We start from the raw sequence: 56,680 nt of genomic DNA, 5'->3' as shown, positions 1-56,680 counted from the left end.
CGAGGGCCCGGCGTGACCGAGGGAGAAGGCGATGAACCCCATGCCGCGGAACGCGGACGTCGCGTGGCGCACGGCCAGCGCCGCCGGGGCGCCCGCTGTCAGCTCGACGACGATGCGGCGCTCGGCGGGCGCGAGGAGGGCCGCCGCCGGGTCGCCGCCGGGGACGGCGATCGTCTCGTCCAGCACGGTGTGCCCGTCGACCGACAGCGTGAACGTCCCCGCGCCCGAGATCGACAGGTGGTGGAGGCCGGAGACCTCCGGGACCAGGGTCGTGCGCAGCTCCACGGCGGCCAGCCGGGAGCCGTCCAGGCCGGGGGGCAGGTCGCCGACCCACCGCGCCTCGGCGGTGCGCAGCGGGTGCTCGGCCAGGGTGCCGCCGCCGGCGTCCAGGAACACCGCCGTGGCGGGCGCGGCCAGCGGCGCCAGCCGGACCCGGGGGTCGGTGCCGACGGCGTGGCGCACGTCGGCGCCGCCCCGGCGGCGCAGGCCCTCAAGGGGGGACACGACGCCGTCGGGGAACACCTGGGCGCTGCCGCCGCCCATGGCGCGCGGCTCGGCCGCGGCCGAGCCGATCAGGGCGACGCTGCGTATCCCGCGCAACGGCAGCAGGCCGCCCTCGTTGCGCAGCAGGGTGAACGAACGCGCCGCCACCTCCCGGGCCAGCGCCCTTCCGTCGATCCGATCGGACGGATTCGGCGGATCGAGCGGGCCGGGCGCATCGGGCGGGTCGTGCGGATCGGGCGGATTCGGCGGGTCGTGCGGATCGGGCGGATTCGGCGGGTCGTGCGGATCGGGCGGATTCGGCGGGTCGGGCGGATCAGGCGGGGCGATCCGATCGGGCGGGGCGGGGGGCGGGGGGCCGTCCAGCGCGCCTACCCGCTCGGCCAGCCGCAGCACCCGGCGCACCTTGTCGTCCACGACCTCCTCGGGCACCCGCCCCTCCCGGACGGCCGCCACCAGCTCCTCGCCCCACGGCCCGTACGGCCCCGGCATCACCACGTCCAGCCCGCCGAGGGCCGGCGCGTCGGTGGAACGCGCGGCGGTCCAGTCGGAGACCACGAACCCGTCGAAACCCCACTCGCCCTTCAGCACGCCGTTCAGCAGGCCGGCGTGCTCGGTCATGGTGGTGCCGCCGACCGAGTTGTACGCCGCCATGACGCCCCACGCCCCGGCCCGCACCACCCGCTCGAACGGCGCCAGGTAGATCTCGCGGAGCGCCTGTTCGCCGACGACGACGTCGACGGTGAACCGATCGGTCTCGGAGTCGTTGGCCACGAAGTGCTTGGGTGTGGCGGCGACCCCGCCGTCCTGCACGCCCTCGACGTACGCCGCGCCGATCTCGCCGGTGAGCAGGGGGTCCTCCGAGAAGCACTCGAAGTGCCTGCCGCCGAGCGGGCTGCGGTGGATGTTGATCGTCGGGGCGAGCAGGACGTGCACGCCCTTGCGGCGCGCCTCCTGGGCCAGCAGGCGGCCCGCCCGCCGCACCAGCGCGACGTCCCAGGTCGCGGCCAGGGCGGACGGGCTCGGCAGCGCGATCGAGGGGTCGGCGGAGGACCACTGCTCGCCGCGCACCCCGATCGGGCCGTCGCTCATCACCAGCCGGCGCAGACCGATCTCCGGCAGCGCCGGGAGCGCCCACATGCCCGCCCCGGTGAGCAGGCGGACCTTGGCGGGCAGGCTGAGGACGCCGATGAGTCGCTCGATGTCCACGACGCTCCCTGACGGTCGGGGGACTCCGGCGGGCACCTGCGGCTCAGGCCGTCTGGCGCGCCTCGACGGCCTGCCGGTACAGGCGGCCGGCGCGGTAGGAGGACCGCACCAGCGGGCCGGACATCACCCCGGTGAAGCCGATCTCCTCGGCGTCCTTCTGCAGGGCCACGAACTCGTCGGGCTTGACCCAGCGGTCCACGGGGTGGTGGCGGGGGGTCGGGCGCAGGTACTGGGTGATGGTCAGCAGGTCGCAGCCGGCCTCGCGCAGGTCGCGCATCGCCTGCACGACCTCCTCGCGCTCCTCGCCCATGCCGAGGATGAGGTTGGACTTGGTGACCAGCCCCGCCTCGTGGGCCATCGTGATGACCCGCAGGGAGCGGTCGTAGCGGAACGCCGGGCGGATGCGCTTGAAGATGCGCGGCACGGTCTCGATGTTGTGCGCGAACACCTCGGGGCGGCTGGAGAACACCTCTTCGAGCTGGCCGCGGTCGCCGTTGAAGTCGGGGACCAGCAGCTCGACGCCGCACCCGGGGACCATCGCGTGGATCCGCCGCGCGGTCTCGGCGTACAGCCAGGAGCCGCCGTCGGGCAGGTCGTCACGGGCGACACCGGTCACGGTGGCGTACCGCAGGCCCATCTGGGCGACGGACTCGGCGACCCGGCGCGGCTCGTCCCGGTCGTACTCGGCGGGCTTGCCGGTGTCGATCTGGCAGAAGTCGCAGCGCCGCGTGCACTGGTCGCCGCCGATGAGGAAGGTGGCCTCGCGGTCCTCCCAGCACTCGGAGATGTTCGGGCAGCCGGCCTCCTGGCACACCGTGTGCAGGCCCTGGTCCTTCACGAGCGATCTGATCTCGTTGAAGTTCGGCCCGTTCCTGAGCCGGGTCTTGATCCACGGGGGCTTGCGCTCAATGGGGGTCTGGCTGTTGCGCACCTCCAGGCGGAGGAGCTTTCGGCCTTCAGGAGCAACGGTCACCCGTTCAGCTTACGTCTCCCCGGCGGCCTGCCCGGACGCCGGGATCCCCCTGGTCGCCGGGCACGGGCGCGGGCCGCCGGCGCGCTCAGAAACGGCCGGACAGCAGGTCCTCCTCCTGCACTTCGAGGCCCTGCGAGCCGAGGGCCTCGGCCAGCCGCTTCTCGGCGAAGGGCAGGACCTCGTCGACGGTGATGCGCCGCCCGGTCTCGGCCGACAGCGAGGTGACGCCGGCGTCGCTGATGCCGCACGGGATGATGCGGTTGAACCAGCTCGGGTCGTTGGCGCAGTTGAGCGCGTAGCCGTGCATCGTGACGCCCCTGGCCACCCGGATGCCGATCGCCCCGAGCTTGCGGTCGGGCAGGCCGCTGGCGGGGTCGCCGGCCACCCACACGCCGCTGCGGCCCGCGACCCGGCCCGCGACCACGCCGAAGTCGGCGCACACCTGGATCAGCGACTCCTCCAGCAGGCGGACGTAGGCGATCACGTCGAGCGCGTCGGTCAGCCGGACGATGGGGTACCCGACGAGCTGGCCGGGACCGTGCCAGGTGATCTTCCCGCCCCGGTCGACGTCGATCACGGGGGTGCCGTCGACCGGCCGCTCCTCCGCGCGGGTGCGCTTTCCCGCCGTGTAGACCGGGGCGTGCTCCAGCATCAGGCACGTGTCGGGGATGGCTCCGGCGACCCGGCGGGCGTGGACCTGGCGCTGGAGCTCCCACGCCTGCTCGTAGGGGACGTCGACCCCGAGGCGGACCAGCGCGAGCCTTGCGGCCCCGCTGTCGGTGCTGCTCTCGTGCTTGGCGCGCTCGCTCACGGGGTCAGCCTAACGCGAGGTCAGGTCGTCAGCAGGCGAGGTTCGACGCGGAACTCCTTCACGCGTCCCTCGGCGCCGTCGCGCTCGATCTTGTACGCGTACCCGGCGGGGTCGACCGTCACGGCCTGGATGAACTCGCGCCCGACGTAGTGCAGGGCCACCCCCTCGTCGGCGGCGTACCCCTCGGGCAGCTCGCCGGAGACGATGGACTCGTGCAGCAGGGCGCGGCGCTGGGGGTCGGAGTTGTAGTGGACGCCGCAGGAGTAGGGCAGCAGGGCCAGGCCCTCCGCCCACGGGCGCAGGACCGGCCCGAACGAGTCGGTGTTGCCGCCGACGTGCCAGCACAGCGCCCCCGCGCTCTGGCCCGACAGCACCACGCCCGCCCGCCACGCCTCCTCGAACGCCTCGTCGAGGCCGTGCAGCTTCCACAGCACCGCCAGGTTGGCGACGCTGCCGCCGCTGACGTAGATGACGTCCTGTTCCAGCAGCCAGTCGCGGGGGCTCTCGACGCTGGGCATCGGGAACAGGGCTAGGTGGCTCACCTCCACGTCCCATGTATGGAAGGCCCCGTACATCTTGAGCAGCCAGTCGGCGTCGTCGCCGGTCGCGGTGGCGAGCAGCCCGAGCTTGGGCCGGTCCTGGCCGGTCAGGTCGAGCGCGTAGCGAAGCAGGCCCGACGGCTCCAGGGATCCCTGGCGTCGGGTCTGGCGAAACGAACCGCCGCCGATGGCGAGAATGTGGGACTGGCCGAGCCTGGTCATGGTCTCTCCTGCTGCCTTCTCGGGGGGCTGACGCGCCCCGGATCACGGCCGGAGGGCCGAGTCGCCGCGGCTCTCCCCCATCACCGGAACGGCACCCTAGAGTATGGCTGCCAATGCCTCGTCGAGGCGAGGATGCCGGAACCGGTACCCCATCTCCAGCAGGCGCCGGGGCAGCACGCGCTGCCCGATGAGCAGTCCCTCGTCGGCCAGGTCGCCCACCCCCGCCCGCAGGGCGAAGCCGGGCACCGACAGCGGCATGGTCGGGCGCCGCAGGGCGTGCCCGAGCGAGCGGGTGAACTCGGCGTTGGTGACCGGGGTCGGGGCGGTGAGGTTCACCGGCCCGGCCACCTCCGGCTCGGCCAGGAGATGGGTCACCGCGCCGAGCCAGTCGGGCAGCGAGATCCACGAGGTGTACTGCCGGCCGGAGCCGAGCGGGGCGCCGATGCCCAGCCGGAACACCGGCAGCATCTTCCCGAGGAAACCGCCCTCGCGGCTCAGGACGTGGCCGGTGCGCATCCGCACCACCCGCACGCCCGCCTTCTCCGCGGGCGCGGTCTCGGCCTCCCAGGCGGTGGCCAGGTCGGCGAGCCACTGCCCGTGCGGGGGAGTGCCCTCGCGGCCCCGGCGCGCGGGCGGCTCCCAGGACTCCTCCACGGGGTGCTCGCCGGTGTCGCCGTAGATGCCGACGGCCGACCCCGACAGCAGGACGGCGGGCTTGTCCCGCAGCCCGGCGATGGCGGTGGCGAGGGTGCGCGTGCCGTCCACGCGGCTGCCGAGCAGCTCGCGCCGGCGCTCGTCGGTCCAGCGCTTGTCGGCGATGCCGGCCCCGGCGAGGTGGACGACGGCCTCGCACCCCTCCAGCGCCGCGGGGTCGAGGACGCCCTCGTGGGGATCCCAGAACGCCTCGTCGGGTTCCGCGGGCGTTCTGCGGACGAGTCTGACGACGGATCGGCCCTGGTCACGCAGCGCGCGGACGAGGGCAGACCCGAGAAGCCCGGACGAGCCGGTGACGACGACTGCCATGCGATCACCCTACGTCGCCGCCGCCCCGGCACCCGGCCGGTTCCCCGCCGTGTCTCGCGCGGGGGACCGGCCGGAGCCCGGTCAGGCCAGGCCGAGCTGGTTCTCGAAGCGGCCCTCCTCCAGGCGGCGCTTGACCGTCGTCAGGAAGCGGGCGGCGTCGGCGCCGTCGACCAGGCGGTGGTCGTAGGTCAGCGCGAGGTACACCATCGAGCGGACCGCGATGACCTCGCCCTCCGGCGTGTCGAGCACCACGGGACGCTTGACGACCGCGCCGGTGCCGAGGATCGCGACCTGCGGCTGGTTGATGATCGGCGTGTCGAACAGCGCGCCGCGGCTGCCGGTGTTGGTCAGCGTGAACGTGCCGCCCGACAGCTCGTCGGGGCTGACCTTGTTGGTGCGGGTGCGCTCGGCCAGGTCGGCGATCTTACGGGCCAGGCCGGCGATGTTGAGGTCGCCCGCGTCCTTGATCACCGCGGAGGCCAGGCCCCGCTCGGCGTCGACGGCGAAGGCCAGGTGCTCGTGGTCGAAGTAGGTGACCTCGTTGGTCTCGCTGTTGATCACCGCGTTCAGCTTGGGGTGCTGCTTGAGCGCCTCGACCGTCGCCAGCGCGAAGAACGGCATGAAGCTGAGCTTCACGCCCTCGCGGCGCTGGAAGTCGGCCTTGGCGCGGTCGCGCAGCCGCGCGATCTTGGTGACGTCGACCTCGACGACCGAGGTGAGCTGCGCCGACGACTGCAGCGACTCCATCGTGCGCTTGGCGATGGTCTGCCGCATGCGCGACATCTTCTCGGTGCGGCCGCGCAGCGTGGTGTCGGCCTGGACCGGCTCGGGCGCGGCGGGCTGCTGCGCCGGGGCGGCGGCCTGGGCGGGCTGGGCCGGAGCGGGCTGCGCGGCCTGGGCCTGCGCCGCCTGGGCCTGCTCGCGCTGCACGCGCGCGGCCTCCAGCACGTCCTGCTTGCGGATGCGACCGCCGACGCCGGTGCCGCTCAGCGCGTCGAGGTCCACGCCGTGCTCGCCCGCGAGCTTGCGGACCAGCGGGGTGACGTACGGGCTGTCGCCGCCCGGGCCCGAGGGCGCGATCGGCGACGGGGAGGCGGTGGCCGGGGCCTGCTGCTGGGCCTGCTGCGGCTGCGGGCGCGGCGGCTGCTGCTGCTGGGCGGGCTGCGGCGCGGGCGGCTGCGGGATCGAGGAGGCGGGCGCCTGGGCCGGCTCGGCCTTGGCCTGCTGGGGCTCGGGCCGCTGCTCGGGCTCGGGCTCCGGTTCGGGCTCGGGCTCCGCCTCGGCCTTCGGCTCCGCTTGCGCGGGGGCGGCGGAACCGCCCGAGGAGCCGTTCTGGTCGATGACGGCCAGCTCGGCGCCGACCTCGACGGTCTCGTCCTCGGCCACCACGATCTTGGTGAGCACGCCCGCGGACGGGGAGGGGATCTCGGTGTCGACCTTGTCGGTGGAGACTTCGAGCAACGGCTCGTCGGTCTCGACCTGGTCGCCCTCCTTCTTCAACCAGCGGGTGACGGTGCCCTCGGTCACGCTCTCGCCGAGCTGGGGCATGGTTACGGAAACCGGCATGGTGTCTTCTCTCGCGTTTCCTGTGAGGGCTTAGTTGTGTACGTGCAGGGGCTTGCCGGCCAGGGCGAGCATCGCCTCGCCGACGGCCTCGGACTGGGTCGGGTGCGCGTGGATGAGCTGGGCCACCTCGGAGGGCAGGGCCTCCCAGTTGTAGATGAGCTGCCCCTCGGTGACGAGTTCTCCCATGCGCTTGCCGACCATGTGGACCCCGAGCACCGGGCCGTCCTTCTGGGCGATGATCTTCACGGCGCCCTGGGTCCCCAGGATCTGGCTCTTGGGGTTGCCGCCGAGGTCGTAGACCAGCTCGGTGATCTCCAGGCCCCGCTCCCTGGCGGTGGCCGACGTGATGCCCACCGAGGCCACCTCGGGGTCGGAGTAGGTGATGCGGGGCACCCCGGCGTAGTCGATCGGCACCGGGTCGAGGCCCGCGATGTGCTCGGCGACCAGGATGCCCTCGGCGAAGCCGGCGTGCGCGAGCTGGAGGGTCGGGATCAGGTCGCCGACCGCGTAGACCCCGGGCACGCTGGTGCGGCAGTACCCGTCCACGACGACGGCGCCGCGCTCGATGGCGATCCCGCTCTCCTCGAAGCCCATCCCGGAGGCGACGGCGCCGCGGCCGACCGCCACCAGCAGCAGCTCGGCGTCGAAGGTCTTGCCGCCCTCCAGCGTCACGACGACGCCGGTGTCGGTGGTCTTGACGCTCTCGAAGCGCGTGCCCAGCTCGTACTTGATGCCACGGCGGCGGAAGGCGCGCTCCAGCAGCTTGGAGCTGGACTCCTCCTCCAGCGGCAGCAGGTGGGGGAGCGCCTCGATGATCGTGACCTCGGAGCCGAACGACTTCCAGACGGAGGCGAACTCGACGCCGATGACGCCGCCGCCGAGGACGATCACCGAGGACGGGACGCGCTCCAGCTTCAGCGCGTGGTCGCTGGTGATGACCCGCTGGCCGTCGATCTCCAGGCCGGGGAGCGACTTCGGCACCGAGCCGGTCGCCAGCACGATGTTGTGGCCTTCGACGGCCTGGTCGCCGACGATGACGCGGTTGGCGCCGGCCAGCCGGCCCTCGCCCTCGACGATCGTGACGCCCCTGCTCTTGAGCAGGCCCTGGACGCCCTTCCAGGCGCGGGTGACGATCTTGTCCTTGAAGGAGTGGACGCCGGACATCTCGATGCCCTCGAAGCGGGCCTTGACCCCGACGGTCGCGGCCTCGCGCGTCTCGTCGGCGATCTCCGCCGCGTGCAGGAGCGCCTTTGTGGGGATGCATCCCCGGTGCAGGCACGTGCCGCCGATCTTGTCCTTCTCGATCAGCGCGACGGTCTTGCCTAGCTCGGCCGCTCGCAGGGCGCAGGCGTAGCCGCCGCTACCGCCGCCCAGGACAACGATGTCGAAGGGGCCGCTGCCATCAGCCACTGGAAAGCTCCTTGTCGGATCGGTGGGACCTCACGGCCGGGTCGAGGCCGCTCTCGCGGCGCGCCCGGCCTGCCCAACAGCATCTTTTCACTTGTCGCACGTGTATGTGACGCGCTTGGCCGCCGGCCGGCCCCGGCGGCTCCCCGGCCGCGCGCGTCCCTCGGTCATCATGCCTCGCGTGCCGCCTGGTGGCGCTCGGCCAGTGCCACCAGGGTGCGGGTGATCACGCCGGTGCCGCCCTTGGGGGTGTACCCGTGGGGCGCCTCCTTGTTGAACGCCGGCCCCGCCATGTCCACGTGGGCCCAGCGCACGCCCTCGGGGACGAACTCGCGCAGGAACAGGCCGGCGGCGAGCATGCTGCCGGACCGCTCGGGGTTGAGGTTGGCGATGTCGGCGATCGGGGAGTCCAGGCCCTTGCGGAGCTCCTCGGGCAGCGGCATGCCCCAGGCGGCCTCGCCCTGCGCCACGGCGACGCCGACGACCTCCTCGCGCAGCTCGTCGTCGGAGGCCATGACGCCGCAGGTGCGCCAGCCGAGCGCGACGATCTGGCCGCCGGTCAGGGTGGCCACGTCGATGATGAGGTCGGGGTCGTCCTCGCCGGCGCGGGCGATGCCGTCGGCCAGCACCAGGCGGCCCTCGGCGTCGGTGTCCAGCACCTCGACGGTCTTGCCCGCGTAGGTGGTGAGCACGTCGGAGGGGCGCTGGGCGGTGCCGCTCGGCATGTTCTCCGCCAGGCACAGGTAGCCGACGGCGTTGACGCGCAGCCCGAGCTTGGCGATCGCCAGCAGCGCGCCGAACACCGCGCCGGCGCCGCCCATGTCGGACTTCATCCACGGCATGGAGGCGGACGGCTTCAGCGACAGGCCGCCGGAGTCGAAGGTGATGCCCTTGCCGACGAAGGCCACGGTCGTCTCGGCCGCGGGGTGGGAGTAGCCGAGCCGGACCAGCCGGGGCGGGTTGGCCGAGCCCTGCCCGACGCCGACGATGCCTCCGTAGCCGCCCTCCTTCAGCGCCACCTCGTCCAGGACCTCGACCGACAGGCCGGCCTTGGTGCCGGCCTCCTCGGCGAGCTCGGCGAAGCCGCCGGGCGACAGGTCCGACGGCGGGGTGTTCACCAGGTCGCGGACGAGCGTGACGGACTCGGCCAGTGTCGCGGCCTTGCCCACGGCCTCATCGGCGCCGGAGGCGCCGCTCAGCACGACCAGCTCGCCGACGGCCGCCTTGGCGTCGCCGCCGGTGCGGTAGCGGGTGAAGTCGTAGACGCCGAGGAGGCCGCCGAGGGCCACCGCCTCCGCCTGCTCCGCCGTCGCGGCGGGCAGCGCGAGCGTGGCGCTGGGCGTTCCCGCCAGGGCGCGGGTCGCCACGCCGGCCGCGCGGCGCAGCACTTCGAGGTCGTAGGCGCCGGGCTCATCGGGGGCGTCTCCGAGGCCGACGGCGACGGCCACGGGCGCGGGGACCGCGCCGAACGTCGGGAACTTCGCGACCTCCCCGGGCTTGCCGGTGAAGCCGAGCGAGGTCAGGGTCGCGGCGAGCCCGCCGGTGAGCGCCGCGTCGAGGTCCTCCGCACCCGGCGCGGGACGGAGGCCGTCAGGGGAGGTATTGATGCCGACTACGAGGGCGCCGGTCTCCACCGACCCCGAGTCAAGGGCGTTAAGTCGCACTGTCGTCACGTAGGCCGATGCTAGCCGTGCTTCACGCGTACGCATAAACGAGGGTTCGTCCTACGAATTCCTCACCTGGGAAAACACCGGGCGGGCAGGTTGATCGGCCACATCCTGGACGCTTGGTATCAATGGTGCTAATGTCACTAGCACCATGTTGCTCACACTCGACCTGAACGACCCACGGCCGCTCCACGAGCAGGTGGCGGGAGCCGTCAGGCGCGCCGTCGCCTCGGGGACCGTGCTCCCCGGGCAGCGGCTGCCCTCGGCCCGCGAACTCGCCGACGCGCTCGGGGTCAACGCCAACACGGTGCTGCGCGCCCTGCGCGACCTGCGGGACGAGGGGGTGCTGGAGTTCCGCCGGGGCCGGGGGGTCTCGGTGCTCCGTCCCCCCGACGGGCGCGAGGTCCTGCGGCGCATGGCCCGCGAACTGCTGGACGAGGCGGAGCGATACGGCCACCGTCCCGAAGAAGTGATCGAGATCATCAAGGAGTTGTCATGAGCCACCCGTCGCGGTCGCTCCTGGTGGCCGGCGCGTGGACCGCGACGGTGACCGGGATCCTGGTCGCCGTCCCCCTGCTGCTGCGCGACCGCCTCCCCGAGCCGCTCGCGGCCCACTGGGGGCCGTCGGGGCGGCCCGACCGCTCGTTGCCCTTCTGGGCCTCGTTCTCGCTCTCCCTGGCGGTCTGGGCGCTTCCGGTGGCCATCGCCGTCTGCGCGCACCTGCGCTGGAACGCCCTGCGGCACCGGGCCCACCGCAGGACCCTCGGGATCGTCCTCGGCGCGGGCGCCGCGTTCGCCGTGGGCACGCAGGCGATCACCCTGGCCGCCAACCTCGACCGGCCCGGCTGGCACGAGGCCGGCCCGCTCGGCTGGCGGGCGTTCCTGCTCGTCTTCGCCGCCGCGGCGGCCGGCGGCGCGCTGGGCCGGGCGGCGGGCGGCCCGGGGCCGGACGAGCCGCTGGTCCGCGAGCCGGTGGTCCCGCAGGCCGGGATGCGCCTGCGGCCGGACCGGCGGACGGTGTGGGTGTCCTCCGCCTCCAACGGGTGGGTCACAGGGACGGGCGTCGCGTGCCTGGTGGCCGCGGTCGCGCTGGCCGTCGCCGGCGGCATCGTCGCGGCCGGGGTCGCCCTGGTCGCGGCCGGGGTGCTGGCCGTCGCCGGGCTCGTGGTGCTCTGGGTCTCGACGGCCGGTGTGCGGGTGGGGGACGGCGGCCTGGTCATCGCCTTCGGCCCGTTCCGCCGGCCGAGGCGCACCCTTCCGCTGGCCACGCTCCAGAGCGCGCGGGCCGAGGAGCGCCGCCCCTCGGAGGTCGGCGGCTGGGGGATCAGGGGGCTGGCCGGGAGCGTGACCATCATGATCCGCGCGGGCGAGTGCCTCGTGGTGCGCGACCTGTCCGGGGGCGAGCTGGCCGTCAGCGTCGACGACGCCGCCCACGGCGCCGCGCTCCTGAACGGCCTCATCGCCCGGCGCGCCCCCGTCTCCTGACCCACGGCGCCGGCGCCGCGGCTCACAGGAAGGCGACGCCTTCCTGTCGCAGGGACGGAGGCGCCGGTCCCGCCGCCGGTCACAGGACGGCGGAGCCTTCGCCGCCGCAGGTCACAGGAATGCGGCGCAGACCAGCAGGGCGACGGCGGTGGCGGTCTCGACCAGGGCGCCCAGCACGTCGCCGGTGATCCCCCCGAGCCGCCGCGTGGCGTGCGCCCTGAGCGCCCACGCGGCGCCGAGCCCGGCGAGGACCGCCAGTGGATAGGCCACCGGCGCTCCCGACGCCAGGCCGGCGACCAGGGCCACCGCGACGGCCGCCCCGGTCGCGATGATCGCGTCGCTCTGGCGCACCGTCCCGGCCACCATCGCCCCGAGCCCCTCCGGCCGCGCCGGAGGGACGCCCGTGACGCAGGCCCAGGTCACCGCCAGGCGCCCGGTGACGCACGCGACGGCGAGCGCCGCCGGTCCCGCCTCGGCCGCCGCGGCCACCTGGACCAGCAGCGTGAACACCAGCGCCACCACGCCGAACGGCCCGATGTCGGACCGCTTCATGATCTCCAGCGCGCCCTCGGCCGGCCGCCCGCTCCCGAGGCCGTCCGCCAGGTCGGCGAGCCCGTCCAGGTGCAGGCCCCGGGTCAGCACGGCCAGCGCGCCCACGCCCAGGCCCGCCGCGAGCAGCGGCGCGACCGCGCGGCCGGCGACGGCCATGACCACCGCCGCCGCCACGCCGAGCAGCAGGCCGACCACCGGGGCCAGGGTCATCGCCCGGCCCGCCGTCTCGCGGTCGGCGCGCGGCGTCCCCGCCGGCCAGATGGTGAGCGTGCCGGCGGCCAGGCGCAGCCCGGCGGCGAGCGGCCCCTCCGGGGCCTCCGATGCGGTCATGGCGTTCCGGTTCCTCGGGTGACAGGGGGCGTGGCGGGGTCAGGGCTACGGGGCCGGGCCGCGCCGGTCCGGGTGGGAGCGGGGTCAGATGGGGAGCGGGACGACGCGGCCGGCGACGACGAGGGAGACCTCCTCCGACTCCGCCGCCAGGCGCTGGTTGAGCCGGCCCAGTGCGTCGCGGAACACGCGCCCGCTGGCCGTGGCCGGCACCACGCTGAGCCCGACCTCGTCGCTGACCGCCACCACCTGGGCCCGGGTCTGCCGCCAGGCCGCCACCAGATCGTCGCAGCGCGCCCCGACCGCGTCCAGGGCGGTGCCGAACCGTCCCGGCTTGCGCCCGCGCGGCCGGTCGTGGGCGGGGTCGCCCCAGGCGCCGCACCCGTCGAACACCGCCGCGAGCCAGGTGCCGACCCCGTCGACCAGGAGCGGTCCGGTCTCCGACCGCAGCAGCGCCGCCAGCTCGGTGGTCTCGATGGTCGTCCAGTAGCCCGGGCGCCGCCGCTGGTGGGCCCTGACCCGCGCCGTCCATTCCGCGTCCCCGCGCCCGGTCGGCCCGGTCGCGACGTAGGTGACGTCGGCCTCGGTGATCAGCCGCATCTCCGCCTCGGCCGACTTGCCCGAGCGGGCGCCGCCGAGGACCAGCACCCGCTTGGGCGCGAGCGCCCGCGCGGGGGCGGGCCGGCGCGTGTCCAGGATCGTGCCGTCGTCGACGACCTCGGCCCCCCAGAACGCCAGGCGCCTGCCGAGCTCGGCCTCGGAGGGCAGGCGGTGGTCCAGGTGGATCGCCACCACGTGCGTGCGCGGGGTCACCAGGCCGCGCCGCCGCAGGTCGCCCAGCCGCTCGGGGCGTTCCAGCAGGTCGATGAGCACCAGGTCGTAGGCCTCCTCGGCCCAGCTCGGCGAGGGCGACCCGCAGTCCTGCCCGCCCGGGACGGCGTGCAGGACCCGCCCCCGGTCCGGCCCGCTCACCGCGTACCCGTCGGGGGTGACGGTCATCCGGTACCCCTTGGGCATCGCGGCCGGGGGCGCGAGCGACAGGCCGGCGGGCGGCGCGAGCCTGACGACGTCGTCGAGCACGATGGCGGTGGGCAGGCGGTGGCCGGGGGACAGCCGGCCGCAGGAGGCGCACCCGCACGCGGGCTCGGGCCACCCGTACGGGCCGGCCGTGCCTGAGAGCAGGACCTTCACCACGCCCTGACCGGGAGCGGGGGCTCGGCCGCCGTCGCGAGTCCGGGTCCGGCGGCCGGCGCCGGGAGACGGAGCGTGGGCGGCATGGGGCGGCCTCCATCGTCGAAGGGTCGGGCGGTCCGGTCGCGTCCGGGAGCCGTGCGGGCCCCGCCCGGACACGCTCAGGACAAGATCTGCGGCACACTCCAGGAGATAGGGTCTGCACAGCCTGCTGAGGGCGTTGGGCAAACCCCGCGAAAAGGAGCGTATGGCATGACTTGGCGCTGGCGTTATGAAAATGCTAACGGTGGTGAGGTTACGGACAGCCCTCTTCCGCGCGAGATCTTCCCAAGTCAGGCCGACGCCGAGTCATGGCTCGGAGAGAACTGGCGCTCGCTGCTGAGTTCCGGAGTCGAGCAGGTCGCGCTTCTGGACGACGACAAGGTGGAGTACGGCGGGATGTCCCTGCGTGCCGAGTGACGGCCGGCGCCCCTTGCCGTTTCCCGCCGCCCGGTGACGGAATCCGTCAGGGCGACCGGGAAACGCAAGGGGCCGGCGGACATTACGGCCGCGTCTTTATGGTGACTACGGACGGGTGGCGGGGCTGACCGTCCTCGCGGGGTCCCGGACGACGACCGCGCCGAGCACCTCGTCGATGCGCGCCAGGACGTCGTCGCCGAGCGTCACGCCGGACGCCTTCACGTTGTCGCGCACCTGCTCGGGCCGCGTCGCCCCGACGATGGCCGAGGAGACGTTCGGGTTCGCCAGCACCCAGGCCACCGCGAGCTGCGCCATCGTCAGCCCGAGGTCGGCGGCGATGGGCTTGAGCTCCTGCACCCGGGTGAGCACGTCGTCGTTCAGCAGCGGGGAGATGAAGCCCGACCCTGAGGGGTCGGTGGCCCGCGATCCCTCGGGCGGCGCCTGGCCGGGCAGGTACTTGCCGGTGAGCACGCCCTGGGCGATGGGCGACCACACGATCTGGCCGACCCCCTCCTTCTCGCACAGCGGGACGACCTCGGACTCGATGACCCGCCACAGCATCGAGTACTGCGGCTGGTTGGACACCAGGCGGTCGAAGCCCATCTCCCCGGCGATCCGGAGCGCGTCGGCGATCTGCGAGGCGTTCCACTCGCTGACGCCCACGTACAGCACCTTGCCCTGGCGGACCAGGTCGTTGAAGGCCCGCAGCGTCTCTTCCAGCGGCGTCTCGTTGTCGTAGCGGTGGGCCTGGTAGAGGTCGACGTAGTCGGTCCCGAGGCGCCGCAGCGATCCGTTGATCGCCTCGGTGATGTGCTTGCGGGACAGGCCACGGTCGTTCTGGCCCGCGCCGGTCGGCCAGTAGACCTTGGTGAAGATCTCCAGAGACTCGCGGCGCAGGCCCTTCAGGGCGCGGCCGAGCACCTCTTCGGCCCGGGTGCCCGCGTACACGTCGGCGGTGTCGTAGGTGGTGATCCCCTCGTCGAGGGCCGCCTTCACGCATTCCTTGGCGGCGTCCTCCTCGACCTGGGAGCCATGGGTGATCCAGTTGCCGTAGCTGATCTCGCTGACCTTGAGACCGCTGCGGCCGAGATGACGAAAACGCATGCGCCCGACATTAGCCGCCGCCGGGCGGGCGACGGCTCCCGGGATCGCCGCGCCCGCCGCCGTTTCAGCGCCGGGTCACCTCTTCGGCGGGACGGGCCTGCCGCCGGGGAGCAGCGTCGGGGGCGGGAAGCGCAGGCGGCGGATCTGCATCGCGCGCATGGCCCCGTAGAAGCCGACCCCCTTCAGGCTCTCGCCGGGGAACCGCTCCGCCGCCTCCTTCTTCACCCGCTGGGCGACCCAGAACGAGCTGAGGACCACGACGACGATCATCAGCGGCCACAGGATCGTGATCGCGTAGGAGTAGAGCAGCATGCCGGTCTGGCCGCCGAACATCGGGATCGTCCACAGGATGACCAGCAGGACCAGCGAGACGGGCAGGAAGAACTGGCTGATCGTCCGCCGGCTGTCGACCCAGTCGCGCGCGGCCTTGCGGGCCGGGCCCTTGTCCCGGGCGGGCAGGTAGCGGTCGTCGCCCTTGAGCATGCCCTCGCGCGCGCGTATCCGCTCCGCGGCCTGGCGCTCGCGGGCCTGCTTGTAGGCCTCTTTGCGGTTGGTGGGGGCGGTCACCGGCTGGCGGCGGCGGCCTTGCGCCTCACGGCGAGTGGGGGTTGGGCGGCCCTTTCCCGAGTTTTTGGCCTGCGTCACTGAAGAGGAGGAGGGCGAGTCATCCACGGGGGCCTGAGTACGACGTCGGAACACGACGCCAGCCTACCGGGGGTGCAACTTAATGACGCCCTCGTGCGTTATGCGTAGGGTGGACCTAGGCGACTTTGCCGCGATAATCGGGGGCTGACGATGAGTGAGCAGCCTATGGAGTTGCGAGGCGGCGCGAGGGAGCATGGATGCCAGCGCAGCGAGCATACGGCCGGCGAGCGTCGCAGCGAGCGGAAGCATAGGCACAGCACTACCTAAGAAGGGGACGGCCAACGCGCATGAGCGTGATGAAGAGACTTTCCTTGATCTTCAAGTCCAAGGCCAACAAGGCCTTGGACAAGATGGAAGATCCGCGCGAGACCCTCGACTACTCCTATCAGCGGCAGCTCGAGCTTCTGCAGAAGGTACGCCGGGGCGTGGCCGACGTCGCCACCTCGCGCAAGCGGGTGGAGCTGCAGATCAACCAGATCGAGCAGCAGTCGTCCCGGCTTGAGGACCAGGGCCGCAAGGCACTCGGCGTGGGGCGTGAGGACCTGGCCCGCGAGGCGCTCAGCCGGCGGTCCTCGCTGCAGACCCAGATCGCCGACCTGCGCACCCAGCACAACAACCTCCAGGGCGAGGAGGAGAAGCTGACCCTCGCCAGCCAGCGTCTCCAGGCCAAGGTCGACTCCTTCCGCCACAAGAAGGAGACCATCAAGGCCACCTACACCGCCGCCGAGGCGCAGACCCGCATCAACGAGGCCTTCTCCGGCATCTCCGAGGAGATGGGCGACGTGGGCCTGGCGATCCAGCGGGCCGAGGACAAGACCGCGCAGATGCAGGCACGTGCCGGCGCCATCGACGAGCTGCTCGCCAGCGGCGCGCTCGACGACTTCAGCGGCTCGCGTCCCGACGACATCCAGGCCGAGCTCGACCGCATGGGCGGCGGCAGCGACGTCGAGCTGGAGCTCGCCCGCATGAAGGCCGAGCTGGGCCAGGGACCGGCGCCGCGTGACGCGATCGAGGCGGGCCAGCCCGGTCAGCAGCAGCCCGCTCCTCAGCAGCCGGGCCAGCCGACCCAGCAGTACCGCCGTCCGGGGGAGGGCCTGTGATCGTCCGGATCATGGGAGAGGGCCAGGTCGAGATCGCCGAGGGCGACATCGACGTGCTCAACTCCCTCGACTCCGAGCTGGAGGCCGCCATCGAGACCGATGACGAGGCCCAGTTCCGCTCGAAGCTGCACGCGCTGCTCGACAAGGTGCGCCAGATCGGCAAACCGCTGCCCGACGACGCGCTGGAGCCCTCCGAGCTCATTTTGCCGCCGGCCGACGCTTCGATCGACGAAGTGAGGGGCATGCTTGGCGATTCAGGCCTGATACCAGGCTAGTTTGGATATATGACACAAACCCGGTATGCCCCCGACCGGGGTCTGACCGTGCGCATGGTCGTGACCATGTTCCTCTTGGGCCTGCTGTACGTCGTGTTCGTGGGCATCCTGATCGCGGTGGGGGTCCAGGCGGTCGTCGTGCTCGTCCTCGCCGGGGGCCTCCTGCTGGTGCAGTACTTCTTCTCCGACAAGATCGCGTTGTTCGCGATGCACGGTCGGGAGGTCTCCCCGCAGGAGGCGCCGGAGCTGCACGGACTGGTGGACCGGCTGAGCGCCCTGGCCGACTCGCCGAAGCCCCGGGTGGCCATCGCCGACAGCGACGTCCCCAACGCCTTCGCCACCGGGCGCAACCAGAAGAACTCCGTGGTCTGCGTGACCACCGGCCTGCTGCGGCGGCTCGACCCGCTGGAGCTGGAGGGCGTCATCGCCCACGAGATGTCCCACGTCGCCCACCGCGACGTCGCGGTGATGACCATCGCCTCCTTCCTCGGCATCGTCGCCGGCCTGATGACCCGCTTCGCCCTGTACTCCGGGCTCGGCCGCGACCGGGGCAACAACAACGGCCCCCCGATCGGGCTCATCATCATGCTGGTCTCGATCGTGGTGTACGCGATCAGCTTCCTGCTCACCCGCGCGCTGTCGCGCTACCGCGAGCTGTCGGCCGACCGGGCCGGCGCCCTGCTCACCGGGCGGCCCTCGGCCCTGGCGAGCGCCCTGGTCAAGGTGACGGGGGAGATGTCCCGCATCCCCACCCGCGACCTGCGCGAGGCCCAGCCGTTCAACGCCTTCTTCTTCGCCCCCGCCCTGTCGGGCGGGCGTGCCGGGGCGAGCATCTCCGCCCTGTTCGCCACCCACCCGCCGCTGGAGCGGCGGCTGGAGCAGCTCAACGTGATCTCGGCCCAGCTCGGCCGGGGGGCCTGAGCCCGATGGGGTGGCTGGACTCCCTCCTCGGCCGCACCAAGCCCGTCAAGCCCAACCTCGACACCCTGTTCGCGCTGCCGTCGGCCGCGGTGACGCTGGAGGCCGCGACCGGGTTCGTCCCGACGGGCCTCGGCTCGGTCTGCTTCCGCGCCGCCGAGGGCGGCGCGTTCGCCCTCCTGGAGCGCGACATCACCGCCCTGCTCGGGGACGCCGAGGTCGAGCAGTCCTCCGACTCCTTCGGCTACACCTGGCTGGTGGTCCACCGCCCGCCCGACGACGTCAGCGACCTGGTCACCGACCTGCACGGCGTCAACTCCTCGCTGGAGGCCGCCGGGTTCGGCCCGTCCCTGCTGTGCTCGCTGGTCACCTTCGCCGACCCCTCGGGCCGCCGCCTGGCGGTGGTCTACCTGTACAAGCAGGGCACGTTCTTCCCGTTCGTCCCCCTGCCCGGCCAGCACCGCGACAACGCCCTGGAACTGCAGGTGCGCGGCGCCATCGGCGGCGAACTGCCGATCGAGCCCGACCTGTCGCGGTGGTTCCCCGTCTGGGGCGCCCCCGGCCTGTGACCTGCACGAAGGCGATCACTCAGGTCTTTTCCCACCCTTAGTCAGGCGAACGACCGGGTATACCCCCCGCGAGATCATCTCCGGGGGGAGACCAGGTGGCGATGACCGAGCCCGGCCGCGTCGTGACGGCCGGGGAAGCGCGGGACGGGGGCCGGTTCCGTGCCCTGGTGCCGCGCGTGGCGTCGGTGTGCATGGCGGTGGCCGCCCTGTACTCGGCGGTGATCGCCGTGCTCCCGCCCGTGCGGCACCTGCTCGGGCCGGTCACCCGGTTCGTCGAGCTGACGGTCTTCCCCGTCGAGCCGAACCTCGGCTACGCGGTGTTCCTCGGGATCCTCGCGGGCGCCCTGGCCCGCCGCAAGCGCGCCGCGTACTGGGTGCTGCTGGTCATCTTCGCGCTGCTGGTGCTCGGGAACCTCGCCGTGGTCCTGTCCGCCTCGGTCTGGCCCGACCTGGTCGAGGAGTTCGCCCTGACCGGCGAGGTGGTCGCCTCCGAGGTCGACCTGGTGGTGACGGCCGTCGTCCTCGGCGTCCTGTCCGCCGCGCACGACGAGTTCCTCGCGCCGACCCGGCGCGCGTCGTTCCGCAAGGCCCTGCTCACCCTCGGCGGGCTGCTCGCGGTGTCCTTCGGGGCCGGCTGCGCGCTGGTGACGCTGTTCCCCGGGACGCTGCGGACGCCCGACCACGTGCCCTGGGCGCTGGAGCGCGCGCTCGGCGGGGTGGCGACCCTCGACTTCTACCGCTCCGGACGCCCGCCGTCGTGGGTGAACTTCGCCATCGGGCTGCTCAGCGCCGTCGCGGTGCTCGTCGCCTTCGCCGTGCTGTTCCGCTCCCAGCGGGCCGGGGCCGAGCTGCCCGCCGAGAGCGAGGCGCGCGTCAGGGCGCTGGCGGAGGCCTACGGCGCGCGCGACTCGCTGGCCTACTTCGCCACCCGGCGCGACCGCTCCGTGGTCTTCTCGCCCAGCGGCAAGGCGGCGGTCTCCTACCGGGTGGTGGCGGGGGTGTGCCTGGCCGGGGGAGACCCCGTCGGGGACGTCGAGGCGTGGGGGCCTGCCATCCGGGCCTGGCTCGCGGAGGCCCGCCGCTACGGCTGGGCGCCCGCGGCGCTCGGCCCGAGCGAGGCGGCGGCCCACGCCTACGCGCGGGCCGGGCTGCGCGTGCTGGAGCTCGGCGACGAGGCCGTGATCGACGCCGGCGCGTTCGGCCTGTCGGGCAGGGAGATGCGCGGGGTGCGGCAGGCGGTCAACCGGGTGACGCGCGCCGGGTTCACCCTGCGGATCCGGCGGCACGCCGACCTGTCGCCCGAGGAGATGCGGCACGTCACCGAGCGCGCCGCCGCCTGGCGCGGCACGCGGGCCGAACGGGGCTTCTCTATGGCGCTCGGACGGCTCGGCGACCCGGCGGACGGTTCCTGCGTGCTGGTGGAGGCCCTGGACGCCACCGGGCGGCTGACGGCGCTGCTGTCGTTCGTGCCCTGGGGCGAGGACGGCCTCTCGCTGGACCTGATGCGGCGCGATCGCGACTCCGACAACGGCCTGATGGAGTTCATGGTCGCCGGGATGGCCGCCGAGGCGGGCGACTTCGGCGTGAAGCAGATCTCGCTCAACTTCGCCATGTTCCGCTCGGTGTTCGAGGGCGGCGCGCGGCTCGGCGCGGGCCCGGTGCTGCGCCTGTGGCGCCGGACGCTGGTGTTCCTGTCGCGGTGGTGGCAGCTTGAGTCGCTGTACCGGGCCAACGCCAAGTACCACCCGCGCTGGGTGCCGCGCTTCCTCGCCTTCGACGACACCCGTGACCTGCCCAAGGTGGGCCTCGCCTCGGTGGTCGCCGAGGGGTTCCTGACCGCGCCCGCCCTGCGGTCCCTGGTGCGCCGGGGGCGGCGCGGCGCCGGCCCGCGCGCGGCCGGGCGGGTCCCTTCCTGACGAGGCCCGATCGGCCGGTGGCGGCGCGGGTCACGCTACGAATACGGCTTGGGGCCGAAGGTGAAGACTTCCTCCAGAGCACGCCACAATGGGTTGAAATTTGGCCTTAAGTGGGGTGACGGAGGGGGAGCCATGTCGAACCCGGTGCCGCTGCGGCCGGGCGACCCGGTGCGTGTGGGGGGCTACGAGCTCACCGCGCGGCTCGGGGAGGGCGGTCAGGGGGTCGTCTACCTGGGCCGTTCGCCGGCCGGCGTCACCGTGGCGGTGAAACTGCTCCGCTCCGACCTCACCCAGAACGAGGAGGCGCTCTCCCGGTTCGTGCGCGAGGTCTCGACGGCCGAGCGCGTCGCGACCTTCTGCACCGCGCAGGTGATCGAGACCGGGGTGGCCGACCACCGGCCCTTCATCGTCAGCGAGTACATCGACGGCCCGACCCTCGACGCGGTCGTCGAGAGCGAGGGGCCGAGGCGCGGCGCCGCCCTGCACCGGCTGGCGATCGGCACCGTGACCGCGCTGGTCGCGATCCACCAGGCCGGCATCGTGCACCGCGACTTCAAGCCCTCCAACGTGCTGCTGGGCAACGACGGGCCGCGCGTCATCGACTTCGGCATCGCCAAGGCGCTCGACCGGTCCTCCACCCTGACCTCGGTCGTCGTCGGCACCCCCGCTTACATGACCCCCGAGCAGCTCGGCGGCGAGCAGGCGGGCCCGGCCGCCGACATGTTCGCCTGGGCCGGCACGATGATCTTCGCGGCCACCGGCGACGCCCCCTTCGGCACCGACAGCCTGCCCGCCGTCTTCCACCGCATCATGAGCGTGGAACCCGACCTCAGCGCCCTTGAGGAGCCCCTGCGGGGCATCGTGGGCGCCTGCCTGGCCAAGGACCCCTCCGCGCGGCCCGCGGCCGGAGAGGTGCTCATGCGCCTCCTGGGGCACGGCACCGCCACCGCCCCGCCCGCCGCGATCATGGCCGAGGGCTCGGCCGTGGCGCAGGCCGCCCCCGGCGCCGTCCCGCCCGCCCCCGAGCGGGCGAGGCCCTCCGCGGCGCACTCCACGGCGCCCCCGCCGTCGCGCGGCCCGGCCCCGCCGGCCGAGGACCCGACGCTCCGGTGGCGGCAGGATCCCGCCCGGCGGGCCGCCCCGCCGCCCCCGCCCCCCGCGCCGTACGCGGCGAACGCCCAGCCACTGCCCCAGGCCTACGCCGGGCAGCCGGACCCGGGGTGGCAGCGGGCACCGTCCCAAGGGTGGCAGGGGCGGCCGCCGTGGGCCGGCGGCGACCAGGGCGCCGGCACGGGCGGGACCGTGCCCACGCTCGGCGGGCCCGGCCGCCGCAGCCGCGTCCCGCTGGTCGTCGCCGCGGTGGCCGTGGTGGCGCTGCTCATCGGCGGCGGCACCTACGTGTACGTGCAGTCGGGGAACGACGGGCGGCTGGTGGCCGGGCCCAGCGGCGGCCCCGGGACCCCGGCACCGGGCGCGACGCCCTCAGGGCCGGGATCGACCCCGGACGCCGGCCGCACCGGCACACCGCCGCCCGAGGCCACCAGGAGCATCGACCTGCCGGGGAGCTCGATCACGATCCAGGAGAACGACCTGGACCCGATCAAGCTCACCTTCTACAGCCTCGACTACGGCAAGCGCGTCTACCTGCGGGGCGACGGGAAGAACTCCTTCGCCCCGACCAAGAAGTACTTCGAGTACACCGTCAGCGCCGACGGCAGGCGGGCGCTCGGCACCGACACCGTCTACACCACCGACAGCTTCTCCACGGTGTCGCTCGTCGACCGGGTCACCGGCACGTCCACGCTGATCAGGATGGCCGAGGCGCCGCTGTTCCCGACGTTCCCCCAGTGGTCGCCGGACGGCACCCGGGTGCTGGTCACCATCAACGAGGCCGTCGGCGACACCACCAAGGGGTACGGCTACGCGATCATCGACGTGGCCAGGAGGAAGGGCAAGGTCGTCCACGTCAAGGAGAAGGACGTCGGGCGCTGGAGCTACTTCTGGCGCGGCGACGGCCGGGCCGTCGGCACCTGGGCGCTCAAGGGCGGCACGCAACGCATCCGGTTCTACGACCTGGGGGGGACGGTGCTGCAGACCCTGCTCAAGGTGGGCGACCCGCTCACCGTCGAGGGCGACGACGTCTCCCCGTCGGGGACGCACTTCATCACCACCTGCTCCGGCGTGCACGGCCGGATCTGCGTGTGGACGACCGAGGGCCGCGAGACGGCCAGGATCGCCTTCCCGACCGACCGGCTCATCGGCTGGTACGACGACCAGCACATCGCGGGGTGGCGCAGGAAGGGCGAGGACTACGAGGCCGTGGTCGTCGACTTCCAGGGCAACGCCTCACGCGTGCTCGCCACGGCCAAGGCGGCGGAGTACAAGAAGGGGTACCTGCGCTACACCCGGGGAACCTGAGCAATTGGTCAAGTTCCGGCCGCCTGCGGGCAGGGGTCGCGGACGCGGTGCCCGCGTGGTGGTGGCATGTCCCCATGACCAAGAAGAGCCTGGTGCCGGCGGCCATCGCCATCGTCCTCGTGGCAGCGCAGGCCGGGCCCGCGCTCGCGGCGTCCGGACCTCCCCCTAAGGCGTCCGGCCACACCGCGGGGCCCGCGTGGCTGACGCCCGGCGACACGGCGGAGCTCGTCGTCGTCGGGCGCGGCAGCGTCCAGACCACACCCGACGTGATGCGCCTCAACGTGGGCGTGGAGACGCGGCGGGCCCGTGCGGGAGAGGCGTTCGCGGCCGTCAAGGAGGCCGCGGCCAAGCTGACCGACGCCCTGGTGACCGCGGGGGTGGCGCGGTGGGACCTGAAGACCAACGACCTGTCGCTCGTGGCCGAGTACGACAAGTACCCCAAGGTCGTCGGGTACCGCGCCTCGCAGGGCCTGGAGGCCCAGGTCCGCGACCTGTCCAAGGCGGACGCGGTCGTGGACGCGGTGGCCGCGGTGGGGGACGAGGCGCGGCTGAACGGGATCTCGTTCGAGATCTCCCGGGAGGAGGCCCTGGTCAAGCGGGCCCGCGCGGTGGCCTACAAGGACGCGCGCGCCAAGGCCGAGCAGTACGCCGCGCTCGTGGGCCGCACCCTGGGCAGGGTGACGAAGCTGGAGGAGGAGAGCGACTCCTCGCCCTCGCGCCTGGCCGCCTTCGGCGAGAAGGCGGGCATCAGCCCCGGCCACGGGTCGGTCACCGTGGCCGTCCGCGTCGTGTACGAAATGGTCTGAGGCCCCGGCGGCGCGACCGGGCCGGGTGGGTCCTAGGGCAGGGCGAGCATGCGGTCCAGGGCGATCTTGGCCCAGCGGGTGGTCTCCGGGTCCACGGTGATCTGGTTGACCACCTCGCCGGCGGCCAGCGACTCAAGGGCCCACACCAGGTGCGGCAGGTCGATGCGGTTCATCGTGGAGCAGTAGCAGACCGTCCGGTCCAGGAAGGTCACGGTCTTGTCGGGGTGCCGGGCGGCCAGCCGCTTGACCAGGTTGAGCTCGGTCCCGACGGCCCACGCCGACCCGGCCGGGGCCTCGTCCAGCATCTTGATGATGTACTCGGTGGACCCGACGTGGTCGGCCTTGGTGACCACCTCGTGCTTGCACTCGGGGTGCACCAGCACCTTGACGCCGGGGACCCGGTCGCGGACCTCGTCCACGCACTCGGGGCTGAACCGGCCGTGCACCGAGCAGTGCCCGCGCCACAGGATCACCTTGGCGTCCTTGAGCTGCCGGTCGGTGAGGCCGCCGTTCGGGCGGTGCGGGTTGTAGACCACGCAGTCGTCCAGGGAGAAGCCCATCTCCAGGACCGCGGTGTTGCGGCCGAGGTGCTGGTCGGGCAGGAACAGCACCTTGCGGTCACCGGCCGCCTTCTCCGGCCCCTCGGGGCCCTGGTCGAACGCCCAGGTGAGGGCCCTGCGGGCGTTGGAGGACGTGCACACCGCGCCGCCGTTGCGCCCGCAGAACGCCTTGATGTCGGCCGAGGAGTTCATGTAGGTGACCGGGACGGTGATGTCGGCCAGGCCGAGGTCGGTCAGGACCTCCCAGGCCTCCTCGACCTGGTCGAAGGTCGCCATGTCGGCCATGGAACAGCCGGCCGCGAGGTCGGGGAGCACCACCCGCTGGTCGTCGCCGGTCAGGATGTCGGCCGACTCGGCCATGAAGTGGACCCCGCAGAAGACGATGTACTCCGCCTCGGGGCGCGCCGCCGCCTCGCGGGCGAGCTTGAAGGAGTCTCCGGTCACGTCGGCGAACTGGATGACCTCGTCGCGCTGGTAGTGGTGGCCGAGGACGAACACCCTCTCGCCGAGGGCCGCCTTGGCCCGTACGGCCCGGGCGACCAGCTCAGGGTCGGACGCGGAGGGCAGCTCACCGGGGCAGTCGACGCCGCGCTCGCTGTGCGTGTCGACGCCCTGGCCGAGGACGAAGAGCGGGAGGCCGGTCTCTGTGGTGGTCACGGCTGCAACACCTCTTAGGGGACTTATCGTCTAGTTGACGACTAATCATTACACACGGGGGCCGGATGGTATTCCCGGGGGGTCGGGCAGGACCGCTCCGTGAGACAGGAATGTGTGACGGGGCCAAGCTGTTGGTAGCGTCTAAGTGAGACCTCACACCAAGGCCTTCGTCCCCGAGGGGCGTTGGGGCAGACGGGGAGTCAACAAATGACCGTTGAGAGCAGCGAGACCACGCAGCAGCAGCAGGGCCTGCTCCTGACCGACGCGGCGGCCGGCAAGGTGCGCAGCCTGCTGGAGCAGCAGGGCGAGGAGGGCCTCCAGCTCCGCGTGGCCGTACAGCCCGGCGGATGTTCCGGCCTGCGCTACCAGCTCTTCTTCGACGACCGGTCGATGGACGGGGACGTCGTCTCCGACTTCGGCGGCGTCAGCGTGGTCACCGACCGGATGAGCGCCCCCTACCTCACGGGCGCCACGGTGGACTTCGTGGACACCATCGAGAAGCAGGGCTTCACGATCGACAACCCGAACGCCACGGGGTCCTGCGCCTGCGGCGACTCGTTCAACTAGGCGTGCCCGTCCGGCCCCGCTCGCGGACCATCCGCGAGGCGGGGTGTCGGCATGCCCGGCCATGGTCCGCCCGGCACGGGTGATCGGGCCGCCCGCCAGGGAGTCCTAGGGGTCCGCCCCGCGCGCCCGGCGTCGGCGCAGGTGAGAAGAATCACCCTCCGCCGCCCCCGGAGCCGCCCCGGACACATGGAGATCACGAACGGGCCGCACGGCTCCTCCGGCCCGCCTCCGGTGGCGTATTGTTGGCGAGCCATCGATGGCTGACAACGAGGAGAGCGACAGTGCGCATCGCCGTCACCGGCTCCATCGCGACCGACCACCTGATGACCTTCCCGGGCAGTTTCGGGGACCAGCTCATCGCCGAGCAGCTCGATCGCGTGTCACTGTCCTTCCTGGTCGACGACCTGCAGATCCGGCGGGGCGGCGTCGCGGCCAACATCAGCTTCGGCATGGGATGCCTCGGCCTGACCCCCGTCCTGGTGGGCTCGGTCGGCACCGACTTCGCCGACTACCGCTCGTGGCTGGAGCGCCACGGCGTCGACTGCGAGTCGGTCCGGATCTCCGAACTGCGGCACACCGCCCGGTTCCTGTGCACCACCGACGAGCACCACAACCAGATCGCCTCCTTCTACACCGGGGCGATGTCGGAGGCCCGGGAGATCGAGCTCCAGCCGGTCGCCGACCGCGTCGGCGGCCTCGACCTGGTCCTGATCAGCCCGAACGACCCCGACGCCATGATCCGCCACACCGAGGAGTGCCGCGAGCGCGGCATCCCGTTCGGGGCCGACTGCTCCCAGCAGCTCGCCCGCATGGACGGCGAGGAGATCCGCAAGCTCGTCGACGGCGCCGCCTACCTGTTCACCAACGACTACGAGAAGGCGCTCGTCGAGCAGAAGACCGGCTGGTCCGACGAGGAGGTGCTGTCCCGGGTCGGCGTGCGGGTGACCACCCTCGGCCCCAAGGGCGCGCGCATCGACCGCCAGGGCGAGCCGTCCCTGCACATCCCCCCGACGCCCGAGCTGGCCAAGGTGGACCCGACCGGCGTCGGCGACGCCTTCCGCGCCGGCTTCCTGTCGGGGCTCGCCTGGGGCCTGTCCCTGGAGCGCTGCGGGCAGCTCGGCAACCTCACCGCGACCTACGTCCTCGAGCACGTCGGCGGCCAGGAGTACGAGCTCGGCCGGCAGGCCTTCCTCGAGCGGTTCGCCTCCGCCTACGGCGCCTCCGCCGCCGCGGAGATCGAGGCGCGCGTCGAGTGCCGCTACCCCTGATCCGCTGATCCGCGCCGGAGCCGCCCGTACCCCACGGGCGGCCTCCCGGCCGTGAATCGCGCCAGGGAGGCCCGGTACGCCCGTGGACCACACCCGTGGACGCCGGTCAGTAGTTGCGCCTGACGTGGATCGCCCAGCCGCCCTGGGGCAGCTCGTGGGTCCCCACGTGGTGGTGGGACTTCAGCCGGCACCACGCGGGCACGTCGGTGAACGCGGCCGGGTCGTCGGCCAGCACCGACACGACGGCGTTGAGCGGCACCGAGTTGATCTGCTCGGCCAGCATGATGATCGGGATCGGGCACTTGCGCCCGAGCGCGTCGATCGTCAGCGCGGGTGCGGGCGGCGGCGCCTCCCCGGCCTCGGGCCTGCGCATGCCTGCCATCACGATCCCACCCTCGCTCCAGCGACCTCGGCGCGCGGCCTCATCCGGCGCGCCCTGAACCGGCGTCCCTCACGACGACCGGACCCCCACGCTCTCGCGGATGCGCCGGACGATGCCAGGGAGGACGGACAGGAACCGGTCGACGTCCGCCCCGGAAGCGCCCCTGGGCAGCGACACCCTGACGTTCCCATGCGTGAGCACTCCCATCGCCTCCAGCACGTGTGAGGGGCGCAGCGTACTGGCCGAGCACGAACTGCCGGAGGACACGGCAAAGCCGACTCTATCCAACTCGGTCAATATTGCCTCACCTGCCACGTAAAGGCAGGAGAACGTGACTATGTGGGGCGCGCGGTCCACCGGCTCGCCGACCACCTCCACGTCCGGCACCAGCCGGGGCACCTCGGCGCGGATGCGGTCCACGAGCGCCGACAGCCGCGCGTTCTCCTCCGCCGCCTCCACGATCCGGGCCCGCAGCGCCGCCACGGCCGCCACGGCGGCGGGGACGTTCTCGAAACCGGGCACCCGGCGCCGTTCCCGCTCGTCCTCCGGCAGCGGGGACCGCCACCGGGTGCCCTTGCGCACGACGAGCAGCCCCACCCCGGCCGGGCCGCCCCACTTGTGGGCGCTGCCCGCCAGCACCGACCACCCCGGCGGCACCGGCAGCCGCCCCAGCGTCTGCGCGGCGTCGACCAGCAGGGGGACCCCGGCGGCCCGGCACGCCTCGGCGGCCTCCGCGACGGGCTGCAGGGTGCCGACCTCGTGGTTGGCCGTCTGCAGGCACGCCAGCGCCGTGCCCTCCACGGCCACGGCCGCCGCGTACTCGGCGGGGTCGACCCGCCCGGTGAGCCCGACGCCGACGACCTCGACGGTGCCGCCCTCCCGCTCGTGCGCGGCCCCGGCCGCCAGGACGCTGGAGTGCTCGACGGCCCCGGTCACCATCCGGCGCCCGGCGCGCCGGCGGCCCAGCAGCGTCCCGAGCACCCCCAGGTGGACGGCCTGGGTGCCCGAGGAGGTGAACGACACCTCGTCCGGCCGGGCCCCGATCGCCTCGGCCGCCTCGGCCCGCGCCCGCTCCAGCAGCAGGCGGGAGCGCCGCGCCGCGCCGTACAGCCGGGCCGGGTCGGCGGCCCCCGCGTCCAGCGCCGTGATCAGCGCCTCGCGGGCGGCGGGGTGCAGGGGTTCGGTCGATGCCGCGTCGAAGTACGCCACGCGTTCATGGTCGCACCCGCGCCCCGGCGCGCCCCGGCGGGGCGGCCGGGCACCGGAACCCCGCGACCGGCGGCATCCGCGCGCCACCGGGAAGGGGCCGGGAAGGAGGGCGGCCCCAGTGCGCGCTAATGTGTCCCCCAGCGTGACGTGAGACAACCAAGAGCGCGAATATCGTGAATCTGGAAACGACCGCCCAGGAGGGGGACTCTTGGGCTTCAACTGTGGGGTAGGCGATCCGTGAGTCCGACCCGCCGTTCTACACGGCGACCGTTGGCCCGCCGCAAGGCGCCACGCGCCGCCGCCTTGGCGGCGCTGGTGGTGTCCCTGACGGCGTGTGAAGGCGTTGGCACGTGGTCTCGTGCCGGAATGCCCGACGGCGTCACCAAGGAGGCCGGCATCGTCCAGAATCTCTGGAACGGTGCCTGGATCGCCTCCCTTGCCGTCGGTGTCGTCGTCTGGGGCCTGATCCTGTGGGCCTGCGCGTTCCACCGCCGGCGCAAGAACACCACCGAGGCGCTGCCGCCCCAGGTGCGGTACAACCTGCCGATCGAGATCCTCTACACCACGGTGCCGATCATCATGGTCGCGGTGTTCTTCTACTTCACCGCGCGTGACGAGAACGCCATCACCGCGGTGTCGGCGAATCCCGACGTGAAGGTCAAGGTCGAGGGCTTCCAGTGGAGCTGGCGCTTCACCAGCCAGGTCGGCGGCAAGACCGTCAGCGTGGTGGGCACGCCCGCGCAGAAGCCGCAGCTCGTGCTGCCGCTCAACAAGAAGGTGCAGTTCGACCTGGTCTCGCAGGACGTCAACCACTCCTTCTGGGTGCCCGCGTTCCTGTTCAAGCGTGACGTCATCCCCGGCGTGAAGAACGTCTTCGAGATCAACACGATCGACAAGGCCGGTGTCTTCGCCGGGCGCTGCGCGGAGCTGTGCGGCGTGGACCACAGCCGCATGCTCTTCACGGTGAAGCTCGTGCCCCAGGCCGAGTACGACCAGTACATCGCCAGCCAGGCGGGGAGTGCCAAATGACCGCCGTCGCGGAACCCACCAACCAGCCGGCGGCTCTCGCGCGGCGCGCCCGCAAGGGCACGATCATCGCCAAGTGGGCCTCGTCGACCGACCACAAGGTGATCGGGCACCTGTACCTGATCACCTCGTTCGTGTTCTTCCTGATCGGCGGCGTCATGGCGCTGATCATGCGGGCCGAGCTGGCCCAGCCGGGGCTGGAGTTCGTCAGCAACGAGCAGTTCAACCAGCTGTTCACCATGCACGGCACGATCATGCTGCTGATGTTCGCGACCCCGCTGTTCGCGGGCTTCGCCAACGAGCTGATGCCGCTGCAGATCGGCGCCCCCGACGTCGCCTTCCCCCGGCTGAACATGGTGAGCTACTGGCTCTACCTGTTCGGCAGCATGATCGCCGTCTCCGGGTTCTTCACCCCCGACGGCGCCGCCGCTTTCGGCTGGACCGCCTACACGCCCCTGTCGGACGCGGTGTCGTCCCCGGGTCTCGGCGGCGACCTGTGGATCATGGGCCTGTCGATGTCCGGCATCGGCACGATCCTCGGCGCGGTCAACTTCATCACCACGATCATCACGATGCGCGCCCCCGGCATGACGATGTTCCGCATGCCGATCTTCACCTGGAACATCCTGCTCACCAGCATCCTGGTGCTGCTGGCCTTCCCGGTGCTGGCCGCCGCGCTGCTCGCGCTGGAGGCCGACCGCCATCTCGGGGCGCACATCTTCGACTCCTCGACCGGCGGGGCGATGTTGTGGCAGCACCTGTTCTGGTTCTTCGGCCATCCCGAGGTCTACATCATCGCGTTGCCGTTCTTCGGCATCATCACCGAGGTCCTGCCGGTCTTCAGCCGTAAGCCGATCTTCGGCTACATCAGCCTCGTCGGCGCGACGATCGCGATCGCGGGCCTGTCGGCGGCGGTGTGGGCGCACCACATGTTCGTGACCGGCCAGGTCCTGCTGCCGTTCTTCTCGTTCATGACCTTCCTCATCGCCGTGCCGACCGGGGTGAAGTTCTTCAACTGGATCGGCACGATGTGGCGGGGCCACCTGTCGTTCGAGGCGCCGATGCTCTTCGCGGTCGGCTTCCTGGTCACCTTCCTGTTCGGCGGCCTGACCGGCATCATCCTGGCCTCGCCGCCGCTGGACTTCCAGGTCAGCGACTCCTACTTCGTCGTGGCCCACTTCCACTACGTGGTCTTCGGCACCGTCGTGTTCGCGATGTTCGCCGGGTTCTACTTCTGGTGGCCGAAGTTCACCGGGAAGATGCTGAACGACACGCTCGGCAAGTGGCACTTCTGGACGCTGTTCATCGGCTTCCACACCACGTTCCTGGTCCAGCACTGGCTCGGCGCCGAGGGCTTCCCCCGCCGCTACGCCGACTACTCGGCGGCCGACGGCTTCACCAACCTGAACGTGGTCTCCTCGGTCGGGGCCTTCATCCTGGGCGCCTCGACGCTGCCGTTCCTGTACAACGTGTGGCGTACGGCGCGGAGCGCGCCGAAGGTCACCGTGGACGACCCGTGGGGCTTCGGCAACTCCCTCGAATGGGCCACCTCGTGCCCGCCGCCCCGGCACAACTTCACCAAGCTGCCGCGGATCCGGTCGGAGCGACCCGCCTTCGACCTGCACAACCCGCACCGGCTCGCCGAGCCGGTCAAGGCGCTGGAGGCGGACCGATGAAGGTACAGGGCTGGATGTTCCTGCTCTGCGGCGTCTTCTTCGCCGCGGTCGACCTCGTCTACTGGTTCTGGTCCAAGGAGCCGACCGGCACCACCGCGCTGGCGATCTCCGTCGGCCTGGCCCTGATGATCGGCTACTACCTGCTCTTCACCGCCCGCCGCATCGGCGAGCAGCCCGAGGACAGGAAGGACGCCGAGATCAGCGACGGCGCCGGCGAGCTGGGCTTCTTCAGCCCGTCGAGCTGGTGGCCGCTGTTCGTGTGCCTCGCGGTCGCCTTCATGACCGTCGGGTTCATCATCGGCTGGTGGATGTTCCTGATCGGCGTGTTCGGCGTGGTCATGGGCGCCATCGGGTTCGTCTTCCAGTACTACCGGGGACACTTCTCCCACTGACGGCACGCGAGGGGCCGGTCGCCGAAGGGCGGCCGGCCCCTTTCGCGTTCCCGGATGCCCTGGCCACCCGGGGGACCCGCGTGTTCCGTCAAGGGACCGTCGGTCACTCGCGTGGCTTTTTTGCTGGTCGTTTCGTCCTTTCTCCTTCGGCAGAGGTACACGACACGCAGTAACCGGGTAATAACTCACAAGGAGTGATCCGTCGGAGCGGGGGAGACGTAACGTGAGACACGTCGAGATCCGGGTGGTCGCCCTTGGGGCGGGGGCAGTGGCCCTGCTGCTCGCAAGCGGTTGTGCGGGCTCCAGCACCGAGCAAGGAGAAGGAACCTCTGGTTCACGGTCCGGAGTGGCCGTGAACGTCTCTCCGGCCAACGGAGCGACCCAGGTGGCACCTGAGCTGCCCGTCATGGTCGGAGCCGTCAACGGCGCTCTCAGGAGCGTCACGGTGCGCGCCAGGTCCAAGGACACGCCGGTCGCGGGCGTGCTCAGCGCGGACCGCACCCAATGGCGCAGCAAGCGGGCGATGGCCCCGGGGGAGACCTACCAGGTCGACGTCGTCGCCGTGGACCCCTCCGGCCGGACGGCCAGCGCCACCAGCGAGTTCTCCACCGTCAAGGCCGCCCAGCTCTTCGCGATCGACAAGATCCTGCCCAACAAGGAGGACACCGGGCTCACCGTCGGCGTCGGCATGCCGATCATGCTGACCTTCGACCACCCGGTCACCGACCGCGTGTCGGTGGAGCGCAACCTCATGGTCGAGAGCTCCAAACCGGTCGAGGGCGCCTGGCACTGGTTCGACGACAAGTCGGTGTCCTTCCGGCCCAAGAAGTGGTGGCCGGCCCACACCAAGGTCAAACTCGTCGCCCAGCTCGCCGGCGTGCGCGGCGGCCCCGGCATGTACGGCGGCAAGGACTACGTGCGCGACTTCGAGATCGGCCGGTCGCAGATCAGCCACGCCGACACCGTGTCGCACCAGATGACGGTCAAGCGCGACGGCGAGACCGTGCGCACCGTCCCGCTCAGCGCCGGGCAGGGCGGCGACTGGCGGCACTACACGACCAACGGCATCCACCTGGCCATGTCCCGCGAGGACGTCACCACCATGACCTCGCCCGACGCCGGGCCCGGCAGCGCCGGCTACTACAGCCTCACGGTGTACGACACCGTCCGGATCTCCGACAGCGGCGAGTACATCCACGGCGCCCCCTGGTCGGTCGGCTCCCAGGGCAACTCCAACGTCAGCCACGGCTGCGTGAACGTCAGCCCCGAGAACGCCCGCTGGTTCAAGGAGGTCACGCTGATCGGCGACCCGATCATCGTGAGCGGCACCCCGCGGCACCTGGACCCGACCAACGGGTGGGGCCACTGGCAGGAGAGCTGGCCGGAGTGGCTGCGGTGGAGCGGGCTGCGGTCGGGGTTCACCACCGAGGCGCTGTCGGTGGTCACGCCCGCCGACCACACCACCACCAAGGACGAGGCCAAGAAGAAGAAGGTCACCTCCTGAACCTCCTGAACCTCCTGAGGCCGGACGCGGAAGGGACCGGGTGCCTGAGGCGCCCGGTCCCTTCACTTCGCTCCGCGTTCCCGCCGGCCCGGGTCAGGGCCGGCGGACCGGCTCAGTGGCCGATGGACTTCTGCTCGGGCTCGCCCGAGCCCACCGCGGCGGGCGCGGCGCCGTTGCCATGGCCGTTGTGGTGGCCGTCGTGGGACCCGTCCAGCGAGATGGCCTCGGAGTCGGCCGAGTAGGTCTCGCTGAGCTTGGCCCGCAGCCTGCCGAGCGGGTTCCGCATCCCCTTGGGGGGGACGCCCTCGCCGTCGGAGGCGGACTCGATGGCGGGGATGGACGGCTTCGCCTTGACCAGCGCCACCAGGTCCTCGGCCGGCAGCACGTGGATCTCGATGTACTCGCCGTGCGGCAGGCGCTTGATGACGCCCGACTCCACGCCGTGCAGCACCAGCTCCTGGTCCCTGCGCTGCAGGCCGATGCACATGCGGTACGTGATCCAGTACGCGAGCGCCGGGCCCAGGAAGATCGCCACCCGCCCGACCTCGGTCGTGGTGTAGAGCGAGATGTGGAACTTCGAGGAGATCCAGTCGTTCGCGCCCAGCAGCCACAGGATGCCGTAGAAGGCGATGGCCGACATGCCGATCGAGGTGCGGTGCGGGTTGTTGCGCGGCCGGTCGGCCAGGTGGTGCTCGCTCCGGTCGCCGGTGATCCACTGTTCGGCGAACGGATAGAGCGCCAGGCCGGTCATGATGATGCCCATCGGCAGCAGGGCCGGTATCAGCACGCTCATGGGCAGCGTGTACCCGAAGAGGTTGATCTCCCAGGCGGGCATGATGCGCAGGGAGCCCTCCAGGAAGCCCATGTAGAAGTCGGGCTGGGACCCCGCCGAGATGTCCGCCGGCGTGTACGGCCCGAACAACCAGATCGGGTTGATCTGGGCGAACGTGCCGAGCAGCGCGATCACCCCGAAGGTGAACAGGAAGTAGGCGCCCGACTTGGCCATGAAGGACGGGTAGAACGGCGCGCCCACGACGTTCCTGTTGGTGCGGCCCTTGCCCGGCATCTGGGTGTGCTTCTGGACCCACATGAGGATCAGGTGGGCCGAGATCAGCGCCAGCAGGATGCCCGGGATGAGCAGGATGTGGATGCTGTAGAACCGCGAGATCACGTCATGACCCGGATACTCGCCGCCGAACAGGAAGTACGTGATGTACGTGCCGACCAGCGGGAGCGAGATCGCCACACCCTCGGTGATCCGCAGCCCGGCGCCCGACAGCAGGTCGTCCGGCAGGGAGTAGCCGGTCAGGCCCTCCGCCAGGGCCAGCGTGAGCAGCAGCACGCCGATGATCCAGTTGAGCTCGCGCGGCTTGCGGTACGCCCCGGTGAAGAACACGCGGAGCATGTGCACCATCATGCCCGCCACGAACAGCAGGGCCGCCCAGTGGTGGATCTGCCGGATCAGCAGGCCGCCGCGCACGTCGAAGCTGATGTTCAGCGTGGAGGCGTAGGCCTCGGACATGTGGACGCCGACCAGCGGCCCGTACGAGCCGTTGTAGGCGACCTCGCCCATGCTCGGCTTGAACCAGAACGTCAGGAAGGTGCCGGTCAGCAGGAGGATGACGAACGAATAGAGCGCGATCTCCCCCAGCAGGAACGACCAGTGGTCGGGGAAGACCTTGCGCAGGTTCCGCTTCAGGAACGTCCCGGCGCCGAGGCGGTCGTCGATGAAAGTCGCCGGTCCCGCGATGGCCTTGGGAGGGCCGTCGAGGCTCATGCGTGCCCCCTAGCTTCGGCTTCGGCGTCCCCGCGCTCCCAGAAGCTGGGTCCGACCGGGACGTCGAAGTCGCTCTGTGCGATCAAGTACCCCTCGCCGTCGACACCGATCGGCAGCTGGGGCAGGGGACGGGCCGCGGGACCGAAGATGACCTTCGCCCCGTCGGCCGCGTCGAACGTGGACTGGTGACAGGGGCAGAGGATGTGATGCGTCGTCTGCTCATAGAGCGCTGCCGGACAGCCCACGTGCGTGCAGATTTTAGAGTACGCAACGATGCTGTCGTAGGTCCAATTGAGCTTGGTGCCCGATTTGATGTCCTCGGGGCGGAACTTGATGAGGATCAGCGTGGCCTTGGCCAGCGCGTTCAGATCGTTCTCGTAGCCCTGGGGGACCACCGACAGGATGCCGCCGGGGGAGTTGAAGTCCGCCGCGCGGATCGGCTCGGCGGTGCCCTCGACGATCAGCCGGCGGCCCTTCTTCCAGACCGTGTGCCGCAGGGTCGTCCCCGGCAGCGGGCCGAGGTCCTTCAGCAGCACCAGCGGCAGCAGGCCGAGCGGGGCCGAGGCCAGCAGCAGGGTGCGGCGGAGCAGCTTGTGCTTGACGAAGCCGCTCTCGTTGGCGCCCTGGACGAAGGTCGCCGAGACCTCGTCGCGCACCGACGGCGGGGCGGCCATGGTGTGGCGCTCCTGCACCAGGCTGTACTTCGGCATGATCAGCCGGACCCAGACCACGATGCCGGCCGCCAGCGACAGCAGGGCGACGGTCAGCGTGCCGCCGAGCGCGAAGTTGGAGGTCGCGGTCTTGTCGATCGTGCCGACCTGGAAGACGACGTAGGAGACCACGAAGCCGACGCCGGCCAGGAAGGCGACCAGGAACAGCAGGGAGGCGATGCGCTCCCCCCGCCGGGCGGTGGCCGGGTCGGGGTACTTCACGCCTTCGGGCGCCGGGCGCTCGCCGCGCTGGGCCGGCGCGCCCAGCACGGACATCTCCCCCCGCGGGGGAGGGGTGCCGATGACGCGCCTCGGCAGGCGCTCTTCGGGCTGGTCGAGGTCGTTCGGATTCTCAGTCATTGGCCTGACGCTTCTTCGCGGTGATCCAGATGGCGGCGAGGACGAGAAGGCTGATGCCCACGATCCAGGCCACCAGACCCTCGGTGACCGGGCCGATCCTGCCGAGGCCGCTGCCACCAGGGTCGACCTGGTCGCGGGCGCCCACGATGTAGGCGATCATGTCGCGCTTCTGCTCGGGGGTGATCGTGCTGTCGTTGAACACCGGCATGGCCTGCGGGCCCGTGGCCATGGCCTCGTAGATCTGGCTGGGCGTGGCGGGGTTCAGCGGGGGCGCGTACTTGCCGTAGGTCAGCCCGCCGCCGGATCCGACGAAGTTGTGGCACTGGATGCAGTTCGCCCGGAACAGCTCGCCACCCTTGGCCGGGTCGCCCTTCGCGGGGTCGACCGACTCAAGGGAGGGCTTGGTCGGGCCGCCGCCCAGCGACTGCACGTATGCGGCGAGCTGCCGGATGGTGTCCTCGTTCACCCACTCGGCCGGGCGCTTGCGCGGCGCCTGCGGGCCGGGGTTGGCGAACGGCATGCGGCCGCTGGACACCTGGAAGTCCACGGCCGCCGCGCCGACGCCCACGAGGCTCGGGCCCGACGCCCCGCCGGGCGCGTAGGAGCCCTCGGCGTTCAGGCCGTGGCAGCTCGCGCAGTGCGCGGCGAACAGCTCCTTGCCCGCGGCCACGTCGTCGGCCCTGCCGGAGGCGATCGCCGCGTCGGCCCGGTCGCCTCCGGGCGCGAGCAGGGCGTACACCCCTCCGAGGAGGCTCAGGGCCAGGAGGAGGACGGCGTATCGCGCGAGTGGATGCCGCCTCCGTGCGGTGATCGAGTTCACCGATATCCTCGTTCCGATCATTTGATGATGTAGATGGTCGCGAAGAGGCCGATCCAGACGACGTCGACGAAGTGCCAGTAGTAGGACACGACGATCGCGCTGGTGGCCTGCTCATGGGTGAAGCGCTTCGCGGAGTACGTGCGTCCCAGCATGAACAGGAACGCGATCAGGCCACCGGTGACGTGCAGGCCGTGGAAGCCCGTGGTCAGGAAGAAGACCGACCCGTAGGCGTTCGAAGACAGGGTCACGCCCTCCTCGAACAGGTTGTGGTACTCGTAAAGCTGGCCTCCGACGAACCAGGCGCCCATGAGGAAGCTGATGACGTACCAGAACCGGAGCTTCCTGACCTGGCCCTTCTCCGCCGCCCATACGCCGAGCTGGCACGTCACGCTGGACAGGACCAGGACGATCGTGTTGACCAGCGCGTAGGGGACGTCGAGGTGGACGCCCTCGGGGAGCGTGGGCCAGGCCTTGCCCTGGCCGAGGCTCACCGACCGGATCGTGAAGTACATCGCGAACAGCGCCGCGAAGAACATGAGCTCAGAGGACAGCCACACGATCGTCCCGACGCTGACCAGGTTGGGCCGGCGGGACGAGTGTGCTGTCGTCGTCGTAATTGCGGATGCTGTCGCCACGCCCAGCATTATTGCGGCTCTCCTGGTCGGGTCGCCGCACGACCCCCCGGTTGCGCTCGGATCAGTCCTATAAACGAGACATAAGCCTAGAACTACGCCAAGTCTGACTGATCTGGGATTCCGTCGGCGGGGACAGGTAGCATCCGTGGTGACCATACCTCGTCAATCGATAGTGAGCGCGACCGTGAGCATGAGGGTTCTCGTCTACAGCGACGACGCAAGCACCCGCGAGAAGGTGCGGCTGGCGATCGGGCGGCGTCCGGCCGCCGATGTGCCCCTCGTGGAGATCGTGGAGTGCGCCACCCAGCCGGCCGTCGTCAAGCGGCTCGACTCCGGGGACATCGATGTCGCCGTGCTCGACGGCGAGGCCGCGCCCGCCGGGGGCATGGGCATCAGCCGCCAGGCCAAGGACGAGGTCCACGACTGCCCGCCGATCTGCCTGATCATCGGGCGGCGCGACGACCGATGGCTCGCCGACTGGTCCCGCGCCGACGCCGTCGTGGCCCAGCCGCTGGACCCGATGGCGCTGGCCGAGGCGGTGGCCGGCCTCATGCGGGCCCGCTCGGCCTCCCGCATCGCCGCACGCTGACCCCGCCCGCGCGGGCCCCGGCGCCGCACCGGTCCTGGTGACCGGCCCGGCGCCGCCCGCACCGGTCCTTCACGGCCGGCCCGGCGCCGCCGGCGTCCGGCTCCTCGCCCGCCCCGGCGGCGCCCGGCGCCGCCCCCGGTCCTCCGCACCACCTCCCAACCGACACCGGAGCCCTCCATGGACTCGCGCACCACCTGGCCCGCGCTGCTCACGGCCCTGCTCGCCCGCGAGCACCTCACCGCGGACGAGACCGCCTGGGCCATGGGCGAGATCATGTCCGGGAACGCCACCTCCGCCCAGATCGCCGCCTTCGCCGTCGCCCTGCGGGCCAAGGGCGAGACCGTCGCCGAGGTGACCGGTCTGGCGCGCACCATGCTCGACCGCGCCACCCCCCTGACGGTGGAGGGCCCGACGGTCGACGTGGTGGGCACCGGCGGCGACCGCGCCCACACCGTCAACATCTCCACGATGGCCGCGATCGTCGCGGCGGCGGCGGGGGCCAGGGTCGTCAAGCACGGCAACCGGGCCGCGTCCTCCTCGTGCGGGGCGGCCGACGTGCTCCAGCACCTCGGCATCGTCCTCGACCTGACCCCCGCGCAGACCGCGCGCACCGCCGTCGAGGCGGGCATCGCCTTCTGCTTCGCGCCCGTCTACCACCCGGCCCTGCGGTTCGCCGGGCCGGTGCGCGGGGAGATCGGCATCCCCACGTTCTTCAACTTCCTCGGCCCGCTGACCAACCCCGCCCGCCCGTCCGCCCAGGCGATCGGCGTCTACGACGCGCGCATCCTGCCGGTCGTCGCCGGGGTCTTCGCCGAGCGGGGCGTGTCGGCGCTGGTCTTCCGGGGCGACGACGGGCTCGACGAGCTGTCCACCGCCACCACCTCCACGGTCTGGATCGTCCGCGACGGCACCGCCGTCGAGACGACCTTCGACCCGCTGGACGTCGGCGTCCCGCGCTCGGCGCCCGACGCGCTGCGCGGCGGCGACGTCGCGTTCAACGCCCAGGCCGTCCACGACCTGGTCGCCGGCACGACCGGCCCGGTGCGCGACGCCGTCCTGCTCAACGCCGCCGCCGCCCTGGTCAGCCTCGGCCTCACCACCCCACCCCCCGCGGACGCGACCCCGGGCGAGACCCTGGTAACCGCCATGCGCTCGGCCTACACCCGCGCCGCCGAAGCCGTCGACTCCGGCCGCGCCGCCGAGACCCTCACCAACTGGATCACCATCAGCCGCTCCCACGCCAACTCCTGACCCCGGCCGCGACCCCCCGGAGAACGGCCTTGGAGCAGGCGGGGACGGCGGCCGGGGTGGCTCTCGGGGGGAGATCGCCCGAAGGACCTTTCGACGGCCGGGAGCCGTCGGGCGGCCGGGGTGGATGCCGTTCGGGTGGGGTCAGTCGGATTCGGCGAAGCCGATGGAGAAGGCGGCGTCGAGGTCGTGTTTGGAGTAGGTGCGGAAGGCCAGGTGGGTCTCGGTCGCGAGGACGCCGGGGACCTTGTTGACGCGCCCGGGGATCACCTCGGCGATCTCGTCGTACGCGGCGACGCGCACCATGGCGATCAGGTCGTAGTCACCGGTGATCGAATAGACCTCGCTCACCCCGTCGAGCGCGGCGATCGTCTCGGCGACTTCGGGGATCCGGTGGACCTCCGCCTTGATGTGCACGATCGCGGTGATCATAGGGGCTCTCCTTCGAGACGGTTTCGGCTGACTCTAGCGCCGTGATCCCTGCCCGACACCACCGGCTCGACGCGTCATCGTGCCTGGTGGTCAGCGCAGCGGCCGGCCCTCGCGCGGGCGGTGGGGCTGGACGCCCTGGTAGGCGAGGTCGATGCGCTCCTTGAGGCGGCCGGCGCCCCGGGCCGGCAGGCTCCAGGTGCCGTCGACCCGGACCAGCCGCACGCCCGGGGAGTCGAGCCAGCGCAGGACGCATTCGGTCTCCTCGGCCCCGGCGGCGGGCAGCGGCCCCGGGCCGGGGACCACGGTCTCGGCGGTCGCCTCCAGGGCGTCGACGTAGGGGGTCGGATGGGCGCCCCTCGGCATCACGCCGGCCGCGACCAGCCGGCCGTGGCGCACGACGTGGATCTCCCAGCCGCCGCCGAACGCCGGGCTCGCGGCGATCATCTGCGGGATGACGGTGAGGGAGCGGAGCCGCTGCATGCGCGCGGCCGTGCGCACGTAGACCGCGAGCCGGTCGCGGTCGACGGCGGCCTCCTCATAGCGCTGCTCGGCCGCCAGGCGCTCCATGCGGGCCTCCAGGGCCGAGAACACCTGCCCTGGGTCGTCCTCCATGGCCGCGCGGGCCTCCTCGGCGTGCCTGCGGTACTCCTCGACGGTCTGCCGGCCCTCGCACGGCGCCCCGCAGCGGCCCATCTCGGCCAGGGCGCAGGCGGACCGCCGGGTGCGCGCGGTCATGCGCTCGGTGCACTGGCGCAGCGGCAGCGCCTCGTGCAGGGCGGACCTGGCGTCGGCGGCGCCGCGCGCGGAGGTGAACGGCCCGAGGTAGGCCGCCTGGTCGTGCTTGACCTCGCGGACGATGGACAGCCGGGGGAAGGGCTCGTCGGTCAGCTTGAGCCACACGACCTTCTCGGGGAAGCGCGAGCGGCGGTTGTAGCGCGGTTTGGTGGCGCCGATGAGGCGCAGCTCCCTGACCTCGGCCTCAAGGCCCGTGGCGCACACGATCGTGCGTACCCGCTCGGCGATGCCGATCATCTCGCGGATGCGCGGCCGGGTCTCTCCCGCGGTGAAGTAGGACCGCACCCGCCGGCGCAGGTCGCCGCTCTTGCCGACGTAGAGCGCCTCGCCCCGGTCGTCCTCGAAGACGTACACCCCCGGCTCGCTCGGGACGGCGGCGGCGAGGTGGCGTTTGCGCTTCTGCTCGGGGGTGGGCGCCCGGACGAAGCCCTTGAGCTCCTCCAGGGTCTGCACGCCGAAGGCGCCGACCCGCTCGATCAGCGCGTGAAGCACGTCGACGGTCGCCTTGGCGTCGGCCAGCGCGCGGTGGCACGGCTCGGTGGTGCTGCGGAAGACCCGCGCCAGGGTGGAGAGCTTGCAGTTGGGCACCTCGTCGCGGGTCAGGACGCGCCGGGCGAGGTCGGCGGTGTCCACGACGGGGTTGGCGGGCGGGGGATAGCCGTGGGCCTGGCAGTCGGCCTTGATGAAGCCGACGTCGAACGGGGCGTTGTGCGCGACCAGGGTGGCGCCGCGGATGAACTCCAGGAAGGCGGGCAGCACCCGCTCGATCCTGGGCGCGGCCACCACCATGACGTCGGTGATGCCGGTCAGGACGGTGATGAAGGGCGGGATGGGGCGCCCGGGGTCGACCAGGGTGGCGAACTCGCCGAGCACCTCGCCGCCGCGCACCTTGACGGCGCCGATCTCGGTGATGGCGTGCTCCGCCGGTGACCCGCCCGTCGTCTCCAGGTCGAAGACGACGAAGGTCACCTGGTCGAGGGGCGTGCCCAGCTCGTCAAGCGTTCCTTGAACCCCGATCTCCACGAGCATGACCATACGATCGCCGACCGACAGTTCCGGCCGTCACGGCGGATCGGCGCGTTCCACGATCGTCCGGCGCCGCAGGTCCGCGCCCGTTCGGAGATCCTTTCTCGTCGACGAAAGATTTTTTCGGACGCGCCGGAACTCCCCGGGAGCTTGGTCATTTGCCATTGGCATAGGGATTTTTTGTGAAATATTGACCTACCGAGTAGATCGTCCGTTCACTCTCGGCAAGAGTGCGCAAGGTCCATTTACGGGGAGGCGCGTATGCGCAGGTTATCCGCATTGATCACTTCTTTGGCTGTGGGCGCCGGGTCAATTCTCCTGGCGTCCGCTCCCGCACAGGCCGCCGGAGCGGTTCCCGCCCGGGCCGCCACCGTCAAGGTCGTCCCGGCCGCGGCCGCCGTCCAGGCGCCCAAGGCCTATGTCCGCGTCCTCTACCCCACCGGAATGCGGCGGGGCGGCTTCGCGACGTTCAGCTACCGCGCGACGCGCCTGCGCCGGATCGAGGCCGACGCCATCGTGCTGGCGGCCTTCGTGCCGAGGGGCACCGTCTCCAAGGTCCGCTTCCTCAACAAGCCGGCCCATGCCTCGTGCGGCTTCTTCAACTCCCGGGCCTACTGCCTGATCAAGCACGGCAACGCGAACACCGTCTCGGTCCGCTTCCAGATCTGGGTCAAGTACAAGTACGCGGGCAGCTACTCCGTCGACCACTACGCGCGGGCCGTCGGCCTGGAGAGCGGGCTGAGCGTGCGCGACTACGTGCGCCAGATCTCCCGCAAGGACCGCATCAACAGGTCCAGGACGATCATCTCCCGGAGCTGACGCGGAGGCCCGCCCGGTCCGCGGCGCACGCCACAGGACCGGGACGGGCCGTCCGGCGGGCGGCTCCGGACGTGCCGCCCGCCGGGCCCGGCCCCCCGGCCGGGAGCTCAGTCCCAGTAGTCCCCCTCGAGCATGCTCTCGATGGTGGCGCGGTGCATGACCAGGTCGTTCGGGTCGTCGGGCATCGCACGCTCGCCGAAGTGGATCTGCCGGTGGCAGACGCGGGCCATGATGATCCCGTACCGCAGGGCCGCGTACATCTCGTAGAACTCCATGTCCCTGGGCTCGTACCCGGACATGGAGTGGTACTGGGCGCAGACGTCGTCCCTGGTCATGAAGCCGGGCAGGCCGGGTAACTCCATGAACGTGGCCACGTCCTGGAAGAACCGGTGCAGGAAGAACATCCAGGCGAGGTCGATCTCGCGCGGCCCGACCCCGGCCATCTCCCAGTCGAGCACCGCCACCGGCGTGAAGTCGCGGTACATCACGTTGCCGATGCGCGCGTCGCCCCAGTTGATCACGTCAGGGCCGGTGCCGGCCGGCCAGTGGTCCTCCAGCCACAGGAACGCGTCCTCCAGGATGGGGACGCGCATGGAGGAGTGGGCCCACTCGTAGTACGCCCGCTGCTCGGTGACGTGGCGGCGCAGGGCGGAGTCGCCCGGGTGGTGCGACCGCAGGAAGTCGAGCTCGCCCGGCCGCACGCTCGCGTTGTGCAGCCGCGCGAGCACGTCCACCGTCCCGGCCTGCAGGCGCGCCCGGTCGGCGGGGGAGGCGTCGAGCAGCCAGCCCTGGAAGGTGTACGGGACGAGGTCGGGCGGGACGTCGCCCCGCTCCCGCTCCATCACGAAGAACGGGGAGCCGAGCGGGCCCGGGTCGGGCTCGAACCACAGCGCCAGGGGCGCGGGGATGCCGGCCCGCTGCCTGGCCAGCCGCATGACCTCGAACTGCCTGCCGAGGTCGTACTCGGGGAAGACCGGCACCGCGTCGGCGGCCGGGGCGAGCCTCGCGACGCACTCCAGCTCCTGCTCCCCGGAGGCGCCGGCCCAGGTCGCGGTGAAGAACACCGTCTCGCTGGAAAGGCCGTTCCCCGAGGGGCGCGACAGCTCCGACACCGTCACCGCGGACGCGCCGTCGAGCCGCCCGGGCAGCCAGGCCCGCAGGCGCTCGCGGAGTTCCCCCAGGTCACGGGTTGACGTGCGCATTTCCGCGGGTACGGCGTGCTGGTCTTCCAGCCTCGACATCGTTGTCTCCCTCATCCGGCGTGGCACAGTCGTATACCGCTACCAAGCGCTTGTCCATACGGCGTTCACATGGCGTTAACCGGCCTTCAGGGGGTCACGGAGGAGGCTTGAGGGGCCTGTGTGCGTGAGGACCCCGGTGCGAAGCGCGCTGACCACGAAGCCGCCAGCCGTACCCTTGTCGGATAGACAGTTTTTGAATGGCCAGTCAGCTAGGGGAAGACGGATGAGTTCAGCCGGAGAAGGCCTGTCTCGCCCGCTGCCCGAGCAGGTCCGCTTACATGTCGTCGAGCTCGCCGCCCAGGTGCTCGGCTCCATGCAGCCCGCCGCGATCCCGCCCCCGCTGAAGGGCATCGCGCGGTTCGACCCGCGCAAGCGCGCCCGGCTGGGCAGCGCGCCGATCGCCGCGCAACTGGAGACCGACAAGGAGTTCCGCGAGATCGTCGCCGAGACCCTCCAGGAGGCCTGGCCCGAGCTGGTCGCCAGCCTGGAGGAGGGCAACGTCCCGCCCGCCGCCGAGCCGGTCCTGGTGGCGGCGGCCGCCTATCTCACGCGGCCTCCCGGCTGGCCCGAGCTGGTGGAGACGGCGCGCTCGGACCTGGAGCAGGCCGCCGCCACGGCCGAGGGCAACGCCCAGGAGCAGACCGTCGTCCGGCTGCGCGAGCAGATCGCCGCCCAGAAGGCCGCCGCCAAGGACGAGTCCGACCGGCTGCGCGAGCAGCTCAAGACCTCCAAGGCGGAGATCGCCGACCTGCGGCGCCGGCTGCACGACGCCCGGGAGCGCACCCGGGTGGCCGAGGAGAGCGCCGCCGAGCTGCGGGCCAGGGAGCAGGAGGCGCGGGCCGCCGTGACCTCGGCCACCAGCGCGGCCGAGAGCGAGCTGCGCAAGCTGCGTGAGCGCCTGGCCGACGCCGAGCGGCAGGTCGAGGCCGGCCGCCGGGCCGCGCGCGAGGGGCGCAGCATCGAGGACGCCCGCGTCCGCGTGCTGCTGGACAGCCTCCAGGACGCCGCCGCCGGGCTGCGCGGCGAGCTCGCGCTGCCCGTCGCGATCAGCAGGCCGGCCGACTCGGTGACCGCGGTGAGCCCCGGCCGGCCGTCGGTGCGCGCCGTGCCCGCGCGCGCCCTGGCCGACGACGACCCCGCGCTGCTCGACCAGCTCCTCGCCATCCCGCACCTCCACCTCGTCGTGGACGGCTACAACGTCACCAAGTCGGGCTATCCGACGCTGACCCTGATCGACCAGCGCTCGCGGCTGCTCACCGGGCTCGGCGGGCTGGCCGTGCAGACCAGGGTCGAGGTCACCTGCGCGTTCGACGGCGCCGAGCTGAACGGCCCGGTCCACGTCTCCGCGCCCCGCGGCGTGCGCGTGCTGTTCAGCGCGCCCGGGGAGATCGCCGACGACCTGATCAGGCAACTCGTCCGCGCCGAGCCGCCCGGCCGCGCGGTGGCCGTGGTGTCCTCCGACCGCGAGGTGGCCGAGTCCGTCCGCCGCATGGGGGCACGTCCGGTGCCCGCCACCCTCCTGCTCCGCCGCCTCGGCCGCGGCTGAACGTCGCGTCGAGACCAATTCCTGGGGAAAAGGTGCAGGTGCCTATGCACCTTCTGTAGGATCACGCCCCAGGTTGTCTCACTTGTCTCACTTGAGGGGGCTGACGTCCCAGTGGCCGTGCGTGGCATCCGGGGAGCAGGGCGGGTACCGGTGGCCGCCGGTCTCGCCATCGCCGTCTTGTTGATCCAGGCGAGCGGGGCGGAGGCGAAGCCCAAGCCCACGGTCGCCCAGACCAAGGCGCGGCTCGCCAAACTGAACGACCAGGCCGACAAGGTCGTCGACCGCTACAACCTCGCCGGCGAGCATTGGAAGAAGGCCCGCAAGGAGTACAACCTCCTCAACGGCCGGCTCAAGGACCGGCTCACCGAGATCGACGCGCTGCGCCAGGGCCTGGTGTCGGTGGCGGTCAGCAACTACCAGACCGGCGACCTGATGGCGTGGCCGAACCTGGTGACCCAGAGCGACCCCGAGTCGCTGCTGAGCGGGCTGGCGTCGGTCGACCAGATGTCCGAGGGCCAGTCGCGCACGCTGACCGAGTTCGAGAACGCCACGCGTTCGCTCAAGGGCCAGCGCGACAAGGCCAAGGGCGCCTACGACAAGGCCATCGACCTGTTCGACGACCTGCGCAAGCAGAAGAAGGACGTCGAGAAGCTGGTCGGCCAGCAGGAGCGGCTCCTGCGCAGCCTCAACTCCTTCAACGCCGGCAACCCCAACAGCTCCGGCATCAAGTACACCGGCAGCGCCTCCGGCAACGCGCGCACCGCGCTGCAGTTCGCCTTCGCCCAGGTGGGCAAGCCCTACCGTTACGGCGGGACCGGTCCAGGCGCCTACGACTGCTCGGGGCTGACCCAGGCCTCCTGGCGCGCCGCCGGGGTCGGCATCCCCCGCACGGCCGCCGAGCAGTACAACTGGGGCGCCTCGCGCAGGGTCTCGCTGAACGCGCTGCAGCCGGGCGACCTGCTGTTCGCCGCGGGCCTCGGGCACGTCGGCATGTACGCGGGCGGCGGCAAGATGGTCCACGCCCCCCAGACGGGGGACGTCGTCAAGGTCGTCCCGCTCTCGTCGTACCGGGGCATCATCGGCGCCGTACGTCCCTGAGCCGGCCGCCGGCGGGAAGGGAGCGAGCCGTGAACGACCTTCGGGATCTGCTGGCCGCGCGCGGCGCGGGCGAGATCGCCCACCCGGGCGGCACCCTGCTGGCCCACCTGGAGCGGGTGCACGACCTGCTCGGGCGGTGGGAGGCCCGGCCCGCGTTGCGGCTGGCCGGGCTGGGCCACGCCTTCTACGGCACCGACGGCTTCCCTGCCGCGCTCGGCGAGGTGACCCGCAGGGACGAGCTGGCGGCGGTCGCCGGCGAGGAGACCGAGCGGATCGTCTACTTCTACGCCAGTTGTGATCGGCGGTTCTCCCACGCGCGGCTGGCCGAGGACGGCGGCCCGTTCAGGGACCGGTTCACCGGCGTCGTCCTCGACCCGCCGGCCGCGCTCCGGCGGGACTTCGCCGAGATCACCGTGGCCAACGAGCTGGACGTGGTCCAGGCCAACCCCGAGATCCGCGCCCGCCACGGCGCCGAGCTGCTGGAACTGTTCACGTCCTGGCGGGACCTGCTCAGCGCCCCGGCATGGCGTGCCGTCAGGGCCGCCCTGCCCTGAGGCCTCAAGGCGGCGGTCGCGTCCTGACAAAACGGGGTCAAGGGCGGCCGTGCGCCTCGGGGGCCGGCGCGGCGGGGAAGTCCCTGTCCCCGCGGATGGGCCCGGCGAGCAGGACGAGCCCGGACAGGGCCAGCGCCCCCGTCGTGATCCACATGGCCGGGCGGACGCCGATGGAGGTGCCGAGGACGCCGCCGAGTACGGCGCCCAGCGGGATGGTGCCGTAGTTGACGAACTGCATGCTGACCGACACCCGGCCCATGAGGTGGCGCGGGCAGTAGGCCTGGCGGAAGCTCGACTTGATCACGTTCCCGGTCACCACCCCCGCGACCACGACGAAGCCTCCCACGACCATGAACGCCAGGCCCGCCCCCGGGCTCGCCAGGGGGATGAGCAGCCCGAACGGGGCGCAGGCCATCTCGCACACCATCAGCGCCCTGGCGGACCCGACGCGCCGCACCAGGCGGGCGGCGCCCGCGGCGGCGGCGACCCCGCCGACGCTGGTCGCGGCGATCAGCGCGCCGACCGTGCCCGAGCCGACCCCGACCTCGCGCACCAGGAAGACCACCAGGATGGACTGGTAGCCGACCAGGGCGAGGTTGCTGACGGCCCCGAAGACGGTCAGCACCCGCAGGTACCGGTCCCGGGCGACGAAGCGCGCGCCCTCGCCGATCTCCCGCCACAGCGTGGTCCGCCGGTGCCTGCGGCCGGGGGGCGCCTCGCGGGTGCGCATCGCGAGCAGGCAGGCCGCCGAGACCAGGAAGCTCACCGCGTCGGCGATCAGGCCGGTGACGGCGCCGAAGACCTGCGCGATCAGGCCGCCGGCGCCGGGGCCCGCGACCTGGGCCGCCGACTCGCTGCCCTGCAGCTTGGCGTTGCCCTCGTGCAGGTCGGCGTCGCCGACCACGGCGGGAAGGTAGGCCTGGTAGGCGGTCTGGAAGAACACCTTCGCGGTGCCGGCGAGCAGTGCGACGGCCAGGAGGTGGCCGATGGTCAGCCGCCCCCACCAGGCCGCGGCGGGCACGCTGAGGAACAGCAGCAGCGAGGCGGCGTCACAGACCAGCATCACCGGCCGCCGGCGCAGCCGGTCGACCCAGGCGCCGGCCGGGAGCCCGATGACCAGCCACGGCAGCCACGTCGCCGCCGTCAGCATCGCCACGACGAACGTGCTCGCGTGCAGGGTGGTGACCGCGACCAGGGGGAGTGCCACGCCGGTGAGCGAGCTGCCGAAGGAGCTGGCGGTCTCGCCGATCCACAGCAGCCGGAAGTCGCGGTCGCGCAGCAGGCCGCCCCGGCGGCGCGCGGTGCCCGGGGCGGCCGTCGTGGCGCTCACGGGCGCCCCGGGACGCCGAACGCGAACACGAACACCGGCTCGCGCCGCTCGCCGTCGTCGGGCGCCTCACGGGAGGCCCACCGGTCCAGCAGGGCGATGACCTCCTGGGACAGCTCACGCAGCTCTTCGGGGGACAGGCGCATCCACTTGTCGGTGGAGAACGGGCCGTCCCGCCAGGCGGCCCGCTCGTCGTCCCCGGCCGCGAACCAGGCGCGGACCAGGCCGGCGTGGTGGTCGAGGTTGAGCGACTCGGCGGCGCCGGCGACGGCGGCCGAGGCGGGGTCGCCGCCGAAGTCGGCGGTGGACCAGCGCAGGCCGGCCGACACCAGGCGCCACCACCGCTCGCGGCGGTCGCGCGCCAGCTCGGGGGCCTCCTCGATGAGCTCGGCCCCGCCGAGGACGCGCAGGTGGTGGCTGACGTTGGCGACCGCCTGGCCGGTGCGCTCGGCGAGCATGCTGGCCGTCGAGGGGCCGTCGACCTTCAGCACGTCCATGAGGCGCCGCCGCAGGGGGTGGGCGAGGGTGGCCAGCACCCGGGAGTCGGTGATCGTGCGGATGTCCTGCTGATCCATGGAACCCAGACTGGCATGCGCAACACTCATTGCGCAACAGTTCTTGCGTATCTGAGGGTGACAATGGCGGTCTATATCGGGCACTCATAGTGATCACCCCACATGGCCGGATGGGCTCCTTTCGGGCCCTCCGGGCCAAGATGATCGTTTTACTGGTGGGGCGGAAGTGGCGAATGAGGTCTCCCGATGGTCACGTTTCGGGATATGTGAGATGAATCACATTCAGATAACAAAGGCGCAGGATAATGCCGGTCCCTGAAAGTGGGAACGCGTATTCGATCAACGGAAACCGTCGCTGCGCTTTGCCGTGAATTGGGGACCTGTGTAGTTTCTGGGCCGCGGCGAGCACGCCATGCCGTCGCGAAGCAAGCCGGTCGGTATCGACCCGGTGCACGCATAGAGAATCCAGTGGTCACCGTCGTCGATCCAAGGCGCGAAAAGCAGGACCGCATACGGCGGTGACCTGCCGAATCCGTGCGGCAAGGAGCACGGAGCCGGGGACCCAATTTGACCTCAAATGTGGGGTCAGGGGGTGAATCGGCGCCATTTGGCGCCGTAGGGCGACTTCCCAGCCCGAATCCGTCAGCTAACCCGGTAGGCGTAAGTGGAAGATTCTAGGAGCGATCCTGTCCAGCACCACCCGCAACCCTCGCCTGTCCCGCTTCGCCCGCCTGTCTCTCGGCGGTGTCGCCCTCACCATGACGGCATCCGTCGGGGCGGTCGCGACACAGGCGACGGCGGCTGACGCCGCCACGGTGACCAGCGCCCAAGGTTCGGCCGAGCAGGCCAAGGCCAAGAGCACGGCCAAACTGAGCAAGGTCGCCAAACAGCGGATCAAGGCGCGCACCGCCGTGTCCACGGCCAAGAAGCAGGTCGGCGACCCCTACCGCTGGGGCGCCACGGGCCCCGGAGCGTTCGACTGCTCCGGCCTGGTCCTGTACGCGTGGCGGAAGGCCGGTGTGCGGCTTCCCCGCATAGCGGCCAGCCAGTTCCGCTCCGTGCGGAAGAAGGTCTCCTGGAAGAACCTCAAGCCAGGCGACCTGATGTTCTTCCGCGGGCTCGGACACGTCGGCATGTACGTCGGCCACGGCAAGATGATCCACTCCCCGCACTCCGGTGCGCGGGTGCGGATCGACCGGCTCAGCGGCTACCGCCGGGCCGGGTTCGTCGGAGCCGTCCGCCCAGGCGTGTGATCACGAAGGCCCCGTCCCCCTCGGTTCCTCCGGGGCGGACGGGGCCTTCGCGCGTCCGCCCGCCGGCCCCCGGCGGACCGGCGGGTAGATTGCCCGCATGCGCGTCGTCGGGCTCTGGGCCGTACTGGCGGCCCTGCTGGCCGCCCTGACGGGCCCCGCGGACGTCCCAGGAGGCCCTGCGGCCTCGCCGGGGCAGGTGATGGACCCCGGCGGGCCGGGACGCATGACCGGCCCCCAGGACCCGGCCGCCGACCGCCGCCGCGCGGACGCCGTGATCCGGGAGCACCCGGAGATCTGGACCGGGGCCGAGGTGGTCGGCAGCGGGCGCGCCCTGGTGGTCGCCCTGCCCGGCGGCGCCGACCCGGCCGACCTCGCCCGCAGGGCCGACCGGGCGAGCGCCGTCGTCGCCCGCCTCGCCGGGCCGGTGCGGCCGCTGGTCCTGGCCCCCGCCACCACCGCCCAGGCCGCCGTGCTGGCCGCGCCCGCCGACCTGACCGGGCTGGCGGCGGTGGCCGGCGCCGGCCGCGTGATCGTCGAACCCGTCTCCTTCGCCCGGCTCAGCCCCGTGGGCCGCGACGTCGTCCTGGCCCACGAGCTCACCCACGTCGCCACCGGCGCGTCGGCCGACGGGCGGACGCCCACGTGGCTGGTCGAGGGTTTCGCCGACTACGCCGGGTACCTCGGCGCCGGCGTCCCCGTGCCCGCCGCCGCGGCGGAGCTGGCCGCCGAGGTGCGCGCCGGCCGCGTCCCCGCGGCCCTGCCCGGCCGGGAGGACTTCGCCGCGGGCGCCCCGAGGGCGGCCCAGGCCTACGAGGAGGCCTGGCTCGCCTGCCGGTATGTCGCGGGGCGGTTCGGCGAGCGCGCCCTGGTGACCCTCTACCGTGAGTCCATGCGAGGTGACGCCGGCGCCGCCCTCACCAGGGCGACCGGGATGGGCACCGCGCAGTTCACCGCCGCCTGGCGCGCGTACGTCCGCACGGAGCTCTCGTGAGGGATCGGCGCGCCGATCGCCTGGAGGGAGCCCTGGTGACAGGACTGATCGAGGAGACGCGCCGGTCCGCGCGCGCGGGCGGCGGACGCCGCGCGGCGGGCATCGGGCTGCTGGTGCTGGGCGTGGCCGCCGCCGTCGCGGTCGCGGTCACCACGCCGTGGCGCGCCCTGCCCGGCGCGGCCCCCGCGGTGGCGCCCGATCCGGCGCGCGACTTCACCGCCGCCCAGATCGCCCGCGCGGACGCCTTCGACGCGGCCGTCACCGCCCCCGCGTACCTCTCGCTGGCGGTCACGGTGGCCGTGGCGGGCGTGCTGGTCCTGACGCCCTGCGGGGCGTGGCTCGCCGCCCGCCTCAGGGGCCCCTGGTGGCTGCGCGCCCTGATCGGCGTCCTGGCGTTCTCCGCCGCGTCCCTGCTGATCAAGTGGCCGCTCGGCATGTGGTACGAGACCCGGCTGCGGGACTACGGCCTGTCCACCCAGCACTGGCCGGCCTGGTCGGCCGACCGGCTCAAGAACTTCGCCGTCCAGACCGTGATCGTCGCGATCATGGTGCTGGCGGTCGTCTGGCTGGCCCGCCGCCTGCCGGAGCGGTGGTGGATCCCCGCGGCGGCCGGCGCGTTCGCGCTCACCGTCGTGGCCTCGTTCGCCTACCCCGTCGTGGTCGAGCCGCTGTTCAACGACTTCACCCCCCTCAAGGCCGGCGGGCTGCGCTCGGACCTGGTCGCCATGGCCGCCCGCGACGGCGTCCCGGTGAAGGACGTGCTCGTCGCCGACGCCTCCCGCAGGACCACGGCGCTGAACGCCTACGTGTCGGGGTTCGGCGCCACGCGGCGCATCGTCGTGTACGACACGCTGCTGGGCGCCCCCGCGGGCGAGGTGCGGCTGGTGGTCGCCCACGAGCTCGGGCACGCCAAGAACGGCGACGTGCTCTCCGGCACCCTGATCGGCGCGCTCGGCGCCGCCGCGGGCGCGTGCCTGCTCTTCCTCGCCGTCTCCACGCGCGCGCTCAGGCGCCGCGCCGGCGTCCCGGCGATCGGCGACCCCCGGGCCGCCGGGCTCCTGCTGGGCCTGATGACCCTGGCCACCGTCCTCTCCGGGCCCGCGGAGAACGTCGTGAGCCGACGCGTGGAGGCCAGGGCCGACGTTCACGCGCTCGACCTGACCCGCGACCCGGCGACGTTCGCCGCGATGCAGAGGCGCCTGGCCGTGACCAACGTCTCCGACCTGACGCCCGCCGCCTTCGAGTACCTCATGTACTCCTCCCACCCGACGACCCCGCAGCGGATCGCCCTGGCACGCTCCTGGGCCCGGCTGAACGGCCTGCCGGAGCCGTGACCCCGCCGGCGCGCGACCCCGGGCACCCGAAGACGCTCATCGTGACCAACGACTTCCCGCCCCGCCCCGGGGGCATCCAGGCGTTCGTGCACGCGCTCGCCGTACGCCGCCCGCCGGGCTCGGTGGTCGTGCACACCTCCCGGTGGGCCGGGTGGGAGGAGTTCGACGCGCGCCAGCCGTACCGCGTGGTCCGGCACCCCACCTCGGTGATGCTGCCCGTGCCCGGCGTGGCGCGGCGGGCCGCCGCGCTGCTGCGCGAGGAGGGGTGCGACACGGTCGTGTTCGGCGCGGCGGCCCCGCTCGGTCTGCTCGCGCCCGCGCTGCGCGCCGCCGGCGCCCGGCGGGTCGTCATGCTGACCCACGGCCACGAGGCGGCCTGGTCCGGTGTCCCCCTGGCCCGCGGCCTGCTGGCCAGGATCGGCGCCCACGCGGACGCGATCACCTACCTCGGCGACTACACCCGGGAACGGCTGGCGCGGGTGATGCCCCCCGCGCGCCTGGTCCGCCTGGCGCCGGGCGTGGACACCGAGGTCTTCCGCCCCGGCGCGGGCGGCGCCGAGGTGCGGATGGCGCTCGGCATCGGCGACCGGCCCGTGGTGGTGTGCGTCTCCCGGCTGGTCCCGAGGAAGGGCCAGGACACCCTGCTGCGCTGCTGGCCCCTGGTCCTGCGGGACGTGCCGGACGCGGTGCTGCTGCTGGTCGGCGGCGGCCCGTCCCGCCGCGCCCTGTCCCAGGCCGCGGGACGGCGCGGCCTGGCGGACTCGGTCATCGTGACCGGCCCGGTCCCGTGGAGCCGGCTGCCCGCCTACTACGACGCCGGTGACGTCTTCGCCATGCCGTGCCGCACCCGGCTCGGCGGCCTGGACGTGGAGGGGCTCGGCATCGTCTACCTGGAGGCGTCCGCGACCGGGCTGCCGGTCGTCGCCGGCGCCTCGGGCGGCGCGCCGGACGCGGTCCGCGAGGGCGAGACGGGGCTGGTCGTGGACGGCGGAAGCCCGCTCGCGGTCGCGGCGGCCGTGACCGGGCTGCTCGCCGACCCGGCCCGCGCCCGCGCGATGGGGGAGCGGGGCCGGGCCTGGATCGAGCGGGAATGGGGCTGGGACGGGGTGGCCGGCCGGTTCGACGCCGTGCTCACCGGCGTGGACCGCACCGGGCCCGGCGCCGAGGAGGACCTGCGCTGAACGCCGGGCGCGGGGTCAGAGCTCCAGCCAGCGTTGCATGCGGTCGATGAGCTCCTCGGAGTCGACCGGCTTGGTGACGTAGTCGCTGGCGCCCGAGGACAGGGTCTTCTCCCGGTCGCCGTGCATCGCCTTGGCCGTCACCGCGATGATCGGCAGGTTGGCGAAGCGCGGCATCTCACGGATGGCGGCCGTCGCCGCGTACCCATCCATCTCGGGCATCATGATGTCCATCAGGACCAGGTCCACGTCATCGTTGCGCATGAGCACCTCGATGCCCCTGCGCCCGTTCTCGGCGTAGAGCACCTGCATGCCGTGCAGCTCCAGGATGTTGGTCAGCGCGAAGACGTTGCGGACGTCGTCGTCGATCACCAGCACCTTGCGCCCGAGCAGGCCGCTGTCGACCTGCTCCACCTCGCGTGGCGCCGCCTCGTCCGGGCTCGCCTGCACCAGGGGCAGCACGTCGCCCGGGCCCTCGGCCGTCAGGTGCAGGGTGATGCGCTCGCGCAGCTCGTCCAGGCTGGGCAGCCGCTCCAGCGGCTGGGTGCGCGACCGGCCCTGGAGCAGCTTCTCCTGCGGGCGGCTGAGCTTGCGGGTGTGGTGGGCCAGCACCGGCAGCGAGCGCAGGGCGGGGTCCTCGTCCAGCCGGCGCAGGAACTCCGCCGCCGCGTCGTGCGGCATGCCGAGGTCCAGGACGATGCAGTGGAAGCCGTGGCGGACCAGGGCGGCCAGGGCGCTCTCGGGGTCGCTGGCGGTGGTGACCCGCACCAGGCCGTGGGTCTCCGACAGGTCGGCGACCACGCTCTGCGCCAGCAGCGACAGCAGCCCGTTCGGCCGGGCCTCCACCACCAGCAGGCGCCGCCCGCCCTCGCCCTCGCCGCCCGGCGCGGCGGGCGCGGGCTCCGGCTCGGGCGCCGCGGGCTCGGCGGCCTGCGGCAGGGCCGGCGCCGCCGGGGGGTTCGCGCCCATCGGGTACTCCGAGAAGTGCGTCATCGGCAGGTAGAGGGTGAACGTGCTGCCCTCGCCGAAGGTGCTCACCGCGCGGATCCCGCCGTTGAACAGGGTGGCGATCTCCCTGCTGATGGACAGGCCGAGGCCGGTGCCGCCGTACTTGCGGCTGGTGGTGCCGTCGGCCTGCTGGAAGGCGTCGAAGATCTGGGAGAGGTTCTCCTCGGCGATGCCGATGCCGGTGTCCACCACGTGGAAGGCCAGGGCCTCCTGCCGGCGCCCGGCCGGCAGGTCCATCTGGCCGGCCCGCTCGACCCGGAGCCGCACCGACCCCGCCTCGGTGAACTTCACCGCGTTGGACAGCAGGTTGCGCAGGACCTGCCGCAGCCGCTGCTCGTCCATCATGAGCTGCGTGGGCACGTCGGGCGCCACGCTCACCTCGAACGTCAGCCCCTTCTCGGTGGTCAGCGGGCGGAACGTCGCCTCGACGTAGTCCAGGAGCTGCCGCATGTGGAACGGCTCCAGGGTGAGGTCCATCTTCCCGGCCTCGATCTTGGACAGGTCGAGGATGTCGTTGATGAGCTGGAGCAGGTCGGTGCCCGCCGAGTGGATGACGTTGGCGTACTCCACCTGCTTGGCGGTGAGGTTGCGCGCCGGGTTCTGCGCCAGGAGCTGGGCGAGGATGAGCAGCGAGTTCAACGGGGTGCGCAGCTCGTGGCTCATGTTGGCCAGGAACTCGCTCTTGTACTTGGAGGCCAGCGCGAGCTGCTGGGCGCGGTCCTCCAGCTCCTGGCGGGCCTGCTCGATCTCGATGTTCTTGGTCTCGATGTCGCGGTTCTGCTGGGCCAGCAGCTCGGCCTTCTCCTCCAGCTCGGCGTTGGAGCGCTGGAGTTCCTCCTGGCCGACCTGGAGCTCGGTCGCGAGGCGCTGCGACTCGGTCAGCAGGGCGTCGGTGCGGGCGTTGGCGACGATCGTGTTGACGTTGACGCCGATGGTCTCCACGAGCTGTTCGAGGAAGTCGCGGTGGACCTGCGTGAACCTGTTGAGGCTGGCCAGCTCGATGACGCCGAGGACCTGGTCCTCCACCACGATGGGCAGCACGATCAGGTTGACCGGCCCGGCCTGGCCCAGGCTGGAGGAGATCGTCAGGTAGCCGGGGGGCACGTCCTGCACCAGGATGGTGCGCCGGGCGAGCGCGGCCTGGCCGACCAGGGAGTCGCCGAGCGCGTGGCGGCGGGTCACCTCCTGGTGGCCGTAACTGCCGACCACGCGCAGTTCGGTGGCGCTCGGGGTCTCCTCGGCGAGCAGGAAGGTGCCGTGCTGGGCGGAGACCAGGGGCGCCAGCTCGTTCATGACCAGCTCGGCGACGACCGCGAGGTCGCGGTGGCCCTGCATGAGCCCCGAGACCCGGGCCAGGTTGGTCTTCAGCCAGTCCTGCTCCTGGTTGGCGCGGGTGGTCTCCCGCAGGGACTTCACCATGGAGTTGATGTTGTCCTTGAGCTCGGCCACCTCGCCGGAGGCGTCGACGTTGATCGAGCGCGTGAGGTCGCCTGAGGTCACCGCGCTGGTCACCTCGGCGATGGCACGGACCTGCCGGGTGAGGTTGCCCGCCAGCTCGTTGACGTTCTCGGTGAGCCGCTTCCAGGTGCCCGACACGCCCTCGACCTCGGCCTGGCCGCCGAGCCTGCCCTCGCTGCCGACCTCGCGGGCCACGCGGGTGACCTCGGCCGCGAACGAGGAGAGCTGGTCGACCATCGTGTTGATGGTCGTCTTCAGCTCCAGGATCTCGCCGCGCGCGTCGACGTCGATCTTCTTGGTGAGGTCGCCCTGGGCCACCGCCGTGGTGACCTGGGCGATGTTGCGGACCTGGCTGGTCAGGTTGTTGGCCATGGAGTTGACGTTGTCGGTCAGGTCCTTCCAGGTGCCGGCGACGTTCGGCACGCGGGCCTGGCCGCCCAGCTCGCCCTCGGTGCCGACCTCGCGGGCCACGCGGGTGACCTCGTCGGCGAAGGCGCTCAGCGTCTCCACCATCGTGTTGATCGTCTGCGCCAGCGCGGCCACCTCGCCCTTGGCCTCGACCGTGATCTTCTGGGAGAGGTCGCCCCTGGCCACGGCGGTCGCCACCTGGGCGATCGACCGCACCTGGCTGGTCAGGTTGGAGCCCATGACGTTGACGTTGTCGGTGAGGTCCTTCCAGGTGCCCGACACGCCCCGCACGGTCGCCTGACCGCCCAGGTTGCCTTCGGTGCCGACCTCGCGGGCCACGCGGGTGACCTCGTCGGCGAACGCCGAGAGCTGGTCGACCATCGTGTTGATGGTCTCCTTCAGCTCCAGGATCTCGCCGCGGGCGTCCACCCGGATCTTCTGCGACAGGTCGCCCTTGGCCACCGCCGTGGTCACCTCGGCGATGCTGCGCACCTGGGCCGTCAGGTTGTCGGCCATGACGTTCACCGACTCGGTGAGCGCCTTCCAGGTGCCCGAGACGCCCTTCACGTCCGCCTGGCCGCCGAGGCGGCCCTCGGTGCCGACCTCGCGGGCCACGCGGGTGACCTCGTCGGCG

Annotated in this window: 51 protein-coding genes and 1 riboswitch (1 of these 52 cut by a window edge); of the genes, 26 read left to right on the top strand and 25 right to left on the bottom strand. The window is 72.3% G+C overall.

The features are described 5' to 3' along the window. The 8 genes from NYZ98_RS26295 to NYZ98_RS26260 all read right to left on the bottom strand — a co-directional run. Positions 1-1,641: the 5' portion of a beta-glucosidase family protein gene (locus tag NYZ98_RS26295; RefSeq protein WP_407696434.1), read on the bottom strand. 840 nt of this gene lie to the left of the window's left edge; 1,641 of the gene's 2,481 nt are visible here — the first part of the coding sequence; the start codon lies at positions 1,639-1,641; its stop codon lies beyond the left edge, outside the window. 112 nt (positions 1,642-1,753) lie between these two features. Next, positions 1,754-2,683: a lipoyl synthase gene (gene lipA / locus NYZ98_RS26290; RefSeq protein WP_262846004.1), complete on the bottom strand. Its 930-nt coding sequence runs from the start codon at positions 2,681-2,683 to the stop codon at positions 1,754-1,756. A gap of 85 nt (positions 2,684-2,768) precedes the next feature. Continuing rightward, entirely contained in the window at positions 2,769-3,437 is a 669-nt protein-coding gene (lipB, locus tag NYZ98_RS26285) for a lipoyl(octanoyl) transferase LipB (RefSeq protein WP_380708334.1), read from the bottom strand. Positions 3,438-3,514: 77 nt separating this feature from the next. Next, positions 3,515-4,255 carry a Type 1 glutamine amidotransferase-like domain-containing protein gene (locus NYZ98_RS26280; protein WP_262846001.1) on the bottom strand — a complete coding sequence of 247 codons (741 nt, stop codon included), beginning with the start codon at positions 4,253-4,255 and terminating at the stop codon, positions 3,515-3,517. A gap of 96 nt (positions 4,256-4,351) precedes the next feature. After that, positions 4,352-5,278: a TIGR01777 family oxidoreductase gene (locus NYZ98_RS26275; protein ID WP_262845999.1), complete on the bottom strand. Its 927-nt coding sequence runs from the start codon at positions 5,276-5,278 to the stop codon at positions 4,352-4,354. Between the two features lie 81 nt (positions 5,279-5,359). Beyond that, on the bottom strand, positions 5,360-6,844 hold the full coding sequence (sucB, locus tag NYZ98_RS26270) for a 2-oxoglutarate dehydrogenase, E2 component, dihydrolipoamide succinyltransferase (RefSeq protein WP_262845997.1): 1,485 nt from the start codon (positions 6,842-6,844) through the stop codon (positions 5,360-5,362). Between the two features lie 30 nt (positions 6,845-6,874). After that, positions 6,875-8,254, bottom strand: a complete 1,380-nt coding sequence (gene lpdA, locus NYZ98_RS26265) for a dihydrolipoyl dehydrogenase (RefSeq protein ID WP_262845995.1) — start codon at positions 8,252-8,254, stop codon at positions 6,875-6,877. 167 nt (positions 8,255-8,421) lie between these two features. After that, positions 8,422-9,960 carry a leucyl aminopeptidase gene (locus NYZ98_RS26260; protein ID WP_380708311.1) on the bottom strand — a complete coding sequence of 513 codons (1,539 nt, stop codon included), beginning with the start codon at positions 9,958-9,960 and terminating at the stop codon, positions 8,422-8,424. A gap of 109 nt (positions 9,961-10,069) precedes the next feature. Here NYZ98_RS26260 and NYZ98_RS26255 point away from each other — a divergent pair, with 109 nt between their 5' ends. Continuing rightward, positions 10,070-10,417 carry a GntR family transcriptional regulator gene (locus NYZ98_RS26255; protein ID WP_262845993.1) on the top strand — a complete coding sequence of 116 codons (348 nt, stop codon included), beginning with the start codon at positions 10,070-10,072 and terminating at the stop codon, positions 10,415-10,417. After that, entirely contained in the window at positions 10,414-11,403 is a 990-nt protein-coding gene (locus NYZ98_RS26250; protein ID WP_262845991.1) for a DUF1648 domain-containing protein, read from the top strand. The genes NYZ98_RS26255 and NYZ98_RS26250 overlap by 4 nt, the downstream gene beginning before the upstream one ends. 111 nt (positions 11,404-11,514) lie before the next feature. Here NYZ98_RS26250 and NYZ98_RS26245 read toward each other — a convergent pair whose 3' ends face one another. Both NYZ98_RS26245 and NYZ98_RS26240 read right to left on the bottom strand, forming a co-directional pair. Next, complete coding sequence (locus NYZ98_RS26245) at positions 11,515-12,285, bottom strand: adenosylcobinamide-GDP ribazoletransferase (protein WP_262845989.1); 771 nt, start codon at positions 12,283-12,285, stop codon at positions 11,515-11,517. A gap of 84 nt (positions 12,286-12,369) precedes the next feature. Continuing rightward, complete coding sequence (locus NYZ98_RS26240; RefSeq protein ID WP_262845987.1) at positions 12,370-13,476, bottom strand: bifunctional adenosylcobinamide kinase/adenosylcobinamide-phosphate guanylyltransferase; 1,107 nt, start codon at positions 13,474-13,476, stop codon at positions 12,370-12,372. 249 nt (positions 13,477-13,725) lie between these two features. Between NYZ98_RS26240 and NYZ98_RS26235 the strand changes: the two genes are divergently transcribed. Beyond that, on the top strand, positions 13,726-13,932 hold the full coding sequence (locus tag NYZ98_RS26235; protein ID WP_262845985.1) for a hypothetical protein: 207 nt from the start codon (positions 13,726-13,728) through the stop codon (positions 13,930-13,932). 105 nt (positions 13,933-14,037) lie between these two features. Here NYZ98_RS26235 and NYZ98_RS26230 read toward each other — a convergent pair whose 3' ends face one another. Beyond that, positions 14,038-15,036 carry an aldo/keto reductase family protein gene (locus NYZ98_RS26230; RefSeq protein WP_262845983.1) on the bottom strand — a complete coding sequence of 333 codons (999 nt, stop codon included), beginning with the start codon at positions 15,034-15,036 and terminating at the stop codon, positions 14,038-14,040. A gap of 75 nt (positions 15,037-15,111) precedes the next feature. Then, positions 15,112-15,603 carry a DUF3043 domain-containing protein gene (locus NYZ98_RS26225; protein ID WP_380708305.1) on the bottom strand — a complete coding sequence of 164 codons (492 nt, stop codon included), beginning with the start codon at positions 15,601-15,603 and terminating at the stop codon, positions 15,112-15,114. A 365-nt stretch (positions 15,604-15,968) separates the two neighbouring features. On the opposite strand from NYZ98_RS26225, the gene NYZ98_RS26220 reads away from it, so the two are divergent. The 7 genes from NYZ98_RS26220 (at position 15,969) to NYZ98_RS26190 (ending at position 23,683) form a co-directional block, all read left to right on the top strand. Continuing rightward, positions 15,969-16,781: a PspA/IM30 family protein gene (locus tag NYZ98_RS26220; RefSeq protein WP_262845979.1), complete on the top strand. Its 813-nt coding sequence runs from the start codon at positions 15,969-15,971 to the stop codon at positions 16,779-16,781. Beyond that, complete coding sequence (gene pspAA, locus NYZ98_RS26215; protein ID WP_262845977.1) at positions 16,778-17,056, top strand: PspA-associated protein PspAA; 279 nt, start codon at positions 16,778-16,780, stop codon at positions 17,054-17,056. The genes NYZ98_RS26220 and pspAA overlap by 4 nt, the downstream gene beginning before the upstream one ends. A gap of 9 nt (positions 17,057-17,065) precedes the next feature. Then, entirely contained in the window at positions 17,066-17,977 is a 912-nt protein-coding gene (gene htpX, locus NYZ98_RS26210; protein WP_262845975.1) for a zinc metalloprotease HtpX, read from the top strand. A 5-nt stretch (positions 17,978-17,982) separates the two neighbouring features. Then, on the top strand, positions 17,983-18,543 hold the full coding sequence (pspAB, locus tag NYZ98_RS26205; protein ID WP_262845973.1) for a PspA-associated protein PspAB: 561 nt from the start codon (positions 17,983-17,985) through the stop codon (positions 18,541-18,543). 101 nt (positions 18,544-18,644) lie between these two features. Continuing rightward, positions 18,645-20,459, top strand: coding sequence for a phosphatidylglycerol lysyltransferase domain-containing protein (locus NYZ98_RS26200; RefSeq protein WP_262846052.1), 1,815 nt, complete (start codon positions 18,645-18,647; stop codon positions 20,457-20,459). Between the two features lie 132 nt (positions 20,460-20,591). Further along, complete coding sequence (locus NYZ98_RS26195) at positions 20,592-22,877, top strand: serine/threonine-protein kinase (RefSeq protein ID WP_262845971.1); 2,286 nt, start codon at positions 20,592-20,594, stop codon at positions 22,875-22,877. A gap of 74 nt (positions 22,878-22,951) precedes the next feature. Further along, the gene (locus NYZ98_RS26190) at positions 22,952-23,683 is read left to right on the top strand and encodes an SIMPL domain-containing protein (protein ID WP_262845969.1); all 732 of its coding nucleotides are present in this window, start codon (positions 22,952-22,954) and stop codon (positions 23,681-23,683) included. 32 nt (positions 23,684-23,715) lie between these two features. On the opposite strand, the gene nadA is transcribed toward NYZ98_RS26190, so the two are convergent. Further along, complete coding sequence (gene nadA, locus NYZ98_RS26185) at positions 23,716-24,900, bottom strand: quinolinate synthase NadA (protein ID WP_262845968.1); 1,185 nt, start codon at positions 24,898-24,900, stop codon at positions 23,716-23,718. Positions 24,901-25,107: 207 nt separating this feature from the next. Here nadA and NYZ98_RS26180 point away from each other — a divergent pair, with 207 nt between their 5' ends. Then, the gene (locus NYZ98_RS26180; protein WP_262845967.1) at positions 25,108-25,467 is read left to right on the top strand and encodes a HesB/IscA family protein; all 360 of its coding nucleotides are present in this window, start codon (positions 25,108-25,110) and stop codon (positions 25,465-25,467) included. Positions 25,468-25,748: 281 nt separating this feature from the next. After that, positions 25,749-26,735: a carbohydrate kinase family protein gene (locus NYZ98_RS26175; RefSeq protein ID WP_262845965.1), complete on the top strand. Its 987-nt coding sequence runs from the start codon at positions 25,749-25,751 to the stop codon at positions 26,733-26,735. A gap of 106 nt (positions 26,736-26,841) precedes the next feature. On the opposite strand, the gene NYZ98_RS26170 is transcribed toward NYZ98_RS26175, so the two are convergent. Then, positions 26,842-27,117 (bottom strand): sulfurtransferase TusA family protein, encoded by a 276-nt coding sequence (locus tag NYZ98_RS26170; protein WP_262846050.1) that lies wholly within the window; start codon positions 27,115-27,117, stop codon positions 26,842-26,844. A gap of 69 nt (positions 27,118-27,186) precedes the next feature. After that, entirely contained in the window at positions 27,187-28,326 is a 1,140-nt protein-coding gene (locus NYZ98_RS26165; protein ID WP_262845963.1) for a cysteine desulfurase family protein, read from the bottom strand. Positions 28,327-28,563: 237 nt separating this feature from the next. Between NYZ98_RS26165 and ctaC the strand changes: the two genes are divergently transcribed. From ctaC to NYZ98_RS26145, 4 genes are all read left to right on the top strand, one after another. Further along, positions 28,564-29,355, top strand: a complete 792-nt coding sequence (ctaC, locus tag NYZ98_RS26160; protein ID WP_456115257.1) for an aa3-type cytochrome oxidase subunit II — start codon at positions 28,564-28,566, stop codon at positions 29,353-29,355. Beyond that, positions 29,352-31,028 (top strand): aa3-type cytochrome oxidase subunit I, encoded by a 1,677-nt coding sequence (ctaD, locus tag NYZ98_RS26155; protein WP_262845959.1) that lies wholly within the window; start codon positions 29,352-29,354, stop codon positions 31,026-31,028. Before ctaC ends, ctaD begins: the two co-directional genes overlap by 4 nt. Then, on the top strand, positions 31,025-31,420 hold the full coding sequence (locus tag NYZ98_RS26150) for a cytochrome c oxidase subunit 4 (RefSeq protein WP_262845957.1): 396 nt from the start codon (positions 31,025-31,027) through the stop codon (positions 31,418-31,420). Before ctaD ends, NYZ98_RS26150 begins: the two co-directional genes overlap by 4 nt. A 352-nt stretch (positions 31,421-31,772) precedes the next feature. Continuing rightward, on the top strand, positions 31,773-32,924 hold the full coding sequence (locus NYZ98_RS26145) for a L,D-transpeptidase (protein WP_262845955.1): 1,152 nt from the start codon (positions 31,773-31,775) through the stop codon (positions 32,922-32,924). 112 nt (positions 32,925-33,036) lie between these two features. Here the strand turns inward: NYZ98_RS26145 and qcrB are convergent, their stop codons facing one another. The 4 genes from qcrB to ctaE are packed head-to-tail and all read right to left on the bottom strand — an operon-like array spanning position 33,037 to position 37,235. After that, positions 33,037-34,701, bottom strand: a complete 1,665-nt coding sequence (qcrB, locus tag NYZ98_RS26140) for a cytochrome bc1 complex cytochrome b subunit (RefSeq protein ID WP_262845953.1) — start codon at positions 34,699-34,701, stop codon at positions 33,037-33,039. Further along, entirely contained in the window at positions 34,698-35,771 is a 1,074-nt protein-coding gene (gene qcrA / locus NYZ98_RS26135) for a cytochrome bc1 complex Rieske iron-sulfur subunit (RefSeq protein ID WP_262845951.1), read from the bottom strand. Before qcrA ends, qcrB begins: the two co-directional genes overlap by 4 nt. Beyond that, positions 35,764-36,591, bottom strand: coding sequence for a cytochrome bc1 complex diheme cytochrome c subunit (gene qcrC, locus NYZ98_RS26130; RefSeq protein WP_262845949.1), 828 nt, complete (start codon positions 36,589-36,591; stop codon positions 35,764-35,766). The genes qcrA and qcrC overlap by 8 nt, the downstream gene beginning before the upstream one ends. A 17-nt stretch (positions 36,592-36,608) precedes the next feature. Beyond that, entirely contained in the window at positions 36,609-37,235 is a 627-nt protein-coding gene (gene ctaE / locus NYZ98_RS26125; protein ID WP_262845947.1) for an aa3-type cytochrome oxidase subunit III, read from the bottom strand. 181 nt (positions 37,236-37,416) lie between these two features. On the opposite strand from ctaE, the gene NYZ98_RS26120 reads away from it, so the two are divergent. Next, a complete protein-coding gene (locus NYZ98_RS26120) occupies positions 37,417-37,815 on the top strand; it encodes a hypothetical protein (protein ID WP_262846048.1) in 399 nt (132 codons plus the stop codon). A 177-nt stretch (positions 37,816-37,992) separates the two neighbouring features. Beyond that, complete coding sequence (trpD, locus tag NYZ98_RS26115; RefSeq protein WP_262845945.1) at positions 37,993-39,066, top strand: anthranilate phosphoribosyltransferase; 1,074 nt, start codon at positions 37,993-37,995, stop codon at positions 39,064-39,066. Positions 39,067-39,207: 141 nt separating this feature from the next. Here trpD and NYZ98_RS26110 read toward each other — a convergent pair whose 3' ends face one another. Both NYZ98_RS26110 and NYZ98_RS26105 read right to left on the bottom strand, forming a co-directional pair. Then, positions 39,208-39,495, bottom strand: coding sequence for an Lrp/AsnC family transcriptional regulator (locus NYZ98_RS26110; protein WP_262845943.1), 288 nt, complete (start codon positions 39,493-39,495; stop codon positions 39,208-39,210). Positions 39,496-39,585: 90 nt separating this feature from the next. Further along, positions 39,586-41,319: a DEDD exonuclease domain-containing protein gene (locus NYZ98_RS26105; protein WP_262845942.1), complete on the bottom strand. Its 1,734-nt coding sequence runs from the start codon at positions 41,317-41,319 to the stop codon at positions 39,586-39,588. A gap of 258 nt (positions 41,320-41,577) precedes the next feature. On the opposite strand from NYZ98_RS26105, the gene NYZ98_RS26100 reads away from it, so the two are divergent. Further along, a complete protein-coding gene (locus NYZ98_RS26100) occupies positions 41,578-42,135 on the top strand; it encodes a hypothetical protein (protein ID WP_262845940.1) in 558 nt (185 codons plus the stop codon). A 107-nt stretch (positions 42,136-42,242) separates the two neighbouring features. Here NYZ98_RS26100 and NYZ98_RS26095 read toward each other — a convergent pair whose 3' ends face one another. Continuing rightward, positions 42,243-43,376 carry a phosphotransferase family protein gene (locus NYZ98_RS26095; RefSeq protein ID WP_262845938.1) on the bottom strand — a complete coding sequence of 378 codons (1,134 nt, stop codon included), beginning with the start codon at positions 43,374-43,376 and terminating at the stop codon, positions 42,243-42,245. Between the two features lie 223 nt (positions 43,377-43,599). Between NYZ98_RS26095 and NYZ98_RS26090 the strand changes: the two genes are divergently transcribed. The 3 genes from NYZ98_RS26090 to NYZ98_RS26080 all read left to right on the top strand — a co-directional run bounded on the left by NYZ98_RS26090 (position 43,600) and on the right by NYZ98_RS26080 (position 46,574). Beyond that, a complete protein-coding gene (locus NYZ98_RS26090; protein ID WP_262845936.1) occupies positions 43,600-44,922 on the top strand; it encodes an NYN domain-containing protein in 1,323 nt (440 codons plus the stop codon). Between the two features lie 150 nt (positions 44,923-45,072). Continuing rightward, positions 45,073-46,020 (top strand): C40 family peptidase, encoded by a 948-nt coding sequence (locus NYZ98_RS41400; protein ID WP_316249607.1) that lies wholly within the window; start codon positions 45,073-45,075, stop codon positions 46,018-46,020. Positions 46,021-46,049: 29 nt separating this feature from the next. Continuing rightward, positions 46,050-46,574 (top strand): DUF6817 domain-containing protein, encoded by a 525-nt coding sequence (locus NYZ98_RS26080; RefSeq protein WP_262845931.1) that lies wholly within the window; start codon positions 46,050-46,052, stop codon positions 46,572-46,574. Positions 46,575-46,611: 37 nt separating this feature from the next. Here NYZ98_RS26080 and NYZ98_RS26075 read toward each other — a convergent pair whose 3' ends face one another. Both NYZ98_RS26075 and NYZ98_RS26070 read right to left on the bottom strand, forming a co-directional pair. Continuing rightward, entirely contained in the window at positions 46,612-47,904 is a 1,293-nt protein-coding gene (locus NYZ98_RS26075) for an MFS transporter (protein ID WP_262845926.1), read from the bottom strand. Continuing rightward, positions 47,901-48,476, bottom strand: coding sequence for an ArsR/SmtB family transcription factor (locus tag NYZ98_RS26070; RefSeq protein WP_262845921.1), 576 nt, complete (start codon positions 48,474-48,476; stop codon positions 47,901-47,903). The genes NYZ98_RS26075 and NYZ98_RS26070 overlap by 4 nt, the downstream gene beginning before the upstream one ends. A 454-nt stretch (positions 48,477-48,930) precedes the next feature. Then, a riboswitch (cyclic di-AMP (ydaO/yuaA leader) is annotated at positions 48,931-49,092 on the top strand. 82 nt (positions 49,093-49,174) lie between these two features. Here NYZ98_RS26070 and NYZ98_RS26065 point away from each other — a divergent pair. From NYZ98_RS26065 to NYZ98_RS26050, 4 genes are all read left to right on the top strand, one after another. Then, the gene (locus tag NYZ98_RS26065; protein WP_262845919.1) at positions 49,175-49,669 is read left to right on the top strand and encodes a C40 family peptidase; all 495 of its coding nucleotides are present in this window, start codon (positions 49,175-49,177) and stop codon (positions 49,667-49,669) included. Between the two features lie 97 nt (positions 49,670-49,766). Further along, positions 49,767-50,660 carry a hypothetical protein gene (locus NYZ98_RS26060; RefSeq protein WP_262845917.1) on the top strand — a complete coding sequence of 298 codons (894 nt, stop codon included), beginning with the start codon at positions 49,767-49,769 and terminating at the stop codon, positions 50,658-50,660. 35 nt (positions 50,661-50,695) lie between these two features. Further along, positions 50,696-51,994, top strand: a complete 1,299-nt coding sequence (locus NYZ98_RS26055) for a M48 family metallopeptidase (protein WP_262845915.1) — start codon at positions 50,696-50,698, stop codon at positions 51,992-51,994. Then, positions 51,991-53,175, top strand: coding sequence for a glycosyltransferase family 4 protein (locus tag NYZ98_RS26050; protein ID WP_262845913.1), 1,185 nt, complete (start codon positions 51,991-51,993; stop codon positions 53,173-53,175). The genes NYZ98_RS26055 and NYZ98_RS26050 overlap by 4 nt, the downstream gene beginning before the upstream one ends. Positions 53,176-53,190: 15 nt before the next feature. On the opposite strand, the gene NYZ98_RS26045 is transcribed toward NYZ98_RS26050, so the two are convergent. After that, the coding region (locus NYZ98_RS26045) for a HAMP domain-containing protein (protein ID WP_262845912.1) at positions 53,191-56,680 on the bottom strand (3,490 nt) is incomplete at its 5' end.

Origin of the sequence: Sphaerisporangium corydalis, from assembly GCF_025506355.1 — a bacterium.
In the GTDB taxonomy this organism is placed as follows: Bacteria; Actinomycetota; Actinomycetes; order Streptosporangiales; family Streptosporangiaceae; genus Sphaerisporangium; species Sphaerisporangium corydalis.
The sequence above is the reverse complement of the archived record's forward strand: the minus strand, read 5'-3'. Positions and strand labels throughout refer to the sequence as shown.

Excerpts from the sequence above, each read along its gene's own strand:
- NYZ98_RS26280 (WP_262846001.1), bottom strand. The coding sequence starts at position 4,255 with ATGACCAGGCTCGGCCAGTCCCACATTCTCGCCATCGGCGGCGGTTCG.
- NYZ98_RS26190 (WP_262845969.1), top strand. The coding sequence starts at position 22,952 with ATGACCAAGAAGAGCCTGGTGCCGGCGGCCATCGCCATCGTCCTCGTG.
- NYZ98_RS26180 (WP_262845967.1), top strand. The coding sequence starts at position 25,108 with ATGACCGTTGAGAGCAGCGAGACCACGCAGCAGCAGCAGGGCCTGCTC.
- NYZ98_RS26105 (WP_262845942.1), bottom strand. The coding sequence starts at position 41,319 with ATGCTCGTGGAGATCGGGGTTCAAGGAACGCTTGACGAGCTGGGCACG.
- NYZ98_RS26200 (WP_262846052.1), top strand. The coding sequence starts at position 18,645 with ATGACCGAGCCCGGCCGCGTCGTGACGGCCGGGGAAGCGCGGGACGGG.
- NYZ98_RS26090 (WP_262845936.1), top strand. The coding sequence starts at position 43,600 with ATGAGTTCAGCCGGAGAAGGCCTGTCTCGCCCGCTGCCCGAGCAGGTC.
- NYZ98_RS26250 (WP_262845991.1), top strand. The coding sequence starts at position 10,414 with ATGAGCCACCCGTCGCGGTCGCTCCTGGTGGCCGGCGCGTGGACCGCG.
- NYZ98_RS26150 (WP_262845957.1), top strand. The coding sequence starts at position 31,025 with ATGAAGGTACAGGGCTGGATGTTCCTGCTCTGCGGCGTCTTCTTCGCC.
- NYZ98_RS26060 (WP_262845917.1), top strand. The coding sequence starts at position 49,767 with ATGCGCGTCGTCGGGCTCTGGGCCGTACTGGCGGCCCTGCTGGCCGCC.
- NYZ98_RS26170 (WP_262846050.1), bottom strand. The coding sequence starts at position 27,117 with ATGGCAGGCATGCGCAGGCCCGAGGCCGGGGAGGCGCCGCCGCCCGCA.
- NYZ98_RS26100 (WP_262845940.1), top strand. The coding sequence starts at position 41,578 with ATGCGCAGGTTATCCGCATTGATCACTTCTTTGGCTGTGGGCGCCGGG.
- NYZ98_RS26235 (WP_262845985.1), top strand. The coding sequence starts at position 13,726 with ATGACTTGGCGCTGGCGTTATGAAAATGCTAACGGTGGTGAGGTTACG.
- qcrA (WP_262845951.1), bottom strand. The coding sequence starts at position 35,771 with ATGACTGAGAATCCGAACGACCTCGACCAGCCCGAAGAGCGCCTGCCG.
- ctaE (WP_262845947.1), bottom strand. The coding sequence starts at position 37,235 with ATGCTGGGCGTGGCGACAGCATCCGCAATTACGACGACGACAGCACAC.
- NYZ98_RS26120 (WP_262846048.1), top strand. The coding sequence starts at position 37,417 with ATGAGGGTTCTCGTCTACAGCGACGACGCAAGCACCCGCGAGAAGGTG.
- NYZ98_RS26275 (WP_262845999.1), bottom strand. The coding sequence starts at position 5,278 with ATGGCAGTCGTCGTCACCGGCTCGTCCGGGCTTCTCGGGTCTGCCCTC.
- pspAB (WP_262845973.1), top strand. The coding sequence starts at position 17,983 with ATGGGGTGGCTGGACTCCCTCCTCGGCCGCACCAAGCCCGTCAAGCCC.
- htpX (WP_262845975.1), top strand. The coding sequence starts at position 17,066 with ATGACACAAACCCGGTATGCCCCCGACCGGGGTCTGACCGTGCGCATG.
- trpD (WP_262845945.1), top strand. The coding sequence starts at position 37,993 with ATGGACTCGCGCACCACCTGGCCCGCGCTGCTCACGGCCCTGCTCGCC.
- NYZ98_RS26260 (WP_380708311.1), bottom strand. The coding sequence starts at position 9,960 with ATGCGTACGCGTGAAGCACGGCTAGCATCGGCCTACGTGACGACAGTG.
- NYZ98_RS26245 (WP_262845989.1), bottom strand. The coding sequence starts at position 12,285 with ATGACCGCATCGGAGGCCCCGGAGGGGCCGCTCGCCGCCGGGCTGCGC.
- NYZ98_RS26095 (WP_262845938.1), bottom strand. The coding sequence starts at position 43,376 with ATGTCGAGGCTGGAAGACCAGCACGCCGTACCCGCGGAAATGCGCACG.
- sucB (WP_262845997.1), bottom strand. The coding sequence starts at position 6,844 with ATGCCGGTTTCCGTAACCATGCCCCAGCTCGGCGAGAGCGTGACCGAG.
- NYZ98_RS26255 (WP_262845993.1), top strand. The coding sequence starts at position 10,070 with ATGTTGCTCACACTCGACCTGAACGACCCACGGCCGCTCCACGAGCAG.
- qcrB (WP_262845953.1), bottom strand. The coding sequence starts at position 34,701 with ATGAGCCTCGACGGCCCTCCCAAGGCCATCGCGGGACCGGCGACTTTC.
- NYZ98_RS26110 (WP_262845943.1), bottom strand. The coding sequence starts at position 39,495 with ATGATCACCGCGATCGTGCACATCAAGGCGGAGGTCCACCGGATCCCC.
- NYZ98_RS26195 (WP_262845971.1), top strand. The coding sequence starts at position 20,592 with ATGTCGAACCCGGTGCCGCTGCGGCCGGGCGACCCGGTGCGTGTGGGG.
- NYZ98_RS26065 (WP_262845919.1), top strand. The coding sequence starts at position 49,175 with ATGACGGCATCCGTCGGGGCGGTCGCGACACAGGCGACGGCGGCTGAC.
- ctaD (WP_262845959.1), top strand. The coding sequence starts at position 29,352 with ATGACCGCCGTCGCGGAACCCACCAACCAGCCGGCGGCTCTCGCGCGG.
- NYZ98_RS26230 (WP_262845983.1), bottom strand. The coding sequence starts at position 15,036 with ATGCGTTTTCGTCATCTCGGCCGCAGCGGTCTCAAGGTCAGCGAGATC.
- NYZ98_RS26220 (WP_262845979.1), top strand. The coding sequence starts at position 15,969 with ATGAGCGTGATGAAGAGACTTTCCTTGATCTTCAAGTCCAAGGCCAAC.
- NYZ98_RS26070 (WP_262845921.1), bottom strand. The coding sequence starts at position 48,476 with ATGGATCAGCAGGACATCCGCACGATCACCGACTCCCGGGTGCTGGCC.